General features: G+C 51.3%; 49 protein-coding genes, 8 tRNA genes and 1 riboswitch (1 of these 58 running past the window's edge). Of the genes, 47 read left to right on the top strand and 10 right to left on the bottom strand.

The window, feature by feature from the left end:
- The first annotated feature begins 181 nt into the window (after window positions 1-181).
- From MRBLPE1_RS28975 to MRBLPE1_RS29020, 10 genes are all read left to right on the top strand, one after another.
- Window positions 182-258: transfer RNA gene (locus MRBLPE1_RS28975), tRNA-Ile, on the top strand.
- Between the two features lie 5 nt (window positions 259-263).
- Window positions 264-339 (top strand) — tRNA-Asn (locus MRBLPE1_RS28980).
- Window positions 340-344: 5 nt separating this feature from the next.
- Window positions 345-432: transfer RNA gene (locus MRBLPE1_RS28985), tRNA-Ser, on the top strand.
- 15 nt (window positions 433-447) lie between these two features.
- Window positions 448-522: transfer RNA gene (locus tag MRBLPE1_RS28990), tRNA-Glu, on the top strand.
- A gap of 15 nt (window positions 523-537) precedes the next feature.
- Window positions 538-614, top strand: a tRNA-Met gene (locus MRBLPE1_RS28995).
- 31 nt (window positions 615-645) lie between these two features.
- Window positions 646-721, top strand: a tRNA-Thr gene (locus MRBLPE1_RS29000).
- A 74-nt stretch (window positions 722-795) separates the two neighbouring features.
- Window positions 796-871 (top strand) — tRNA-Thr (locus tag MRBLPE1_RS29005).
- Between the two features lie 8 nt (window positions 872-879).
- A tRNA-Pro gene (locus tag MRBLPE1_RS29010) sits at window positions 880-956 on the top strand.
- 136 nt (window positions 957-1,092) lie between these two features.
- Window positions 1,093-1,890, top strand: a complete 798-nt coding sequence (gene pdaA / locus MRBLPE1_RS29015) for a delta-lactam-biosynthetic de-N-acetylase (RefSeq protein ID WP_364153601.1) — start codon at window positions 1,093-1,095, stop codon at window positions 1,888-1,890.
- A 410-nt stretch (window positions 1,891-2,300) separates the two neighbouring features.
- Entirely contained in the window at window positions 2,301-3,536 is a 1,236-nt protein-coding gene (locus MRBLPE1_RS29020; RefSeq protein WP_364152759.1) for an MFS transporter, read from the top strand.
- An 82-nt stretch (window positions 3,537-3,618) separates the two neighbouring features.
- Here MRBLPE1_RS29020 and yhbH read toward each other — a convergent pair whose 3' ends face one another.
- Window positions 3,619-4,773 carry a sporulation protein YhbH gene (gene yhbH / locus MRBLPE1_RS29025; protein WP_364152762.1) on the bottom strand — a complete coding sequence of 385 codons (1,155 nt, stop codon included), beginning with the start codon at window positions 4,771-4,773 and terminating at the stop codon, window positions 3,619-3,621.
- 309 nt (window positions 4,774-5,082) lie between these two features.
- Between yhbH and MRBLPE1_RS29030 the strand changes: the two genes are divergently transcribed.
- The 11 genes from MRBLPE1_RS29030 (at window position 5,083) to MRBLPE1_RS29080 (ending at window position 16,700) form a co-directional block, all read left to right on the top strand.
- Window positions 5,083-5,895 carry an ABC transporter ATP-binding protein gene (locus tag MRBLPE1_RS29030; protein ID WP_364152765.1) on the top strand — a complete coding sequence of 271 codons (813 nt, stop codon included), beginning with the start codon at window positions 5,083-5,085 and terminating at the stop codon, window positions 5,893-5,895.
- Window positions 5,879-6,691 (top strand): ABC transporter permease, encoded by an 813-nt coding sequence (locus tag MRBLPE1_RS29035; RefSeq protein WP_364152768.1) that lies wholly within the window; start codon window positions 5,879-5,881, stop codon window positions 6,689-6,691. Before MRBLPE1_RS29030 ends, MRBLPE1_RS29035 begins: the two co-directional genes overlap by 17 nt.
- A gap of 5 nt (window positions 6,692-6,696) precedes the next feature.
- Complete coding sequence (locus MRBLPE1_RS29040; RefSeq protein WP_364153604.1) at window positions 6,697-7,533, top strand: ABC transporter permease; 837 nt, start codon at window positions 6,697-6,699, stop codon at window positions 7,531-7,533.
- A gap of 91 nt (window positions 7,534-7,624) precedes the next feature.
- Complete coding sequence (locus MRBLPE1_RS29045; protein WP_364152771.1) at window positions 7,625-8,716, top strand: ABC transporter substrate-binding protein; 1,092 nt, start codon at window positions 7,625-7,627, stop codon at window positions 8,714-8,716.
- 92 nt (window positions 8,717-8,808) lie between these two features.
- On the top strand, window positions 8,809-10,170 hold the full coding sequence (locus tag MRBLPE1_RS29050; protein ID WP_364152774.1) for an aspartate aminotransferase family protein: 1,362 nt from the start codon (window positions 8,809-8,811) through the stop codon (window positions 10,168-10,170).
- A 27-nt stretch (window positions 10,171-10,197) separates the two neighbouring features.
- Complete coding sequence (locus MRBLPE1_RS29055; protein ID WP_364152777.1) at window positions 10,198-11,448, top strand: M20 family metallo-hydrolase; 1,251 nt, start codon at window positions 10,198-10,200, stop codon at window positions 11,446-11,448.
- A 16-nt stretch (window positions 11,449-11,464) separates the two neighbouring features.
- Entirely contained in the window at window positions 11,465-12,346 is an 882-nt protein-coding gene (locus MRBLPE1_RS29060; RefSeq protein WP_364152780.1) for a nitrilase-related carbon-nitrogen hydrolase, read from the top strand.
- Between the two features lie 12 nt (window positions 12,347-12,358).
- Window positions 12,359-13,732 carry an NAD(P)-dependent oxidoreductase gene (locus tag MRBLPE1_RS29065; protein WP_364152782.1) on the top strand — a complete coding sequence of 458 codons (1,374 nt, stop codon included), beginning with the start codon at window positions 12,359-12,361 and terminating at the stop codon, window positions 13,730-13,732.
- Window positions 13,725-15,029, top strand: a complete 1,305-nt coding sequence (preA, locus tag MRBLPE1_RS29070) for an NAD-dependent dihydropyrimidine dehydrogenase subunit PreA (protein WP_364152785.1) — start codon at window positions 13,725-13,727, stop codon at window positions 15,027-15,029. The genes MRBLPE1_RS29065 and preA overlap by 8 nt, the downstream gene beginning before the upstream one ends.
- Window positions 15,030-16,469, top strand: coding sequence for a dihydropyrimidinase (gene hydA / locus MRBLPE1_RS29075; protein ID WP_364152787.1), 1,440 nt, complete (start codon window positions 15,030-15,032; stop codon window positions 16,467-16,469).
- A gap of 18 nt (window positions 16,470-16,487) precedes the next feature.
- Window positions 16,488-16,700: a hypothetical protein gene (locus tag MRBLPE1_RS29080; protein WP_364152790.1), complete on the top strand. Its 213-nt coding sequence runs from the start codon at window positions 16,488-16,490 to the stop codon at window positions 16,698-16,700.
- Here the strand turns inward: MRBLPE1_RS29080 and MRBLPE1_RS29085 are convergent.
- Window positions 16,697-18,316 (bottom strand): PucR family transcriptional regulator, encoded by a 1,620-nt coding sequence (locus MRBLPE1_RS29085; protein ID WP_364152793.1) that lies wholly within the window; start codon window positions 18,314-18,316, stop codon window positions 16,697-16,699. The genes MRBLPE1_RS29080 and MRBLPE1_RS29085 overlap by 4 nt on opposite strands.
- Window positions 18,317-18,417: 101 nt before the next feature.
- Here MRBLPE1_RS29085 and MRBLPE1_RS29090 point away from each other — a divergent pair, with 101 nt between their 5' ends.
- The 4 genes from MRBLPE1_RS29090 to MRBLPE1_RS29105 all read left to right on the top strand — a co-directional run bounded on the left by MRBLPE1_RS29090 (window position 18,418) and on the right by MRBLPE1_RS29105 (window position 25,592).
- Window positions 18,418-19,890: a CoA-acylating methylmalonate-semialdehyde dehydrogenase gene (locus MRBLPE1_RS29090; protein WP_364153607.1), complete on the top strand. Its 1,473-nt coding sequence runs from the start codon at window positions 18,418-18,420 to the stop codon at window positions 19,888-19,890.
- A 22-nt stretch (window positions 19,891-19,912) separates the two neighbouring features.
- Window positions 19,913-21,040: an alanine dehydrogenase gene (ald, locus tag MRBLPE1_RS29095; protein ID WP_364153610.1), complete on the top strand. Its 1,128-nt coding sequence runs from the start codon at window positions 19,913-19,915 to the stop codon at window positions 21,038-21,040.
- A 287-nt stretch (window positions 21,041-21,327) separates the two neighbouring features.
- Window positions 21,328-22,503, top strand: coding sequence for an exonuclease SbcCD subunit D (locus MRBLPE1_RS29100; protein WP_364152796.1), 1,176 nt, complete (start codon window positions 21,328-21,330; stop codon window positions 22,501-22,503).
- A complete protein-coding gene (locus MRBLPE1_RS29105) occupies window positions 22,500-25,592 on the top strand; it encodes an SMC family ATPase (protein WP_364152799.1) in 3,093 nt (1,030 codons plus the stop codon). The genes MRBLPE1_RS29100 and MRBLPE1_RS29105 overlap by 4 nt, the downstream gene beginning before the upstream one ends.
- 75 nt (window positions 25,593-25,667) lie before the next feature.
- Here the strand turns inward: MRBLPE1_RS29105 and MRBLPE1_RS29110 are convergent, their stop codons facing one another.
- On the bottom strand, window positions 25,668-26,165 hold the full coding sequence (locus tag MRBLPE1_RS29110) for a hypothetical protein (RefSeq protein WP_364152802.1): 498 nt from the start codon (window positions 26,163-26,165) through the stop codon (window positions 25,668-25,670).
- Window positions 26,166-26,229: 64 nt separating this feature from the next.
- On the opposite strand from MRBLPE1_RS29110, the gene MRBLPE1_RS29115 reads away from it, so the two are divergent.
- Window positions 26,230-26,610 carry a DUF423 domain-containing protein gene (locus MRBLPE1_RS29115; RefSeq protein WP_364152805.1) on the top strand — a complete coding sequence of 127 codons (381 nt, stop codon included), beginning with the start codon at window positions 26,230-26,232 and terminating at the stop codon, window positions 26,608-26,610.
- 149 nt (window positions 26,611-26,759) lie between these two features.
- A complete protein-coding gene (locus MRBLPE1_RS29120; RefSeq protein ID WP_364152808.1) occupies window positions 26,760-28,658 on the top strand; it encodes a putative bifunctional diguanylate cyclase/phosphodiesterase in 1,899 nt (632 codons plus the stop codon).
- A gap of 58 nt (window positions 28,659-28,716) precedes the next feature.
- Here MRBLPE1_RS29120 and MRBLPE1_RS29125 read toward each other — a convergent pair whose 3' ends face one another.
- On the bottom strand, window positions 28,717-29,259 hold the full coding sequence (locus tag MRBLPE1_RS29125; RefSeq protein WP_364152811.1) for a hypothetical protein: 543 nt from the start codon (window positions 29,257-29,259) through the stop codon (window positions 28,717-28,719).
- Between the two features lie 164 nt (window positions 29,260-29,423).
- Between MRBLPE1_RS29125 and MRBLPE1_RS29130 the strand changes: the two genes are divergently transcribed.
- A complete protein-coding gene (locus MRBLPE1_RS29130) occupies window positions 29,424-29,729 on the top strand; it encodes a YunC family protein (protein ID WP_364152813.1) in 306 nt (101 codons plus the stop codon).
- A gap of 82 nt (window positions 29,730-29,811) precedes the next feature.
- Here the strand turns inward: MRBLPE1_RS29130 and mtnA are convergent, their stop codons facing one another.
- Window positions 29,812-30,864 (bottom strand): S-methyl-5-thioribose-1-phosphate isomerase, encoded by a 1,053-nt coding sequence (mtnA, locus tag MRBLPE1_RS29135; RefSeq protein ID WP_364152816.1) that lies wholly within the window; start codon window positions 30,862-30,864, stop codon window positions 29,812-29,814.
- Window positions 30,865-30,888: 24 nt separating this feature from the next.
- A complete protein-coding gene (gene mtnK, locus MRBLPE1_RS29140; protein WP_364152819.1) occupies window positions 30,889-32,100 on the bottom strand; it encodes an S-methyl-5-thioribose kinase in 1,212 nt (403 codons plus the stop codon).
- Between the two features lie 155 nt (window positions 32,101-32,255).
- Here mtnK and MRBLPE1_RS29145 point away from each other — a divergent pair, with 155 nt between their 5' ends.
- The 6 genes from MRBLPE1_RS29145 to sufB all read left to right on the top strand — a co-directional run bounded on the left by MRBLPE1_RS29145 (window position 32,256) and on the right by sufB (window position 38,295).
- On the top strand, window positions 32,256-32,837 hold the full coding sequence (locus MRBLPE1_RS29145) for a DUF1802 family protein (RefSeq protein WP_364152822.1): 582 nt from the start codon (window positions 32,256-32,258) through the stop codon (window positions 32,835-32,837).
- Window positions 32,838-33,118: 281 nt separating this feature from the next.
- Window positions 33,119-33,898 (top strand): Fe-S cluster assembly ATPase SufC, encoded by a 780-nt coding sequence (sufC, locus tag MRBLPE1_RS29150; protein ID WP_308996882.1) that lies wholly within the window; start codon window positions 33,119-33,121, stop codon window positions 33,896-33,898.
- 21 nt (window positions 33,899-33,919) lie between these two features.
- Window positions 33,920-35,227 carry a Fe-S cluster assembly protein SufD gene (gene sufD, locus MRBLPE1_RS29155; protein WP_364152825.1) on the top strand — a complete coding sequence of 436 codons (1,308 nt, stop codon included), beginning with the start codon at window positions 33,920-33,922 and terminating at the stop codon, window positions 35,225-35,227.
- Window positions 35,224-36,450, top strand: a complete 1,227-nt coding sequence (locus tag MRBLPE1_RS29160; protein WP_364152828.1) for a cysteine desulfurase — start codon at window positions 35,224-35,226, stop codon at window positions 36,448-36,450. Before sufD ends, MRBLPE1_RS29160 begins: the two co-directional genes overlap by 4 nt.
- Window positions 36,437-36,868 carry a Fe-S cluster assembly sulfur transfer protein SufU gene (gene sufU, locus MRBLPE1_RS29165; protein WP_308996885.1) on the top strand — a complete coding sequence of 144 codons (432 nt, stop codon included), beginning with the start codon at window positions 36,437-36,439 and terminating at the stop codon, window positions 36,866-36,868. The genes MRBLPE1_RS29160 and sufU overlap by 14 nt, the downstream gene beginning before the upstream one ends.
- A 29-nt stretch (window positions 36,869-36,897) precedes the next feature.
- Window positions 36,898-38,295: a Fe-S cluster assembly protein SufB gene (sufB, locus tag MRBLPE1_RS29170; RefSeq protein ID WP_364152831.1), complete on the top strand. Its 1,398-nt coding sequence runs from the start codon at window positions 36,898-36,900 to the stop codon at window positions 38,293-38,295.
- A gap of 54 nt (window positions 38,296-38,349) precedes the next feature.
- Here the strand turns inward: sufB and MRBLPE1_RS29175 are convergent, their stop codons facing one another.
- The 4 genes from MRBLPE1_RS29175 to MRBLPE1_RS29190 form a co-directional block, all read right to left on the bottom strand.
- Window positions 38,350-39,468: a hypothetical protein gene (locus MRBLPE1_RS29175; protein ID WP_364152834.1), complete on the bottom strand. Its 1,119-nt coding sequence runs from the start codon at window positions 39,466-39,468 to the stop codon at window positions 38,350-38,352.
- A 143-nt stretch (window positions 39,469-39,611) separates the two neighbouring features.
- The gene (locus MRBLPE1_RS29180) at window positions 39,612-40,667 is read right to left on the bottom strand and encodes an HD-GYP domain-containing protein (protein WP_364152837.1); all 1,056 of its coding nucleotides are present in this window, start codon (window positions 40,665-40,667) and stop codon (window positions 39,612-39,614) included.
- 92 nt (window positions 40,668-40,759) lie between these two features.
- Window positions 40,760-41,839 carry a ThiF family adenylyltransferase gene (locus MRBLPE1_RS29185; protein WP_364152839.1) on the bottom strand — a complete coding sequence of 360 codons (1,080 nt, stop codon included), beginning with the start codon at window positions 41,837-41,839 and terminating at the stop codon, window positions 40,760-40,762.
- Between the two features lie 47 nt (window positions 41,840-41,886).
- Window positions 41,887-42,621: a molybdenum cofactor biosynthesis protein gene (locus tag MRBLPE1_RS29190; RefSeq protein ID WP_364152841.1), complete on the bottom strand. Its 735-nt coding sequence runs from the start codon at window positions 42,619-42,621 to the stop codon at window positions 41,887-41,889.
- 102 nt (window positions 42,622-42,723) lie between these two features.
- Here MRBLPE1_RS29190 and moaA point away from each other — a divergent pair, with 102 nt between their 5' ends.
- The 13 genes from moaA to MRBLPE1_RS29255 form a co-directional block, all read left to right on the top strand.
- A complete protein-coding gene (gene moaA, locus MRBLPE1_RS29195; protein ID WP_364152844.1) occupies window positions 42,724-43,725 on the top strand; it encodes a GTP 3',8-cyclase MoaA in 1,002 nt (333 codons plus the stop codon).
- Between the two features lie 9 nt (window positions 43,726-43,734).
- Window positions 43,735-44,202, top strand: coding sequence for a hypothetical protein (locus tag MRBLPE1_RS29200; RefSeq protein ID WP_364152846.1), 468 nt, complete (start codon window positions 43,735-43,737; stop codon window positions 44,200-44,202).
- Window positions 44,203-44,243: 41 nt separating this feature from the next.
- A complete protein-coding gene (locus tag MRBLPE1_RS29205; RefSeq protein ID WP_364152849.1) occupies window positions 44,244-45,692 on the top strand; it encodes a bifunctional metallophosphatase/5'-nucleotidase in 1,449 nt (482 codons plus the stop codon).
- A 150-nt stretch (window positions 45,693-45,842) separates the two neighbouring features.
- On the top strand, window positions 45,843-46,961 hold the full coding sequence (locus MRBLPE1_RS29210; protein ID WP_364152852.1) for an HD-GYP domain-containing protein: 1,119 nt from the start codon (window positions 45,843-45,845) through the stop codon (window positions 46,959-46,961).
- 136 nt (window positions 46,962-47,097) lie between these two features.
- Window positions 47,098-48,237 (top strand): radical SAM/CxCxxxxC motif protein YfkAB, encoded by a 1,140-nt coding sequence (gene yfkAB, locus MRBLPE1_RS29215; protein ID WP_364152854.1) that lies wholly within the window; start codon window positions 47,098-47,100, stop codon window positions 48,235-48,237.
- Between the two features lie 80 nt (window positions 48,238-48,317).
- Complete coding sequence (gene ytvI / locus MRBLPE1_RS29220) at window positions 48,318-49,349, top strand: sporulation integral membrane protein YtvI (protein WP_364152857.1); 1,032 nt, start codon at window positions 48,318-48,320, stop codon at window positions 49,347-49,349.
- A gap of 87 nt (window positions 49,350-49,436) precedes the next feature.
- Entirely contained in the window at window positions 49,437-50,594 is a 1,158-nt protein-coding gene (locus MRBLPE1_RS29225) for a glycosyltransferase family 4 protein (protein ID WP_364152860.1), read from the top strand.
- A gap of 73 nt (window positions 50,595-50,667) precedes the next feature.
- Window positions 50,668-50,772, top strand: a riboswitch (TPP riboswitch).
- 330 nt (window positions 50,773-51,102) lie between these two features.
- Window positions 51,103-52,866: a phosphomethylpyrimidine synthase ThiC gene (gene thiC, locus MRBLPE1_RS29230; RefSeq protein WP_364152862.1), complete on the top strand. Its 1,764-nt coding sequence runs from the start codon at window positions 51,103-51,105 to the stop codon at window positions 52,864-52,866.
- On the top strand, window positions 52,859-53,932 hold the full coding sequence (locus MRBLPE1_RS29235; protein ID WP_364152864.1) for a ThiF family adenylyltransferase: 1,074 nt from the start codon (window positions 52,859-52,861) through the stop codon (window positions 53,930-53,932). The genes thiC and MRBLPE1_RS29235 overlap by 8 nt, the downstream gene beginning before the upstream one ends.
- Before the next feature lie 35 nt (window positions 53,933-53,967).
- Entirely contained in the window at window positions 53,968-54,822 is an 855-nt protein-coding gene (gene thiE, locus MRBLPE1_RS29240; RefSeq protein WP_364152867.1) for a thiamine phosphate synthase, read from the top strand.
- Window positions 54,823-54,839: 17 nt separating this feature from the next.
- A complete protein-coding gene (locus MRBLPE1_RS29245) occupies window positions 54,840-55,646 on the top strand; it encodes a thiazole synthase (RefSeq protein ID WP_364153612.1) in 807 nt (268 codons plus the stop codon).
- Window positions 55,646-56,800: a glycine oxidase ThiO gene (gene thiO, locus MRBLPE1_RS29250; protein ID WP_364152869.1), complete on the top strand. Its 1,155-nt coding sequence runs from the start codon at window positions 55,646-55,648 to the stop codon at window positions 56,798-56,800. Before MRBLPE1_RS29245 ends, thiO begins: the two co-directional genes overlap by 1 nt.
- A 191-nt stretch (window positions 56,801-56,991) precedes the next feature.
- Window positions 56,992-57,671 carry the 5' portion of a FecCD family ABC transporter permease gene (locus MRBLPE1_RS29255; protein ID WP_364152871.1) on the top strand. It continues 361 nt past the right edge of the window, so only the first 680 of its 1,041 coding nucleotides appear in the window; the start codon lies at window positions 56,992-56,994; the stop codon falls past the right edge of the window.

Genomic DNA, 57,671 nt, shown 5'->3' on the forward strand with positions numbered 1-57,671 from the left:
AAAGTTTGAGAAGCAAACTTACATCGTAAGCATACGCTTAAGTTTGCCCCGGACCCATACATCCGGCAGACAGCAGCTAAAAAGGTTTCAGCAAACCTACCTTTCGTATCCAGTTTTCAGGGCGCAATTGCCTGCCTGTGCTTAAACTAAAGATCTTAAATAAGATTTATGTTTATGCTTTGGGCCCTTAGCTCAGCTGGTTAGAGCGCACCCCTGATAAGGGTGAGGTCGGTGGTTCGAGTCCACTAGGGCCCACCATATTTTCCCTGATAGCTCAGTTGGTAGAGCACTCGACTGTTAATCGAGTTGTCACAGGTTCGAGTCCTGTTCGGGGAGCCAAGTTTGGAGAGATACCCAAGTGGCTCAAGGGGACCCTCTGCTAAGGGGTTAGACTGCGTAAGTGGTGCGAGGGTTCGAATCCCTCTCTCTCCGTTCTCTTTTTTTCAAGGCCCGTTGGTCAAGTGGTTAAGACACCTCCCTTTCACGGAGGTAACAGGGGTTCGAGTCCCCTACGGGTCACCAATACTTTTTTAACGACGCGGGGTGGAGCAGCCCGGTAGCTCGTCGGGCTCATAACCCGAAGGCCGCAGGTTCAAATCCTGCCCCCGCAACCAATCACCTTTTAAGGGTGAACATCATCCATATGCCGTTGTAGCTCAACTGGTAGAGCAACTGACTTGTAATCAGTAGGTTGGGGGTTCAAGTCCTCTCGACGGCACCACTTTTTCTTTAGATGCTTGATGTTTTCAAAATCAGCATCGCAAACCGCCGCATCATGGCGGACATAATCGATGTGCCGTTGTAGCTCAACTGGTAGAGCAACTGACTTGTAATCAGTAGGTTGGGGGTTCAAGTCCTCTCGACGGCACCATCTTTTCTCGGGACGTAGCTCAGCTTGGTAGAGCACCTGGTTTGGGACCAGGGGGTCGCATGTTCAAATCGTGTCGTCCCGACCATTATTTAAACGAATGAAATACATATAAAGCCGTTATCTTCAAAGTCTAATCGGACTGATGAAGATAACGGTTTTTTTATGCCGCAATGGGGAAATATAATCGCAATATGCCGTCATGCGCCATATATTTCAGTGGAATAAGGAGGGCTTTGCTGTTGAAGCTTAGTATGAGAATGATTGCGACATTTGCCGTGATCCTATGGTGCTTAATTAGTCCGGATGCTGCATTCGGACAGCCAGGCGTGTATCATTTTGGATTTAAGAAAAGCGTGGAAGGCCGATTGCCTTCGATAGATGAAGAAGGCTTCAAAAATATCGTGACGAAGCACGGAGCGCTTTTTTTGGGGGACACAAGCAAGAAGGAGCTATATCTCACGTTCGATAATGGTTACGAGAATGGGTATACGCCTCGAATACTTGATGTTTTAAAGGAGAAGAAAGTGCCGGCGGCTTTTTTTGTCACGGGGCATTATGTGAAGGACCAGCCAGAGCTTATTCAACGAATGGCGGCTGAAGGCCATATCGTAGGCAATCACTCTTGGAGCCATCCGGATATGTCGCAGCTCTCGGAAGGCAATATCAAGACGGAGCTGGATAAGGTGAAAGAGCAGGTAGGGGTCCTGACGGGACAGAAGGAGATGAAATATCTTCGTCCGCCTAGAGGCATTTTTAGCGAACGGGTGCTTGCGGCGAGCAAGCAATTCGGTTATACGAATGTCTTTTGGTCCGTTGCTTATAAAGATTGGGATGTGAATGCGCAAAGAGGCTCCCAATACGCGTACAGTGAGGTCGTGAAGCAGCTGCATCCCGGTGCTATCATTTTGCTGCATTCCGTATCCAAGGACAATACAGAGGCGCTGGGCAGCATCGTTGACGAAGCACGCCGCCAAGGCTATGAATTTAAAAGCTTGGACCAGCTAATCCGAAGCGAGTAACATGAAAAAACAGCAGTATCGACCTTAACCCAAAACCTGGGCTAAGGTTTTTTTTGTTGTTATTCGTCTATCCGCTTGCGGAGCGTTAACGTTTGGTTTAGATGAATTGTTTCGAAGGTATTTAAAATGATGCCCTGAAGCTGCTGAAGCAAAAACTAAAGCTTTCGACCGCGGCGCCAAACACAATAACCATTCGAATATGGTGAGAGGTACATTGAGACAGCTGTATTGGCGCTCATACCACGGCAAACCTTCGGAACGGTTTTTCTTATTCGAGCAAGAAAAATACATCTTGTCTTCTAAAGCTGACCTAGAAGGGCAAGACTAAGTGTGACCGCATAGATTCAAATTCGTGCAAAGGTGATAAATAGAAGTAAACTAAACGGAGAAATAAACAAGGAGTCTTTCCTATGAGAAATATGTCTTTACTGCGTGAGCCGAAGCAAAGGAAGCTGCTGTTCAGCGCCGGGCTGAGCTGGCTGTTCGATGCGATGGAGGTCGGAATGATCTCATTCATTGTGACTGCGCTCGCTGCGGAATGGCAGCTTGGCGCGCAGCAGATTGGTTTGCTGATGGCGATTAATTCAATAGGCATGGCTGCCGGCGCGGCAATAGCAGGCCTAATGGCAGACCGGTACGGACGACGGGCGATCCTGCTGTGGACACTGCTTATTTTCTCCATTGCCAGCGGTCTATCCGCATTGGCAACAGGGTTTATCGCGCTCTGCGTGCTGCGGTTCGCTGCGGGATTCGGGCTGGGTGGCGAGCTGCCGGTCGCTTCAACGCTAGTTTCGGAGTCTGTCCCGATTAAGGAGAGAGGCCGGGCCGTCGTGCTGCTTGAAAGCTTCTGGGCATGCGGCTGGATTGCCGCGGCTTTGATCGCTTACTTCATTATTCCGCATTATGGCTGGAGAATGGCTTTTTTAATTGGAGCAGCGCCCGCTTTGTATGCATTGTACTTAAGGCGGGCCATTCAAGACGCGCCCAGCTACACGGCGCAGCAGAGCAAGAAGCTCCCGTTTACCGAGCGAATATCATCGATTTGGTCGTCAAAGCATCGCCGGGCGACCGTCATGTTATGGATATTATGGTTTACGGTCGTATTTTCTTATTACGGGATGTTTTTGTGGCTGCCATCCGTCATGGTGATAAAAGGCTTCGGATTGGTAAAAAGCTTCCAATACGTACTGATTATGTCGCTCGCCCAGCTGCCTGGCTATTTCACTGCGGCGTATTTTATCGAAAAATTCGGACGGAAGTTCGTGCTCGTCACTTTTCTTTTGCTGACGGCCGGAAGCGCGTTATGGTTTGGCAGCGCCGAAACAGAGGGGATGCTGATTGCGTCCGGCATATGTCTATCCTTTTTTAACCTCGGCGCATGGGGTGGCATGTACGCCTATACGCCGGAGCTTTATCCGGTTGCCGTCCGCGGGACCGGTGTCGGGTTCGCGGCTTCCTTTGGGCGGGTCGGCGGCATTATCGGTCCTTATCTGGTAGGGATGCTGGTAGCAGGCAAGACGGAAATTCATAATATTTTTATGATTTTCTTTGTTACGATCATCATAGGGGCGCTGACCGTTCTGTTTTTTGGCAAAGAAACAAAAGGGACGGACCCGGATAAAGAAGCTGGCGAGCAGGCCGTCTAACAACAGAACACTTCCAACCTAACGATACTTTGAAGCAAAAAAATCCCGTCATGCATAGGCTTTGCATGACGGGATTTGTCTATTAAGCACCGGTCACTTGTTTGGAGAAGAAGGTTTTGAGCGCCTTATAGACCTCACCCTTTTCCTTAATGACCGAGTACATGAATTTTTTATGGTTGATATGCTTATAAGCTGACATCAGCGTGCTGCTGCGGTTGTACTGGTTAACCTCGCCGTAGCCGAACATATTGCTTCGCTCCATGAGCTGACCGATCAGCTTGACGCAACGCTCGTTATCGGAGGTGAGGTTGTCGCCATCCGAGAAATGAAACGGGTAGATGTTCCAATTGGAAGTCGGATAACGGCTGTCGATTACATCAATCGCTTTCTGGTAAGCCGAGGAACAGATCGTGCCGCCGCTTTCGCCGCGGTTGAAGAACTCCTCCTCCGTGACCTCCTTGGCCTCGGTATGATGCGCGATAAACACAATCTCCACATGCTCGTATTTGCGGCGCAGGAAACGGGTCATCCAGAAGAAAAAGCTGCGCGCGCAATATTTCTCGAACGAGCCCATGCTTCCCGAGGTATCCATGAGCGCCAAGATGACGGCGTTGGATTGCGGCTTTACGATTTCATTCCACGTTTTGTAGCGAAGGTCATCAGGCGAAATACCGCCAATCCCCGACTTGCCTGCATTGGCATTACGGCGAAGGTTTTCAATTAATGTCCGTTTCTTATCGATGTTGGACATGATGCCTTTTTTTCGGATATCGTGAAAAACAATTTCCGTCGTTTGAAGCTGATCCTTTTGCTTCTGCTCCAAGTTCGGAAGCTCCAGCTCCTCGAATAGCATATCCTCGAGCTGATCGATGCTTATTTCGGTATCGACGACATCCTCGCCGGGCTGATCGCCTGCATCCTGGCCTTTACCCGGTCCCTTGGCGGCTTGAGGGTCGACGCCAAGCACATCGCCAACCTGAGAATCGCCGTCGCCTTGTCCGACGTGCTGCTTCTTGTTGTAGTTGTATATAAAGTGGGATTCGTCGAGACTCTTAATGGGAACCTTGATCGTACGCCTTCCATCGGACAAAACGATGCTTTCGTCGGAAACCAGATCGGGAAGGTTTTGCTTAATTGCTTCATGTACCTTCTCCTGATGTCGCGCTTGATCCTCATAGCCTTTGCGGTGGAGCGACCAATCCTCTCTTGACACAACAAACAGCGGCTCTGACTCCATTTCCCTCACCTCATTCCAAGAAGTTAACGTTGCGGCATGCAAGCAGCCTAAGCTGCCTTTCACTTTTTTGTTGTCTGTTACTCAATATATTCAAGAGCCGAGCGGTTATGTGAATGAAAATTAGTCCATTTCTAGTAATCTATCAAATAGCTTGAACAGCTCTATTTGACATTGTGTCTATTCCTTTACCCTTTTTTTAACCACTTTGTATAATGCATTTGAAATTTGATGTTATATAATATTACATATATAAACATGAATCTATCTCAAACCTAACATTAAATGACCGAAACAATGAGGAGGGATGACATGGAGCAATCCGAAGCTGCAAAACAAGCTGAAATCATTGTGGATCAAGTGTCGATGCGTTTCGGGAAAAAAGGCCACGAGATAACGGCGCTTCAGCAGGTCAGCTTCGAAATCTACCGAAATGAATTCGTATCGCTCCTTGGTCCATCGGGCTGCGGAAAATCTACGCTGCTTCGGTTAATGGCCGATTTGCTTGAGCCGACGGAAGGCCGCATTACGATTCAAAACGAGCATCCCCGAGAAGTACGTCTCCGCCGAAAGTTCGGCATTGTGTTTCAAAACCCCACCTTGTTCGAATGGAGGACGGTTCAACAAAATATTGAGCTCCCGCTTGAGGTGCTTGGTCAAAAGAAGTCGCAATACCTTGCGCTGACCGAGCAGCTTATCGAATTAGTGGGACTGACCGCCTTCAAACATTCCTATCCCTGGCAGCTTAGCGGCGGAATGCAGCAGCGCGTTGCGATCGCACGGGCGCTTGCCCTGGACCCGCCTATATTATTGATGGATGAACCCTTTTCCGCGCTCGATGAATTTACGAAGGAGAAGCTGCAGCTGGAGCTTCTCGACATCAAGCAAAAAACGAATAAAACCGTCGTATTCGTCACGCACAGCATTCCCGAAGCTGTTTTCCTATCCAATCGTGTCATCGTGCTTTCGGCGCATCCCGGCAAAATTCATTCGATCGTGGAGATACCGCGGGGGGAGAGCGATTCTGCCGGATTTCGCGATACCGAGAAATTCAGCGAAATAACAAGGAAGGTAAGAAAATGCTTCTACGAGGAGAGTGGCTTCCTTGATGAGCAGATGGTTTAGGAGAAACGGCGACGGCACTGCGATTGTACTTTGGAGTGCTGGGATACTTCTGCTCTGGGAGGCTTCAGCTTGGTATATTGCAAACGTTGCGGAGCTGATTAATCCCGCGTCAAAGCTGCCTTATCCGCATCTGGTCATTGGCAGCATGCTGCAGCATTTTCCGACTTTACTGGAGCAAGGCATGGTTACCTTCGGCAATTCGATCACGGGTTTCTTGTTAGGCTCTGCCATTGGTTGTTTGCTTGCCATTCTCATGAGCTTGTCACGAACGGCAGAAAATACGCTTTCGCCCTATATGGTTGCCTCGCAAATGATTCCGATCATTGGGCTTGCGCCTATTATTTACGGCATTATTCATGATGCTGCGTTATCCCGCATCCTCATGGCCGGCTACGTTACTTTTTTTCCAGTCACGATAAATATGCTGCGCGGCCTGCAAAGCATCAAGCCCGAGCAGTTCGAGCTGATGCGCTCCTACGGGGCTGCCCCTTGGACCTCATATACGAAGCTGAAGCTGAAAGCGGCGCTGCCGGGGCTTTTTGCCGGGCTTAAGCTGTCGGCTCCGCTGGCGATCACGGCTTCTATTATCGTAGAGCTGATGGGCGCGCCGGACGGGATAGGCGTTCTCATGATCAGTTCTTTGTATTACGGCACTTCGCAGGTCTACATGTTCTGGTCAACCGTTCTGGTCAGCATGGCCATCGGATTAAGCCTGTTTTTACTGATTTGCTTGCTGGAAAGACGGATTACCCCTTGGCAGCCGGAGTTTCGCTTGAAGGGGAGGGACGACGGTTGAAAGAAATGCTTGCATCCAGATCGATTGACGGCATCCGCTCCAAGCCATCTTTGATGAATACCAAAAGCAGTCTCAAAAGCAAAAGACCGGTGTTTCTGCTCCCGCTTGGATTCGGTTTGCTTTTCCTTGCCGTATGGCAGCTGGAAGGCTTCCACTGGCTGTTTCATTTGGAGCTCTATCAGCTGCCGATCCCCTCTGCGATAGCGAACGCCATCCGCGAAAATTCCGATGTGCTACAGCTTTATTCGCTGTATACGGGAAGCGAGATACTTGGCGGCTGCTTCATCGGATCGTTTCTTGGCTTGTTGGCCGCGGCAGCTGCTTCATCGTTTCCCCGCATGGGCAAAGGCGGAATTACGATTATCGCTTCCTTGAATGCGGTGCCTATCGTTGCGCTTGCACCGGTCATGAATAACTGGTTCGGCGCTGGCATCGCATCCAAAATCGCCATCGTGTCCGTCATGACAATGGCTGCGATGGCAGTCATCGCCTTTAAGGGGCTGCGGTCGATCGAGCCCGCATCGATTGAGCTCATGCATGCGTATGCTGCCGGGAAATTCCAGGTTTTCATGAAGCTCCGTCTGCAGGCCGCGCTTCCGCATCTGTTTACCGCATTGAAAATCAATATGTCGACAAGCATTGTCGGAGCGATCGTCGGGGAATTTTTTATCTCCTCGCGCGGCCTCGGGTTCCTGCTTTCCGATCAAATTAAGCTGGGCAACATGCCCCTTGCTTGGGCCTGCATCGCCATAGCCGCCGTACTAGGCATCCTGCTGTATTACTTGGTCCAATTAGCGGAGCGGTTGATTATCCCATGGCATGCGGCGCAGCGGAAGCATTGAACGATGGGGTGGATATCCCGTAAACCATGCATCACCAGGGGCTGACAGCAGCATTTAAATAGAGATTTGAAATTGGAGAGGAATGGTCTGCATGAAAAAGAGAAGCCTTAAACGGCAAACCGTTTTAACCGTGATACTGGCGCTGGCGTTGTTTGTCGTAGCTGCCTGCGGCAATACCAATGAGCCTGCTGCAGCAACAAGTGAGCCGGCAGACGCCGCTAATGGTTCGGCAGCGACGGATAAGCCGGCGGCAGAGCCGCTCCAGAAAGTGAAAATTCAGCTAAAATGGGTGCCGCAGGCTCAGTTTGCCGGTATTTTCGTGGCGAAGGAAAAAGGCTTTTACGAAGAGGAGGGCCTGGATGTCGAGATTATCCCCGGAGGGCCGGATGTCGTGATTGAGCAGCAGGTCGTAAACGGAGCGGCGGATATCGGGGTGACCAGCTTCGACAGCTTGCTTGTGAACCGCGATAATGGGCTGCCGCTTGTGTCAATAGCACAGGTGCTGCAGAAGAGCTCCTACCGCTTCGTTGCGAGCAAGGAATCCGGCATCGACGAGCCGGCGAAGATGAAGGGCAAGAAGGTCGGAATGTGGACGGGCAGCCAGCAATTCCAGGTGCTTGCATTCATGGAAAAAAACGGACTTGATCCGAAAAAAGATGTTGAGCTGGTGAAGCAAGGCTTTACGATGGATCAATTTTTCAACAAGCAGCTGGATGTTGCCGTCTCCACGATTTATAACGAATATCATGTCGTGCTTGAGAGCGGCGTGAAGGAAGAGGATTTGTATGTCTATGATTTCGAGGAAGCCGGCGTCGGGATGCTGGAGGATACGCTCATCGTGAAGGACGAATGGCTGAAGAGCAACCGCGAGCTTGCCGTGAAAGCGATCAGGGCGACCATGAAGGGCTGGAATTATGCGATTGCGAATCAAGCGGAATCGGTTGATATCGTGATGAGCGCCGTTACGGAGGGAAGCACGACGAAGGAGCATCAGACGACGATGCTGATGGAAATGGCGAAGCTTGTGAAGCCGGAAGGCTTCACGGAGGCGCAGGTAGGTGCGTTTGTTGACGAGGCTGTGCAGCGGACCGTTGAAATCGCGCTTAAATACGAGCTGATTAAGAAGGAACCGGATCTGGCTGCGACGGTCGACAAAACAATTTTGGAAGATGCGGCGAAGTAGCCGCATATGCTAGTCTATAACGATCGCGGATGGTGACATTCGCGGTCTGTTCTACTATAGAAGCGGCAGCCGCGAAGGAGGAGAAGCAGTCTATGGGCGTGGAGGAGACAGCAATGGGTGCCGAAGAGAAGGAAGCGCTGCTCGAGAAGGATCGCCAATATGTATGGCATCATATTTCTCCCCACAATGAGAATCCGATGGTTATTGTATCGGGAGAAGGCAGCTGGATTACGGATATCGACGGAAACCGTTATTTGGACGGGATGTCCGGATTATGGTGCGTGAACGTGGGGCATGGGCGCGCGGAGATCGCCGATGCGGCTGCCGAACAGATGAAGAAACTCGCATACTCCACGCTCGTTCAATCCCATGTTCCCGCTATTATGCTTGCAGCCAAGCTGAATGAGTGGCTGGAGGGAGAGTACCGGATTTTTTTCTCCAACTCGGGCTCGGACGCCAACGAGGTAGCCTTCAAAATTGGCCGTCAGTATCATCACCAGCGGGGAAAACCCTCCAAGCATAAATTTATCGCAAGACATCGCGCTTATCACGGAAATTCAATGGGCGCGCTGGGGGCAACAGGTCAAGCGCAGCGCAAGCTGAAGTACGAGCCGCTCGGAGTCGGCTTTACCCATGTGCCGCCTCCCTATTGCTATCGCTGCCCTTTTGGCCAAACCAAGGGTTCCTGCGAGACGCAGTGCGCGCAAGCCTTCGAGGATGCGATTGTGTGGGAAGGACCGGATTCTGTCGCCGGCATTATCGTCGAGCCGGTCATTACAGGAGGCGGGATGATCGTGCCGCCCGATGATTATTTAACAAAGCTGCGTAAGATTTGCGACAAGCATGATGTGCTGCTTATCGTGGATGAGGTTATTTGCGGCTTTGGCCGTTCGGGAGAGAAATTCGGACATCAGAACTACGGAGTTCGGCCGGATATCGTAACGATGGCCAAAGGACTGACCAGCGCGTATTCCCCTTTATCGGCTACAGCTGTATCGGCTGAAATGTATGAGAGCTTCAAGGATAGCGGCCCGGAGAGCCATTTTCGGCATATAAACACATTTGGCGGCAACCCGGTCTCCTGCGCGGTGGCGCTGAAGAACATTGAAATATTGGAGCGGGAAAATTTAGTCAGCCGCTCTGCACTTATAGGCAAGGAACTGTTGAGCCAGATAAAAACGCTGAAGGCGCATCCGCATGTCGGGGAAATCCGTGTTTTTGGTTCGGCGATCGGCATTGAGCTGGTAGAGGATAAGCTTACGAAAGAGCCTGCTTCTGCTGCGAGAGTGGCGGGAATCCTGGCGGGCTGCAAGCAAAAGGGGCTTTTAATCGGCAAAAATGGCGACACGGTGCCGGGCTATATGAATATTTTGACGCTTAGCCCGCCCTTATCGGCGACGGATGATGAAATTGTATTTATCGCCGATACGCTGCTTCAGGTTTTTGCAGGCTGAGAGCGGAGAGGAGGAGGAGGAGGCGCAATGGAGGCAAAAGGGGAAAGGGGCATTAATTCACAAAGGCTGCACGGGCGTATTTTGGAATTGGCGCAAATCGGAAAAATTGCCGATACTGGCGTATGCCGCTTGGCTTTGTCGCAGGAAGACCGGGCAGGCGTAGAGCTGGTTCGGGGCTGGATGACCGAAGCCGGCCTGAAGGCGCGGATCGACCCGTTCGGCAATTTGATCGGCGTGCTGGAAGGAGCGGATAAGGCAGCTCCCGTGCTGATGCTTGGATCGCATATTGATTCGCAGCCCTATGGCGGCCGATATGACGGCGTTATAGGCGTACTTGGCGCCATCGAGGCGGTTCAGTCCATGGTCGAATCAGGCTTTCGGCCATCGAGGAATATCGAGGTAGTCGCGTTTTGCGATGAAGAGGGCTGCCGGTTCAATAAAGGGCTGTTCGGCGTCAGGGGCATGACGGGGAAGCTGGAGGAGGGCGAGCTGGAGCGGGCGGATAAGAATGGCGTGACGCGCAGGGAAGCATTGCTTGCGTTCGGATGCGATCCCGGCTTGTTCGCCGGCTATGAATTTCAAGAAGGGAGAATCGGTGCTTTCCTGGAGCTGCATATCGAGCAGGGTCCCGTGCTGGAGTCGATCGGTGAGCCGATCGGTATCGTGAGCGGCATTTCCGGCCCGGTCTGGTGGACGGTCGAAATGACCGGATTCGCGGGGCATGCAGGGTCAGTGCCGATGGCGATGCGCCAGGACGCGCTGGTGGGGTGCGCTAAGGTCATTGTGGGACTGAATGCGTTGGCATGCCGTGAGCCCGGAGCCCCGACGGTTGGAACCGTCGGCTCATTGACCGTATTTCCGGATTCGAGGAACATCATTCCCGAGAAGGTGAGCTTTACGGTTGATTTTCGCGACATGGATCTGGCGCGCAGAAACGCGCTGGAGAAAGAGCTGCTCGCCCTCATCGAGGAGACATGCTTGGAGCATGGCTTGACCTATACGATCCGTGAGGATACCAAAAGTGATCCGCGCTATTGCGCGCCGGAACTAAGAGCGCTTATGCGGGAAGGGGCCGCGGAGATGGGTTTCGCTCCGCCGGAGCTGATGAGCGGTCCCTTCCATGATTCCTTAACGATGTCGTATGTGTGCGATTACGGCATGATTTTCGTTCGCTGCAAAGAAGGCATCAGCCACAATCCAAAAGAATATTCAGCGCCGGAGGATATCGAGCTGGGCGTGGAGCTTCTCTACCGGACGGCACTTAAATTAACGGAATAGAAAAGGAGGCTGGGGGATGACCGTCGTAAAGATTGGACTCATTCAAGCGTCGAATGATCTGCATGGGGATGAGCCGGTTGACACCCATAAGCGCTCGGCGATCGAGAAGCATGTCGGGCTCGTTCGCGAGGCAGCGGCCAAAGGAGCACAGATCATCTCCCTGCAGGAAATATTTTATGGGCCATACTTTTGCTCAGAGCAGCAGACGAAATGGTATGCAGCCGCGGAGGAAATACCGAACGGGCCAACAACTAGGCTCTTTCAGGAGCTCGCGGGAGAGCTTGGCGTCGTCATCGTGCTTCCCATTTATGAGAGGGAAGGAATCGCAACCTACTATAACACGGCAGCCGTTATCGATGCAGACGGTACATACCTCGGCAAATACCGCAAGCATCATATTCCGCAAGTAGCGGCTGGCGGCGGCTCCTGCGGCTTTTGGGAGAAATATTACTTCAAGCCGGGCAATCTGGGTTACCCCGTCTTCGATACGGCTTTCGCCAAAGTCGGCGTATACATTTGCTACGACCGCCACTTTCCGGAGGGAGCGAGAGCGCTCGGGTTAAACGGTGCCGAAATCGTCTTTAACCCTTCGGCTACGGTTGCGGGCACATCGGAGTACTTATGGAAGCTCGAGCAGCCGGCGCATGCGGTGGCGAACGGCTATTATGTCGCAGCCATCAACCGGGTGGGAGTGGAAGCCCCATGGAATATGGGCGAATTTTATGGCCAATCTTATCTGGTTGATCCTCGGGGCTCCATTGTGGCTATCGGCAGCAGGGACAAGGACGAGGTCATTATCGGTGAAATGAATAAGGAGCTTATACGCGAGGTTAGGGACGTATGGCAATTTTACCGGGATCGCAGACCGGAAACCTATGACAAAATCGTGAGTCTATAAGGAGGAAAGGGCATGGGCATGACGGTCAATGCGGCGTTTATTCCCGTCGATTCGCTCAGGCGGAACTTTGCCGAGGTGAAGGCGGGAATGCGGCCGAAGGAAGCGATTGAGGAATCTAACCGCTGTTTGTATTGCTATGATGCACCTTGTATCAAGGCGTGCCCGACAGGCATAAATATCCCGTCCTTCATTAAAAAAATCGCTTCCGGCAACATGAAAGGATCGGCGCGCGCCATTATGGACGCGAATCCGGTTGGCGCTACCTGCGCGCGGGTTTGCCCGACGGAGGAGCTTTGCGAGGGCGCATGCGTGCTTAACCACTCCTCTAAGCCGATCATGATCGGACAGCTTCAGCGCTATGCGACGGATTGGGCCATTAAAAATGAACAGAATTTGTTCACGGCCGGTCCAAGCAACGGCCAGTCGGCGGCGATCATCGGAGGCGGCCCTGCCGGGCTGTCGGCGGCGCGGGAGCTTGCCCGGTTCGGCTTTGCGGTCACCTTATATGAAGCGAAGGAGCAGGCAGGCGGCCTGGACACGTATGGCATCGTTTCGTTTCGCTTGCCGCAGCGCATTTCGCTCTGGGAGGTCGAGCAGGTGCAGAAGCTTGGCGTTGAAATTCGGACGGGCACGAAGGTCGGCATTGATGTCGGCGTAGATGATTTATTGGAGCAGCATGACGTTATCGTTCTCGCCATCGGCATGTCCAAGGTACCTAGTCTCGGCATAGAGGGCGAGCAATTAAAAGGCGTGTATGACGCGATTGATTTTGTGGAATCAACCAAAACCGAGATTACGGTAGATTTTATCGGCAAAAGGGTCGCGGTAATCGGAGCAGGAAATACGGCGGTGGATGCTGCGACCTGTTCAGTCAGATTAGGAGCGTCCAACGTGAAGATGGTTTACCGGCGGACGAAAGAAGAGATGACCGCTTACGATTTCGAATTCGAGTTCGCCAAGCAGGACGGCGTGGAGTTTGAGTGGCTGAGCGCTCCGAGCCGGATTATCGGGGATGCGGATGGAAACGTCAAAGCGCTCGAATGCCAAGCGATGAGGCTTGAAGCCGATGAAGCAGGCGGCAGGGCAAGGCCTATCCCGATAGAAGGCTCCGCCTTTCTGCTGGAGGTGGACGCCGTCATCAAGGCCATTGGGCAGACGCGGCATTTGCCGCTGATCGAACAGCTTGGCTTGGAGCATAAGCGGGGGATCGTGACGGTCAATACGGAGACGTATCAAACCTCCAACCCCCGTATATATGCGGCAGGAGACGTGGTTTTTGGCGAGGGGCAAGGGGAAGCCATGGTGGTATCCGCGGCGCAGCAAGGGAAGCTGGCGGCATTCTCCATTTACAATACAATCGGAGCGAGGAGGGAATTGCATGGCTGATCTTAGAATCCAACTGGCAGGCATTTCTTCGCCGAATCCCTTTTGGCTCGCTTCGGCGCCGCCGACGAATACGGGTTACCAGGTACAGCGCGCATTCGAAGCGGGCTGGGGCGGCGCGGTGTGGAAAACGCTGGGCGATCCGATTATTAATACCTCCTCCCGTTTTGCGGCTGTTCATTTTAACGGCCAGCGCGTGGCAGGCTTCAATAATATCGAGCTGATTACGGATCGGCCGCTGGAGGTTAACCTGAAGGAAATTAACGAAACGAAAAAAAGGTTCCCGGGTCATGCGGTTGTCGTATCGTTGATGGTAGAACCGAAGCGAGAGAAATGGCATGAAATTGTAAAAAGGGTCGAGGCGATCGGCGTAGACGGGCTGGAGCTGAACTTCGGCTGCCCGCATGGCATGGCCGAGCGGGGAATGGGCGCCGCTTCCGGGCAGCAGCCGGATTTGGTTGAAATGCAGACGATGTGGGTCAAAGAGGTGGCAAGAACGCCGGTTATCGTTAAGCTTACGCCCAACATTACAGACATTACGGCGACTGCCAAAGCGGCTGTGCGGGGCGGAGCGGATGCGATTTCGCTGATCAATACGATAAACTCGCTGGCAGGGGTAGACATCGATACTTGGAATACGATTCCGCATGTGGGCGGCAAGGGGGCGCATGGCGGCTATTGTGGCCCGGCCGTAAAGCCGATTGCACTCAATATGGTTGCGGAATGCGCTCGAAATCCGCTAGTCGGCGTTCCGATTTCCGGAATCGGAGGCATTTCGAACTGGCGGGACGCGGTCGAGTTTATGCTCATGGGCTCGACAGGCGTACAGGTGTGTACGGCAGCGATGCACCACGGCTTCAGCATTGTGGAGGATATGATCGACGGCTTGAACAATTATCTGGACGATAAGGGTCTCCAATCCGTAAATGAGCTGATTGGCAAATCGGTAGCGCGATATTCGGATTGGGGCGATCTTGATCTGAATTACGCAGTCGTCGCTAGAATCGAGCAGGATACGTGCATCGTATGCAATAAATGCCATATTGCCTGCGAGGATACCTCGCATCAGTGCATTGAACGGCATACGGACGAAAACGGCGCTGCATACCTCAAAGTGCGCGAGGAGGATTGCGTAGGCTGCAACCTTTGTTCGATCGTCTGTCCGGTGGAAGGGGCGATTTCAATGATTGAAATCCCGGCGACCGAGATGCCCCTGAGCTGGAATCAGCGGCAAGCGGCTATTGCTGCAGTAGGGAAAGGGAAGGATTCAGACGGCAGCGATAAAAAGGAGGCGGTGTAGGTGTCTACGAAGCTCATTAAGAATGGGACGATTGTTACGGCATCGGATACGTATACGGCCGATCTGCTGATCAAGAACGGCATGATCGCTCAGATCGGCAAGGAGATTGAAGCGGAAGTTGATGAAATAATTGATGCGTCTGGCAAATTTGTGTTTCCGGGCGGCGTTGACCCGCATACCCATCTCGAAATGCCCTTTGGCGGAACGGTGACGGCCGATGATTTTGCAACCGGAACAACCGCCGCAGCCTTCGGAGGCACGACAACCATCGTCGATTTCTGCTTAACGACCAAAGGAAAGCCGCTCAGCGATTCGATTGCCGCTTGGCATAAGAAAGCCGATGGAAAAGCAGTGATCGATTATGGCTTTCATCTGATGATCGGGGAAATCAATGACGAGGTGTTGGCTGAGCTTCCTTCCATTGTCAAGGAAGAAGGCATTACCTCATTAAAGGTATTCATGGCCTACAAAAACGTATTTCAAGCCGATGACGGCACATTATTCCGGACGATGCTGGCTGCAAAGGAGCTCGGCGCGATGGTGATGGTACATGCCGAGAATGGCGATGTCATTGATTTTCTCATCCAGAAGGCGCTCGAGGAAGGCCATACGGATCCGATTTATCATGCGCTTACGAGACCGTCAGTCCTTGAAGGGGAAGCTACGGGACGGGCGGCAAAGCTGGCGGCGCTTGCCGGTGCAAGACTGTACGTCGTTCACGTGACATGCGCGGAAGCCGTGCAGCAAATCGCGGAAGCACGTCTGCAGGGCGTAGATGTGTGGGGAGAAACCTGTCCGCAATATTTGGTGCTTGACCAGTCCTGCCTGGAGAAGCCGGATTTTGAAGGGGCGAAATACGTATGGTCGCCGCCGCTTCGCGAAAGCTTCCATCAGGAGGTGCTGTGGAACGCGCTGAAGAGCGGCCAGCTGCAAACGCTGGGATCGGATCACTGCTCCTTTAATTTTGACGGACAGAAGGATTTGGGCCTCGGCGATTTCAGTAAAATCCCGAATGGCGGTCCTATTATCGAAGACCGGTTCTCGCTGCTCTATTCGGAGGGCGTAATAAAAGGGCGTATTACGCTTAATCAATTTGTCGACATCGCGGCAACGCGCAGCGCAAAGCTGTTCGGTCTTTTCCCGCAGAAGGGGACGATCGCGATCGGCAGCGATGCGGATATCGTTATTTTTGATCCTTTGGCGCAGCGTGTGCTGTCGGCTGCATCGCATCATATGAACGTGGACTATAATCCGTTTGAAGGGTTGACGGTTACTGGCTTACCGGAGAGCGTACTCTCGCGCGGCGAGTTCGTCGTTCGGGAACGTCAATTCGTTGGCGCCCTTGGAGCAGGCCGTTACTTGAAACGGGCGCCTTACACATCGCTGAATTCAGCGGGACCCGCAGAAATAGCCGACCCGTTGGAAAAGGTAAAGCAGTAACGCAGGGGAGGGACAGCCATGTCCGCTTATGAGCAATATGCCGAAGAAAAAAGCAAGATTGATTCCTATATGAAGCAGCAGTATGTCATTACCGGAGTGCGCGAGGGCTTAAGCGGCGATTGGCTGGAGCTAAAGCATCCGGGTGGCGATGAAGCAACGCTTCTGGTAGAGACGGCGGATGCCCGGAAACATTTTGCCAATCTGCTGCTCAAGCAGTCTCTCGCGCCTTAACGGATCGGGCCATGCATATATTGGTAAGCGCGAAGCGCGAGCTCGATGGTTAACCTTTTTTCCGGCTCCATAAAATCCTTCCCAAGCAGCGCAGCGAGCTTATCCAGCCTGTGATAGAGCGTCTGCCTGGCGATAAAGAGCGCTTTGGCCGTCTCCTGCTTGGAGCCTAAAAGCTGCAAATAGACGTTTAAAGTAAGCAGCAGATGTCCGCCCTTTTCCAGGTCGCTGTTGACCACCGGGCCGATATATTCCTCCATTAAAGCCGGAAGGGCATCTGCCTTTTTGAGCGTATAAATAATTTTGTGAAGATGCAAATCATGGTAGAAGGGGGAAGGAAGCGGGCCGATGTCCTTTTGAATCGCGATCGTTTCCTTGGCTGTCTCGTAGCTTTCCTGCACATTCGTTAATTGGGTGATATAGCTGCCGATGCCGATATGCGAAGAGAAAAAAGCCGGCTCCTGATGGAGCTCTGTCTTCTGCAGACGGCTGATGGACCGCAGCAAGCGCTCCTGATATTGAACGGCGCCGAGCTGGTCGAGGGCGATGAATACAATGTGGCCATGGAGCAAAAGCGGCAGAAGCAGGAATCCTTCCCCTTCGAAAATAGCGCGGGCAACCATATTTTTCTGAATGATAAGGCTGCCGTCATCCTTGTCGGTTAATGCTTTGTAAGCTTCGCCGATGTCGAAGAGGCAAACGGCCGCGCCGGTTAGCTTGGCCGCAGGCTTTAAGGAGCGGATATAGTCCCGGATCTCATTCGCCGAATGCTTGCCGCTGAGCCAATCCACCGACCAAAGATCCTCTTTGTGCCGTCGCCGTTCCTCCATATATTTGGTCCGCATCATTTCCTGGGCAATGGCTGTTGCGGCGCGGTCTAAGGCTAATATTTGAAATTCGCTAAGCTCCTGCTTGCCTTGCAGCAGCAAATCGGCAAACAGATGGTCGAGAGCTAAAATCGGCCGATGGGCGATCAATCGCTTCTGCTGGGGGTCCGCAAACATTTTGCCGTAAATCCACTGCTCGTAGAAGCGGTCAGCCTTGGCTTTTGGCATAGGCGGTATGAAATGGGCTTCGGCGCCTAAAGGGAAGAAGGCGACTTGAGCGCCGGTCATTTGATGAAGCAGCCGCAGGAGAGACATCAAGCCTTTACCGGAGAGTAGAAGCTGGTTAAGCTCAGTCGACAGCGACTCCAGCTCGGAAACCATGCGATGGTGCTGGTGGATGAAGTGGGCATGAAGATCCTGCGTGATATCAATATAGCGGACTTCTTCGTGGAAAAAAATAAGAGGAAAATTTTCGCGCAGCGCAAGCTCTTTCATTTTGTCAAACGGCTGCTTGGCGTAAAGACCCAGCTCAATGCATAGGCCCGAGGCTCCGCTGTCGATCAGCTGCCGGAGGAAAGACAGGCTCAGTGCTTCGTCATCATGCCAGCCTATGCCCGTGCTCAAAATGAGCTCATGGCCGTTTAATAGATGTCCGACTTGGGTTACTTCCATGATATGAACCCATTTTACGGTTCGGTTCAGCGCTTCCTCGCTGGCAATGGCCTCCGCTTTCTGAAATAAGGGACGCTCCAAAATCTCTCTAACCGTTAGCTGCAGCACCGTTTTTACCATAGGCAGTCACCGTCCATACTGGTTTTGAAACGCTTTTTACTGATTATACAAGATGTCCAAATGTCATGTGCGGAAAATTTGAGGAAGCGGGAGCTGAGGGGATGGCCATCGAACCAAACGCAAGGCAGGAAACGCTTAAATTACGCAATTTCATCAACGGCGTATGGGTGGATTCAACGAGCGGGCTAGTAGAAAAAGTGTTAAATCCAGCGACAGGCGAAGTGCTGGCCCATGTTCCGCTGTCGGCTGCGTCGGATGCTGCAGCGGCCGTGCTTGCTGCCGAGCAGGCTTTCCCGGCATGGAGCAAAACCCCCGTTCCGCGCAGGGCAAGGGTGCTGTTCCGCTACTGGCAGCTGCTGCAGGAGCATGCGGAGGAGCTTGCTGAGATCATCACTGCCGAGAATGGAAAAAGCTTCAAGGAAGCCTCCGGCGAGGTGCAGCGGGGCATCGAGAACGTGGAATTTGCTGCCGGAGCTCCCACGCATATGATGGGCGCAGCGTTAGCTAATATCGCGACCGATCTGGATTCAGAGCTCTTTCGTGTACCGCTTGGCGTAGTTTGCGGCATCACGCCGTTTAATTTTCCGATGATGGTGCCCTGCTGGATGTTCCCGCTTGCTATCGCACTGGGAAATACCTTCGTGCTAAAGCCGTCGGAGAGAACGCCGCTTACGGCGAATAGGCTTGCGCAGCTTCTACAGGAGGCCGGCCTGCCGGACGGCGTTCTCAATGTCGTTCATGGCGCTCACGACGTCGTGAATACGTTAACGGGCAGTCCTGGAGTGAAAGCCGTATCTTTTGTCGGCTCGCAGCCGGTCGCCAAATATGTATATGAGCGTGCTTCTTCTTACGGAAAAAGAGTCCAAGCGCTCGCCGGCGCCAAGAACGTCCATATCGTTATGCCCGATGCCCAGGTGGAGAAAACGGTGGAGAACATTATAGCCTCTTCTTTCGGAAGCGCAGGCGAGCGCTGCATGGCCTGCTCGGCCGTCGTTGCGGTCGGCGATTCCAGCGGCTTTATGAAGGCGCTCCAGGCTGCGGCGGAAGCGATGGTTATCGGCTCGGGCATGCGTAACGAGGTTACGCTGACACCGGTAATCCGCGAAGAGCACCGGGCTCGGATAGAGACGTATATTGAGCGCGGATCCGCTGAAGGAGCGGATCTGCTCCTTGACGGCAGGCTGGCAGCCGAGCGCGGCGGGAACGGTTATTTTCTGGGCCCAACGATCTTTGACCTTGTGAAACCGGACATGGCGATTGCGAGGGAAGAAATTTTCGGGCCCGTATTGTCCGTATTGCGCGCCGCCGATCTGGATGAAGCGCTGGCGATCGTCAACAGCTCCAGATTCGGGAACTCGGCGGTTATTTATACCGAGAACGCGAAGGCGGTGCGCCAGTTCCGAGAGGAGGCGGAGGCCGGCATGCTTGGCGTTAACGTTGGCGTACCCGCGCCCATGGCATTTTTTCCTTTTTCGGGATGGAAGGATTCCTTCTACGGAGATTTGCATGCGAACGGCAAGGACGGCGTGGAGTTTTATACGAAGAAAAAAATGATTACGTCCAGATACTTCTAACGGACAAAGGAGGAGAGCGGTGATGGAGATCGGAATTCCGAAGGAGTTGAAAAGCCAAGAGAACCGCATCGCCATTACGCCGGGCGGCGTTCATGAATTATCGCGGCACGGACATCAAGTGTTTATTGAGAGCGGCGCCGGAGTCGGGTCAGGCATTGCAGACGAGCAGTTTGCGGCGGCGGGAGCGGTCGTCGTGCCCTATCCGGAGGATGTTTGGAGCAAGCAGCTGGTGCTGAAGGTGAAGGAGCCGCTGCCGGAGGAGTACCGCTATTTTCACGAGAACATGCTGTTGTTTACCTATCTGCATCTGGCAGCCGAGCCCGAGCTGACAGAGGCGTTAATCCGCCATAAGGTGACGGCCATCGCTTATGAAACGGTGCAGCTTGCCGGAGGGCAGCTGCCGCTCTTGACGCCGATGAGCGATATAGCGGGACGTATGGCCGCGCAGATCGGAGCGCAATTTTTGGAGAAAACCTACGGCGGCCGGGGCATCTTGCTCGGGGGAGTACCGGGCGTCCGCAAAGGACGGGTAACGATCATAGGGGGCGGCGTAGTCGGAACGGGGGCCGCGCAAATTGCGGTGGGCTTAGGCGCCGATGTGACGATTATGGACACCGATGCCCAACGCCTCCGTTATTTAGACGAACGGTTCGGGGGAAGAGTCCATACGCTGGCATCAACCTCTAATCAAGTGGCAGATACGGTGCGGCAATCCGATCTGGTCATTGGCGCGGTGCTCATTCCCGGCGCGCGGGCGCCAAAGCTGGTTAACGAGTCGACTGTCAGCGCAATGGGCAGCGGTTCGGTCATTATTGATGTTGCCATTGATCAAGGAGGCATATTCGAAACGATTGATCGCCTAACAACGCATGCTTCGCCGACTTACGAGAAGTTTGGTGTGCTTCATTACGCCGTAGCCAATATGCCGGGAGCGGTGCCGCAAACCGCAACGGCAGCTTTGACGAATGCTACCTTGCCGTATGTGGTCGCGTTAGCGAATGCCGGATTGAAGACAGCGCTGCATAGCAGCGCTGCGTTAAGCAAAGGAGTCAATACGATATCGGGATTTGTAACCCACGGGGCTGTAGCCGCGGCGCATGGGCTGGACTGCGCGGAGCTGAGCGAATGCCTGCGGGCAATATCGGCGTAATTCCAAAAAAACAGTGACCTTTCGCGCAGCGATCGCAGCAGCGAGGATGGCCACTGTTTTTTTTGCTGTCGGCATCCAGCGTCCGTCCATCCTTGTTGATTCTTTTAACGGGCAAAGGATAGGCGATCACCGTAACTTATAACAGCGTTCAAACCTATCCTGAGTGCCGAACAAGCGGAGGCGAACTCGCTGTACTATGCGATGTGAGGAGTCGAATGGTAATATAAAAGATAGAATCATAGCATGCTTCGATTTTTCGATGTGCGAGGAAAGGATGTTTGGAACGAATGAAGCTATTCCATACGGCGGACTGGCATTTGGGCAAGCTCGTGCAAGGCGTATATATGACGGAAGACCAGCGTTACGCATTGGAGCAGCTGCTGCAGGCCATTGAATCGGAACGTCCGGATGCCGTTATTATTGCAGGCGATCTTTATGACCGGGCCGTACCCCCTACGGAGGCCGTCGAGCTGCTGGACGAGCTGTTGAGCCGTATTGTAATTGATTTGAAAACACCGGTGCTCGCGATATCTGGTAACCATGATAGTCCGGACCGGATCAACTTCGGCACCAAGATGATGGAGAATCAAGGTCTGTACTTGGCCGGACAGCTGCGCGGGAATATGGATCCGGTCATCCTGCGCGACGAGTTTGGGGAGGTCCACTTTCATCTCGTGCCCTATGCCGACCCTGCTCTGGTGCGCTATGAGCTAAACGACGATTCGATTAAATCTCATGATGATGCCATGCGGGCGATTACGAATAAAATTGCAACGACGATGGACCCGGCAGCTAGGCATGTGCTTATCGGCCATGCTTTTGTGACGGCAACCGGCGAGCCGGAGCTTAATACGAGCGATTCCGAACGGCCATTGTCCATTGGCGGCGCCGAGCATGTGAGCGCCGCCTATTTTGAACGATTTCATTATACGGCGCTCGGTCATTTGCACCAGGCGCATTTCGTGCGGGACAATACGATTCGGTATGCGGGCTCTCCGCTTAAATATTCAATCTCAGAGGAAAACCACATTAAGGGTTATTTGGTAATCGAGCTTAACGGGGCCGGCGACGCAGTTGTCGAGAAACGGGAGCTGCAGCCGCTTCGGAATATGCGCCGTATCGCTGCCTCGATAGAGGAAATCGAAAAGCATAAGGTTAACGAGGATTATGTATTCGTTACGCTGCTCAACGATAATCCGGTTTTGTTTCCGATGGAAAAGGTAAGAGCGGTTTATCCGAATGCTCTTCATGTCGAGCGCCGTACGGCGCTTGCGGCCTCCGCTCTCGCAGGCGGCACTTCGGCGGAAGCAGGCAGTGCTGCAAAAAGGCGGGAAGCCGATCCGGTCGAGCTGTTTGCCGCTTTTTATCAAGAGGTCAAAGGACAGCCGCTTTCCGAAACGAAAAAACAGCTGTTCGCGCAAACGTACGCGGAGCTGCTGCGTGAGGAAGGGGGAGCAATATGAGGCCGATAAAGCTAACAATGACGGCATTCGGATCCTACCGCGATACGGAAACGATTGATTTCAGCTTGCTGGAACATCGCCGCTTATTTGTCATCTCAGGTAACACGGGAGCCGGTAAAACTTCGATTTTCGATGCGATATGTTTTGCTTTTTACGGGACTGCCAGCGGTGAGGACCGTGCAGATTCGCGAATGCTGCGCAGCCATTTCGCCGCGGAAGACACGCATACCTCGGTCCAATTCGAATTTGCGGTTGGTCGCAGAAGCTATATGGTAATCAGGCAAATGCCTCACCGCAAAGGCGGGAACAAAAGCGAGACAGGGGGCAAAGCGGAGCTGTATGAAATGACCGGCGGGGAAGCGGTGCCCGCTGTAGACCGTTTTATCGTGTCGGACGTAAATGCGCGGCTCGAGCAAATTATCGGCTTGTCCAAGGAGCAGTTCAGCCAAATCGTGATGCTGCCGCAGGGTGAATTCCGTAAGCTGCTTACTTCGGATACCGATAATAAAGAAGAAATTTTGCGCCGTATTTTTCGAACGGAGCTTTATGAACGGCTGGAGAGCCGCTTTCAACAGAAGCATCGCGGACTGCAGGACCAGCTAAAGGAAGCGAAAGCGACCGAAAATGCCTATCTGAAGCAAGTGCAGGAGGCGCTGCCGGAGCGGGCAAACAGCGCGCTTTCGCTCACCCTCAAGCAGGAGGTTTTCAGCGCCGCGCAGGTGACGGAGGCCTTGGGGCAGGAAGTTGCATTTTACGATGAGCTTGCATCCGAAGCGGGCGAGCAGAAAGCCGCGATCGTTGCACGGTTGGATGCGCAGGAGCTGAAGCTTCGGTTAGCCGCGGCGCTTAACGGCAAGCATGAGGAACATGACCGCAAGCAGGCACAGCTGTTGCAGTTGAATGAGCAGAAGCCGGAGTATGCGGGCAAGGAGCAGCGGCTCGCGCTTGCGGAGAAGGCAGCTGCATTAACGCCGTACAAGGAGCATGCGGAGCGAACAAGGATGGATGCTTCCGCAAAGAAAAACCAGGCTGCCGTCAGACATGCCGAACTTGAAGCAGCCGGGCGCGAGCATGTTCTGGCTGCGGAACGTTATGCTGCGGAGGAGAAGCGCGGAGACGAACGCCGCGAGGCGGAGCGGGAGCTGAGCCGGTTGCTGGAACTGGAGCCTGCGGTAAAGATGCTCGCAAGCCAGCAGCAAGCAATCGTCAAGCTTGAGCAGGAGGAACGGGCATGCGCCGTTAAGCAGGAAGCACTGGAGACTGAGCTGATTCAGCTCCGAGAAAAGCGGCAGGCGGCGAATGCGCAAATTAAAGAAACGGAGCTAGAAACGGCTGAATTGGCCGATAAGCAGGACAAGCTCCGCCTTGTGGAGCAGCAAGGCAAGCAGCTGAAGCGTTTAGTCGACGTAGAGAAGGAAATGGCGCGGATCGCTCAGCTCGAGAAGGCATTCGCGCAATCGTTCGCCAAAGCAAAGGATGAGCATGACCGGCTTGAAGCCGCATGGATTGAAGGGCAGGCAGCGCTGCTTGCCGCCCATTTGCATGATGGCAGGCCATGTCCGGTATGCGGCAGCGAGGAGCATCCGGTTAAGGCGAATAGCCTTGCTGACGTCCCTTCCAGGGAACGGCTTCAAGAGGCGAAGGCTCAGCTTGCAGCGATGGAACGCGAATGGCTTGAAGCGCGAGCGCAGGCCGCGGCCGCACGGGCGACACGGGAAGAAGGGGCAAGGGAGCTGGCTGAATTCGGCTTGCAGCCCGTGAAGCCGGAAGAGCAGCGGACACAGCTTCTGCAGCAGTGGAAAATACTAAAAGAAGAGACCGATAAACTTCTGCTGAAAGCCAAGCAGCTGCCGGACCTGAAGCAGCTCATGGAACGCCAGGAGCAGCTTCTGGATAAACATATGCATGCGAAGGATCAGCTTCAGCAAGAGAGGCAGCGTCTCGTCGTCGAAAGAACCTCCCAGCAGTCGGCGCTGCAGCAGGAGCTGTCGCGCATTCCGGATACGCTTCGAACGCCGGAGAGCCTGAAAGCAAAACTGAATGAGCGGCAAGCAGCCTCGGAACGAATGGCAGCGGCTTGGATCACCGTGCAGGAACAGCTTCAACAAAAGACTACGAAGCTGGCGGAGCAGAGAGCCTACGCAGATCAAACGGAGCGTCAGCTTGCGGAAGCGGAAAGCAATAAGCAGCTTGCCGGGCAGCGGCTGCTGGAGGAGCTTTTGAAAGCGGGCTTTACTACGGTTCAGCATTATGAAGAGGCCGTAATGGGCGAGAACGAGAGAGAGCATCTAAGGAAAGATATCACCTCTTATCAGACGATGCTCTCAGCATTGATGCAGCAATTGGCGGAGCTCCAAAGCGAGCTTGCCGGCAAACCGCGAGTTGCGCTTGTTTCGCTTCAAGACGAGCTATCAGCGCTCAAGCAGCAGCTCGAGCATGTATTGGCTGCGGCACAGACGGCTATGCGTACCGTTCAAGTCGCCCGGCGCCTGACGGAGTCCATCGGACGGGCTAATGCAGAGGTGAAAATGCTGGAGTCTAAGCTTGAGGAAGTTATGGACGTATTCCATATGCTTAAGGGCGATAATGCACTCAAGATTTCGTTCGAGCGGTATATCTTGATCGAGTTTTTAGAACAAATCCTATTTGCCGCAAACGTGCGCCTGCATGACTTATCAAACGGGCAGTTTTCTTTGCAAAGAAGCGATCGTCTTGAAAACCGGGGCAAACAAAGCGGTTTGGGCTTAGACGTCTACGATGCCTATACGGGGCAAAACCGTGATGTCAAAACATTATCCGGCGGCGAGAAATTCAATGCGTCTCTTTGCTTGGCGCTTGGCATGACCGACGTTATTCAGTCCCACATGGGCGGAGTAACGATCGAAATGATGTTTATTGATGAGGGGTTTGGCTCCCTGGATGAGGAATCGCTTCAAAAGGCGATAACGACGCTGGTGGATCTGCAGAAGGCGGGAAGAATGATCGGTGTCATATCGCATGTGCAGGAGCTGAAGGACGCATTCCCGGCTTGCCTTGAGGTCAGCAAGACGAAAGAAGGCTTTAGCCGCACGAAAATGATAGTGAAGTAGGCAGGCAAAACATAAAAAGCCTGCTTCAGGCGCCGAAAAGCGGCTGAAGCAGGCTTCATGAAAAAGGTTTTACAATTAAGCCACGTTGGCTGCTAGGGCGCCGATACCCGCAAAAAACAAGCTGATTGCGCCGACGATTACCAAAACATTAAGCACGATGCCAATCACGCCGAACATTTTGCGGCGTTTGCTGGAGCAAGCAGCAACGATGGATAGGATTAGGGCGATAAACGCGAGGAAGCCTGCCCCAAAGATACAAGCGATGGCTATTACAAAAGAAGCGAGCACGGTTTCCCCAAGCGCTTCGATCGATGCTTGAAAGGCCGCCGTATCCTCCGGATTCGCTAAAGTGAGGTTGGAATCCGCGATTTGGTCAGTGAAGCTGCTGCCTGAAACGAAAGCAATTATTAGCAATACGACCGATACCAACCCAATGATGAAGGCTGCAATGCCCAGCCCGGATTGTTTCTTCGGACCGTTATTGACGATGGGCTCGTTTGAGAAGATCGGCTTCGATCCGAATGGATCGTTCTGAGTCGGCTGGTTGGCGAAGTTATTAGATTCATTTTCCATATTTATCGTCTCCTTTACTAATTACGGTAAAATTATACACAAATTTGAAAGGATTGAAAACCACATGTTTCCAAAATATTTTACAATCGGCGCAATAAACGCTGCAATCGCGATCGCGCTTGGCGCTTTCGGAGCGCACGGATTAGAACAGAAATTGACTGAGCATTATCTTGATATCTTCGAAACGGGCGTTCGCTATCATATGTATAACGCTCTTGGACTTATGCTTATTGCTTTGTTTGCCAAGCAGATCGAAGCAGGAAAGCTGGCATTGAACGGCGGCAGGCTTATCTTGGCGGGCATGGTCATTTTCAGCGGAAGCCTGTATGTCCTTGCGATAAGCGGCTTTAGCAAGCTCGGTATGATTACGCCTATAGGCGGCTTAGCCATTCTTGCGGGCTGGACTTGCGTAATTATTTCGGCATTAAACCAAAATAAAAAATGATAAAATGTCATTTAAAGGAAAGATGGCATTATTCTCGGTCATGCATTGAAATAATAAACTTTAGTAAATATTTCTATACCGGAAGGCATACATCGTTTATAATAAAGCGAACACTCACTTGACTCGAAATAGAGGAAGGACGTTTGTGCGTGACGAAACGGATGGATGGTTTTCCTGAAAAAACAAAACAGTTCAAACAAACATTTAACGGATCGGTGATCATTAGCTGCCTTCTGACTGCTCTTGCTTTGGTTTGGAGCGCCGTCTCCTTTTTGCTTATTTCCGAATCAATGTACAAATGGACCGCTGCGGCCATAGCGGCATCGCTGTTCGTAACCGCGATTATTGTTTATATTAAGCGAAGCGTTACGTTCAACTTCCAAAATTATCATACGGCCATCGTCGAAACCTTGCTTCGATCGGATGCAGTACCCCTGGCGGTTCTCGATAAAGGCGGTATGGTTATAGAGATGAACGAAGCTTCAAGCCGTACGCTTGGCTATCACCGGACAGAGCTTCTTGGCGATCCGATATTACGGATCGTCGATCCCAGTAGCCGGTCATTGCTGAATGAAACGTTCGAGCAGGCTCTCTTAGGCGAAACGAAGCAGATCAATATTAATATTACCCATGGTTCCGGATTTCCGCTGGAGCTTCAAGTCGTTTGTTCCCCGATGATGCAGGAAGATGAGGTTATCGGCACCGTAATCATCAGTCAGGATTTAAGCGACCGTAAACGGAACGTTGAACGGATTCGCTACATGGCTTATTACGATGATATGACCGGTTTGCCGAATCGCACCTTGTTCCAAATGAAGCTGACCGAGACGCTTGCAAGAGCTAAGGAAGAGGAACGGGTGGTCGGCATATGCTACTTGGATTTGGATCGTTTTAAGCTGGTCAACGCGTCCTTCGGCCGCGAATTCGGCGATATCCTATTAATGCAGGTCGCTGAAAGGCTGAACCGGGACTTCTCGGAAAATGATTTTGCAGCCCGAATGGAAGGCGATGAATTCGCCTTGTTGTATTGCAATTTGCAATCGGAGAAGCATCTGCTTGAATTATCCAGACAGCTTCTGAAATCAATCGAGGAACCTTATGAATTAAGCGGGTTTCCGCTGCATATTACGGCTAGTATCGGATTGGTAACCAACCGGGATGAGAACGACGATAGTTATGCGTTGATCAAGAAAGCCGATATGGCGCTGGTGAAGGTAAAGGAAAGCGGTAAAAACGATTGCCTGCTTTATTCGGACAGCTGGAGCAACTCGTCGCTTGAGCGGCTTACGCTTCAACATGAGATGTACCGCGCTATACAGCGGGAAGAGTTTATCCTTCATTATCAGCCGCAATACGATCTCGTATCAGGAACAATGGTTGGCGTCGAAGCACTTGTGCGCTGGAATCATCCGCAAAAGGGGATGATCCCGCCAGGAAACTTTATTCCGTTAGCAGAAGAAAGCGGTATGATCGTACAAATTGGCGATTGGGTGCTGGAAGAAGCATGCCGCCAAAACAAAGCATGGCAAGATGCGGGTTTGCCCTTAATGCCGGTATCCGTAAACTTATCCATTAGGCAATTCGTGCAAAATGATTTGGCAAGCAAGGTATCCGCCGTGCTGGAGAAAACGGGCCTTGATGCTAAATATTTGGATCTTGAAATTACGGAGTCAATGACTATGGATGTGAGCCATGTATCCAGATGTTTATTGGATTTAACGGATTTAGGCGTCAATATCAGCGTCGATGATTTTGGCACGGGTTATAGTTCCTTTCATTATTTAAAAAATTTCCCGATTGACCGCCTGAAAATCGACCGTTCCTTCGTACGCGATATCCAGCAGGACCCGAGTGATGCAGAGATCGTTGCGGCCATTATTGCGATGGCCCACAACCTCAATATACAGGTAATAGCGGAGGGCGTTGAGACTGAAGAGCAAATGGCGTTCTTACGCAAGCACAAATGCGATGAAATGCAAGGCTACTTCTGGAGTCCTCCCGTATCGAGTGAAAATATTGAACAAATGCTAACACCGGGCTATGTATAAAAAAAACCGTTCATTGACGATGAAAACGTCAGTTGAACGGTTTTTTTGTGCTGATGTATTAATATGAAAAGTCTTCGATTTCATTTAACCGGAACGTATACACTTGTTTCTCATCGACATGGTATACGGTAATAATGTGTTCGGATTCATCCAAATTGATGATTCTGCACGGGATGCTGAGCTTTATGCCTAACCCCTTGTTCACGATCAGTCTAATGAGCGTATTATTTTTCATGATCATTTTTATTTTATCGAAATAACTCAGTTCTTCTAACGGCTCTGTTGCAGGCTTGTCTGCCGGTTTATCGTTAAGCTTAACGTTACTTTGAACGGTGTTCTTGCCTGCCTGGTTTGATATGGTAACGTTTTCAGTTCGCGCCGATGGTATGGGGATGTTTTGAACGGACTGTGCATTCGTTTTACGCTGATCGATTTGATCGCCTAACCGGATGCCGGATAAAATGCGAAAATCAATGAGGCCTGAACGATTAAGCGAATGAAGCAATTGTTCCAAAGCTTCAGCATTGTTGTTCCCTTCAACTAGCACCTCGATGTTAAAAACAAAGGAAGATCGGTCTGGGGCTGAGCGATGTTTTTCCATAGTACCTCCGTACTGAATGATGTAGTACTAATATACCACTAATTTAGGCTTTCATGTAGGCTGTAAAAAAGCATTTATTCAACACTGCCCAAATATTTGCTGCATATAATGATGTTGCAGTGCAATTCCTCTTAATTATGTGAAACGAAGGGGGTGGATCCCGTATGATGCGGATGGTACCTTTCATACTTGAGAATGGTGAAACCGTTCTGGGCGTTGAAGTGAAGCTGCCCAAAACAACTTTGCTCGCGATTATGACAGATAAAGGATACATTATGTGCGGAGCGTTAGATGTTGCCCTGCTAAATGAACGTCTCAAGGACAGGGAAATATTGGCCGGCCGCGCCGTCGGCGTACGAACGTTGGAGGAGCTGATGGCAGCCCCTTTGGAGTCGGTTACAACCTCTGCCGAGTCAATCGGAATCGTTGCAGGCATGAAGGGTTCAGAGGCACTCCGGCTGATGCTCTAAAAGACAGGTAAATAGCCCTAATCCTCTGTGCTGGAGAATAAGACTACGCACATCAGATTAGGGCTATTTTTTTATTCGTTATTTATTCGAAAATCTTGCGCAGGTTGACATCGTAAGGGGCTTGAATGATGCCCTTTTCCGTAATAATGGCAGTAACGTATTCATTTGGCGTAACGTCAAAGGCTGGATTGTACACTTTAATGCCTTGAGGCGCCGTACGTTTACCGAAGCCTTCCGTGATTTCTTCGGCATTTCTTTCTTCAATCGGAATTTCTGCACCGGTTGGCGTGTTTAAATCGATGGTCGAAAGCGGACTCGCTACATAAAAAGGAATGCCATGCGCTTTGGCTAATACAGCAACGCTGTAAGTACCGATTTTGTTGGCGACATCGCCATTTGCCGCAACGCGGTCCGTACCGACAATAACGGCGTCCACCCAGCCTTTGGCCATGATCATGCCAGCCATGTTATCGCAGATGAGCGTGACGTCTACGCCGGCCTGTTGTAATTCGAATGCCGTTAATCGGGCACCTTGCAGCACCGGACGCGTCTCATCGGCATATACGCGAAGCGTAATGCCTTGCTCCAAAGCCAAGTAAAACGGGGCAAGCGCCGTACCGTATTTAGCAGTCGCCAAGCCGCCGGCATTGCAATGGGTAAGGACACCCATGTCGTCCTTGAACAACGACAATGCATGCACCCCAATCAATCGATTCGTCTCCTCGTCCTCGCTTTGGATCGCGATCGCTTCCGTCAGCAATGCGGCCTTGCTTTCTTCCAGGGACAAGCCCTGCTCAACATAGGAAGCAGCTGCGGCCTTCATGCGGTCGAGCGCCCAAAACAAATTAACAGCGGTTGGTCTGGATGTAGCAAGATATTCTGCTTGTTTGATAACCTGAGAGAGCCAAGCCTCGGAAGTATTCTCGTCCCGGCTGCCAAGCACAACGCCGTAAGCTGCGGATATTCCGATTGCCGGCGCTCCTCTAACCTTCAGATGGCGAATGGCCTCCCAAACATCCTCTGCGGTCAATAGGGGCAAATATACGATCTCCTCGGGCAAAAGCCGCTGATCAAGCAGATCAACCCTGTCCTTCGTCCAAATCACGGATTGCAAACCAGCGTAATTCGTTGTCATGATGTCAAATCCTCTCTGTTTCAATCAATTATTTGTTTGGGATAAGGCCGCGTCGATAACTTCCTCGATGGATTGCGCCTTGCGGTTGTTCCGGATAAGGGATGTTCCGATTGCTAGAGCCAAACGCTGTGCTTTCTCTTTCGCAGCAGCATCGGGGATGCGGTCAATGTCCGCGACATGCGATAAGCCGACGATTCGGCGTACCATTTTGCAGCCTGCAAACCCAATTGCATCCTGCAGCAAACGGTTCATGTAGTATTCTTGGTATGCCGGCGTGGAAGACGCGATCCGATCCAATCCTTGCTCATTCCAAAGGGCACGGAATTTTTGGTCAAACATATTCCAAACATCGCGAACGGTATCGGTTAGGTACTGACGGAAATCGCTGCGTTTGCCTGCATCTGCAATCCAATGTTCCTGTCCGGCATAGTTTAAAAGCAAATTCGCGATAACGGCTCCAATGTCAAAGCCGATCGGACCGTAATAGGCAAACTCTGGATCAATGACCTTCGTGGATTCTGGCGTTACAAATACACTACCCGTGTGTAGGTCCCCGTGAAGCAGCGCCTGTGCGTTAGTCAAGAACTTATCGCGCAGGATCGCGACCTCCAAATGAAGCTGTTGATCCTGCCACAGCGCTTCGGCAGCATCCCGAATGGCCGGATCAAAGCTGTTATTCGGCGAATCGGTATACGGGTCATCGAAAATAAGATCCTCTGTTATTTTGCACAGCTCGGGATTAACAAAATCTTTTACGCGAAGCTTCTTCTCCTGCTGGTTCATTCCCAGATCGGAAGTGAGAAATAACGTGCGGGCCATAAAGGTTGAGATATCATCCGCGAACTTGGGATAACGCGTGCCGCCGATTAATCCTTGGCGCATAATGATGTGATCGCTTAAATCCTCCATGATGGTCAGATAAAGTTCGGGATCGTATTTAAATACGATCGGAACAAGACCCGGAGCAAGCTCGCCTTCCAAAATCAGCTTCTCGCTCTCGATCCGCGCGCGGTCAAGCGTCAACGGCCAAGACTCGCCAACAACTTTAGCATAAGGCAGCGCTTGTTTCATAATAAGGCTTTTGCCGCTGGCGGGGTCAGTGATGTGAAACACCAGGTTTAAGTTGCCGTCGCCGATCTCACGGCTCGTTAGTGCAGCGCCTTGCGGGAAGAACCCGTCAAGTGACAAGGCTATTTGAATGGCTTCTTGTTCTGTTAATGGATGATATGCAGACATGGCTGTCCACCTCCGGATTTAGTAGTCGGGCAGCAATGCCCAGTATTCATCTCAACATAGTATAATGTATATTATTTCGCCTTGGAATACCTTCGTTTGATATAATGTTATCAAATATAGACAAGTTTATAGACGAGTTGGATGGAGGAATCACAATGACTGCAGAAAACGAGCCGCAAAACATTGCGTTGAAGGAATGGGCCGTCAGCGTTAAAGCCCTAGTCGAGGGAAAGCAAATCATCGTCATGCGCAAAGGCGGGATTATCGAGGAAACGCGCGATTTTCAGCTTTTAAGCCCTAGCTTTTATTTAATGCCTGCGTATGAGCATCAGAAAAAGCATCTTTTAAAGGAGCCGTTCGCGGCTGATTTGGACGAAACGCTTGCAGGCTGGTCTTTGGACGCGGATTCGGTGGCGATTGAGGCTTATGCCGAGGTTGCCACGGATATCGAAATAACCGACCAGGAAACGCTGGACCGTCTGCGTGGTTTGCATATATGGACAGATACGTTTGCGGAAGAAAGATTGCGCTGGAAAAAAACGAAACCGCTGCATGTTTTGGTGCTTCGTGTGTACCGGTTGGAGAACCCATTAGAAATAACGATGCTGCCGGCTTATAACGGATGCAAATCTTGGGTAAGATTGGATGAGGAAATCGGCACGCCGGCAAGGGTACCCGTATTGGACGATGCCGCCTTCCAAGCTGAAGTGGAAAAGATACAGCAAGCGCTTGCCTAAGGAAGCGCTATGGGGATGCATGCTTTCGGCGAAAACCGGGAATGGACGGCAAATTCTCCGTCATTACGGGGAAATTATAGAAGATGAGAGACGAAGAATGTCAGTTTTTTTGCGTGAAAAAAAGACAAAATCAGCGAAACAAGGACATCTCGGATTGATTTATAACAAAAACTATATTAAAATGATTATTGAGAATCATTGAGAATCACTCTATAGTAGCTAGCTATTCTATATAGAAGTGACTGAGCGAATTAAACCAACCTTGGAGGGATCAGCATATCATGGCAACGCATTTTGTCATCGAAGGCCTGAAAGCGGCTATCGACGGAAAAGAAATTTTAAAAGGAATCAACCTCGACATTAAAGGTGGAGAAATTCACGCGATCATGGGCCCTAACGGTACCGGTAAATCCACGCTGGCATCGGCTTTGATGGGACATCCTAAATATGAAGTAACCGAAGGCAAGGCCGTATTGAACGGCGAAGACATTCTTGAAATGGGCGTTGACGAGCGCGCGCTTGCAGGCTTGTTCCTTGCTATGCAATATCCAAGCGAAATTCCTGGCGTAACGAATTCCGATTTTCTTCGCAGCGCATTGAATGCGCGTCTTGGCGAAGGTAACGAAATTTCGTTGATCAAATTCATTCGCAAAATGGAAAGCAAGATGAAGGAACTGGAAATGAACGCTGAGTTTGCTCACCGTTACCTGAACGAAGGTTTCTCGGGCGGCGAGAAAAAACGTAACGAAATTTTGCAAATGATGCTGCTTGATCCTAAAATCGTCGTGCTTGATGAAATTGACTCCGGTCTTGACATCGATGCGCTTCGTATCGTATCGCAAGGCGTAAACGCTATGCGATCGGAAGACCGCGGATTCTTGATTATTACTCACTATCAACGGTTGCTTAACTATATTACTCCGGATTTCGTCCATGTCATGATGCAAGGCCGCATCGTTAAATCCGGCGGTCCAGAGCTTGCAGAGCGTTTGGAAAACGAAGGTTATGATTGGGTTAAAGAAGAACTTGGCATCGTAGATGAAACAGTCGGCCAGGCTTAAGCGGAGAAGGGGGCATAACGGATGAGTACACAACTAACTACTCCGACGAACCGTCAAGCTGCCGAAGCGCTGGCACGCAGCAAAGGCGAGCCGAACTGGCTTGTTGAACTGCGCGGAGAAGCGGCTGAGCTTGCCGGAACACTCGGATGGCCAAAGCCAGAGAAGGTTCGTATTGAACGGTGGAATTTAACGGCAGTAGGCAGCTACGAGCAGCCGTCAACGGTTGGAGCAATCAGCGAACTTCCTGAGGTTGTTCGTGAATTGGTAGCAGAAGGATCGGAAAACTTGCTGGTACAACGCAATTCCGGGATCGTATGGAATCAGTTTTCAAGCGAATATGCGAGCAAAGGCGTTATTTTTACAGACCTGGAGACCGCGTGCAAAGAGCATGGCGAGCTCGTTCAAAAATATTTGTTCCAAGCCGTGGCGAAGAACGAAGATAAACTTACAGCGCTGCATGCAGCCATATGGAACGGCGGAGTCTTCGTCTATGTTCCTAAAAACGTAGAAGTCGAGCTTCCGCTGCAGGCTATTTTCTACAACGACAATGCCGAAGCAACATTTGCTCCGCATATCCTGATCGTTGCGGATAATAATAGCCGAGTGACCTACGTGGATTGCGTAGTTTCGGAACCAGGCGCCAGCAGCGCGCCGTTCGTACATCCTTCTGTCGTTGAAGTGTTCGTTAAGCCGGGCGCTCACGTTCGCTTCAGCTCAATCCATCATATGGGCGAGACTGGCGTCGATATGTCGATCCGTCGTTCGGTGATTGAAAACGACGGTCAAATGGAATGGATTATCGGTGATTTGAACGACGGTAATACGTTGTCCGATACTAAATCCATGCTGAGAGGCACAGGCTCCACTTCCGATGCGAAGGTTATCAGCGTTGGCAAAAACGCGCAGCAAAACAGCTTGACGACGCAAGCCGTGCATTTCGGCAAAAGCTCGGACAGCAACATGGTAACCCGTGCGGTTATGAAAGACTCCGCTTCGGCGATTATTAACGGAATTACGAAGATCGAGAAAGGTGCGACGAAAGCGAACGGTGTACAAACCGAGAAGGTGCTAATGCTTAGCCCGAAAGCGCGCGGCGACGCCAATCCGATTTTGCTTATTGATGAAGATGATGTTACTGCCGGTCATGCGGCAAGCGTTGGGCAAGTTAACCCGGAGCAGGTCTATTACCTGATGTCACGCGGTATATCTAAGCAAGACGCTGAACGTTTAATCATTTACGGCTTTTTGGCACCGGTCGTTTCGGAAATTCCTGTCGAGGCGGTTCGCGGTCAGCTTCAGCGTTTGCTCGAAAGGAAGCTAGAGGGATGAATATAAATGCGATTCGGGAGCAATTCCCGATATTGCATCAAGAAATAAACGGGCATCCGCTCGTTTATCTAGACAGCGCGGCATCTTCGCAGAAGCCGCGCTCCGTCATTGATGCGGTTAATCGGTACTATGAGCTGGATAACGCGAACGTTCATCGCGGCGTGCATTCACTTGGTTCCAGGGCGACTGATGCCTATGAGGGAGCGCGCGAGAAGGTAGCGAAATTTCTGAATGCGGGAGCACCGGAGCAAATCATATTTACCCGGGGCACAACGACGGCGCTGAATTTGGTTGCATCGAGCTACGCACGCTCGATGTGCGGCGAAGGCGACGAAATCGTCATCACGCCGATGGAGCATCACAGCAACTTGATTCCATGGCAGCAAGCAGCGAAAGCGACAGGCGCAACCTTGAAATATATACCGATGCAGCCGGATGGCACGATTTCTTTGGAGGATGTCGAGAAAACGATCACTCCGCAAACGAAGGTCGTATCGGTTACTTATGTTTCGAATGTGCTCGGTCTTATTAATCCGATTAAGGAAATTACGCAGATTGCCCATCGGAATGGCGCTGTTATGGTTGTTGACGGCGCGCAAAGCACACCGCACATGAAAATCGATCTTCAAGATTTGGACGTTGATTTTTATGCATTTTCCGGCCATAAAATGTGTGGTCCTACGGGCATCGGCGCATTGTATGGCAAGAAGGCGCTGCTTAACAAGATGGAGCCGATTGAATTCGGCGGCGAGATGATCGATTTTGTTGATCTATACGAGTCTACCTGGAAAGAGATCCCGTATCGCTTCGAAGGCGGTACGCCGATTATTGCAGGGGCTGTCGGCCTCGGCGCAGCAATCGACTTTTTACAGGAAATCGGGCTCGAAGAAATCGATCAGCACGAGAGACGCCTAGCTGCGTACGCATATGAGAAATTGTCGTCGCTTGATGGCATCACGCTTTACGGACCAAAGCAAAACCGTGTAGGGCTCGTGACCTTCAATTTGGAGGATGTGCATCCGCATGATGTGGCGACCGTGCTTGATTCCAAAGGCATCGCAATCCGTGCAGGCCATCATTGCTGCCAGCCTCTTATGCGTTGGTTGAACGTATCTGCAACGGCGAGAGCGAGCTTTTATTTATATAATACTGAAGATGAAATTGACCGCTTAGCCGATGCCTTATTACAAACAAAGGAGTTCTTCGGTCATGCAATTGGATGATTTATATCGCAGAGTTATAATGGACCATTACAAAAATCCTCGGAATCGCGGTACAATGAATGAAGAATCGGTTACCATTAATCTGAATAACCCGACTTGCGGCGATCGGATATCGCTTCAGCTCCAGGTTGTTGAAGGTAAAGTAACGGATGCGAAGTTTAGCGGCGAAGGCTGTTCGATCAGCATGAGCTCGGCATCGATGATGACAGAGGCGGTTAAAGGCAAAACATTTGACGAGGCGCTTGCCATGGCTGAGAAGTTCTCGGCACTTATGAAGGGCGAACCGGTTGAATTTGATGAATATGAGGAGCTGGATGCACTTTCGGGTGTAAACAAATTCCCAGCACGGATCAAATGCGCGACTCTTGCGTGGAACGCCTTGCGCAAAGGGATCGAGCAGCAGCAAGAATCACATTAAAATGAGATTAATAAGGAGCGTGAATGACCATGGCTAAATCAATGCCGGAAATGGAAGATTATAAGTATGGTTTCCGTGACGAGCACAAAGCCGTATTCGAATCAGGCAAAGGGTTAACGGAAGAGATCGTACGCACGATTTCGGAAATTAAAGGCGAGCCTGAGTGGATGCTGGATTTCCGTTTGAAATCGCTAGCGCAGTTTTTCAAAATGCCGATGCCTAAATGGGGCGGCAATATGGATGAGCTCGATTTCGACGACATTCAATATTATGTTCGTGCATCGGATAAGCAAGGCAAGACTTGGGAAGAGGTTCCTTCCGAAATTAAAGAAACGTTTGACAAGCTTGGTATCCCAGAGGCTGAGCAAAAGTTTCTTGCCGGCGTATCGGCTCAATACGAGTCAGAGGTCGTTTACCACAGCATGCAAGAGGATCTTGAGAAGCAAGGCGTAATTTTCACGGATACGGACACTGCGCTTCGTGAGTACCCTGATCTGATGAAAGAATATTTCGGAACGATTATTCCTCCGAATGACAATAAATTTGCAGCTTTGAACAGCGCGGTATGGTCAGGCGGAAGCTTCATCTACGTTCCTAAGGGCGTTAAGTGCGAGGTTCCATTGCAAGCCTATTTCCGTATCAACTCCGAGAACATGGGGCAATTCGAGCGTACGCTAATAATCGCTGATGAAGACAGCTCCGTTCACTATGTTGAAGGCTGTACGGCTCCGGTATACAGCACAAACTCACTGCACAGCGCAGTTGTTGAGATTTTGGTTAAGAAAAATGCACGCGTTCGTTATACGACGATTCAAAACTGGGCTCCGAATATTTATAACCTGGTTACGAAACGTGCAGTAGCGGACGAGAATGCAACGATGGAGTGGGTAGACGGAAACATCGGCTCCAAGCTGACAATGAAGTACCCAGCTGTCGTATTGCGCGGCCGCGGCGCGAAAGGCATGGTATTGTCCATTGCCGTTGCCGGTAAAGGCCAGCATCAGGATGCAGGAGCGAAAATGACTCACCTAGCGCCAGATACGAGCTCTACGATCATTTCGAAATCCATCAGTAAACATGGCGGTAAAGTAACGTACCGCGGTCTTGCTTCCTTCGGACGCAACTCCGACGGCGCGAAAGCGAATATCAAATGCGATACGCTCATTCTTGATAATGAATCGACTTCGGATACGATTCCTTATAACGAAATTCTGAATGACAACATCACGCTTGAGCATGAAGCAACCGTATCAAAGGTTTCTGAGGATCAGTTGTTCTACTTGATGAGCCGTGGTCTTAGCGAAGCAGAAGCTACGCAAATGATCGTTATGGGCTTCATTGAGCCATTTACCAAGGAACTTCCGATGGAGTACGCGGTAGAGATGAACCGTTTGATCAAATTCGAAATGGAAGGCAGTATCGGTTAATAACCGCCTGCCAACTAGAAAAAGCCCCTGCAAAGGGGCTTTTTTCTGTTTTGTTTATTTTAACAACAGCTGCTCAGCAGCTTTAGCGAAGGATGGACCCAATATCGTTTGCTTATCCATGTCGCTGAGGGCCCAGTAGAATAACATGACATTGTTGATTTTATAGATACGCGGGTAAACCAAATCCATTAAAGCGGTTTGCTTGTGGAAATCCTCGAGACCTGCTTCAAGCTGCTTCTCAGATTTGAAAATGTAAACGGAGAGCTGCTCAAGGCTCGCAGGCTTGTTTTCGTTTTTCATAGGGCCAACCGTATACCTGCTTGGTGTAACACCTGTCAGAACCCATTCATTCTCATGACGAATAGGCTTGAGGAGCAATTGCTGCCTGATCAGTTCTTCCTCTACGAGCTTTAAGTAAAAGCTGGATTTATCCAGGCGCGGCTCAAGCAGACGCGCCGTGATCGAGAATCGGATCGGCGGCTTAGACTCCAACTGCTCAGCTGCTGCAATAATAGAAACACGCTGCCCAATGCAGGTTTGGACATAAAACTCTTGGTCTACGGTGTACCATGCAAGTTCATTCGCTTTATAGGAATCCTTGAAAATATCATCCATTGTAATATTAATAGGAGTACGGCCAGTCCAATTGATTGCAACTAAAACGCGAAACGAATTACCTTGAATTTCTTTATCCATAATGAGTCCCTGTACGGGCTTTTGAGGTTCTGACCAAGTTACGATTTCTTTGAGCTTAAAAGTGGCGGATGCGGATAGCCTATACATCGTATGACTGTCTCCCGCGTAAGCAATCATGGCTGTTTTTCCTTCACCAATCCATAAGTCATATTCGTCTTTGTTAATAACGACCTTATAGGAGGGGGGCAATCCTTTCACAATGCCATTTAAAGGCTGGGCGTCCCGAAAGGCTAGTTTAAATACATTGATTAAATCAGTATCGGTGAGCTTCAACTCATTCGAAATGGTTTCACCAGTCTGCTCGCTGTTGTCTTCCAAGCGATAGACGATGACTTTTTCGCCGTCAAGATCGGCAGGCGGCGAAACGACATGCATACTTGGTACATGGCTTGGATTAGCTATTTGGGCAGTGGATGATTCCGTACGACATCCAGAAAGCAATGCAGCGGCGGATAAAATCAAAATAATGCTCTTCACATACGTTCACCTCAAGACGGTTTTGGGTACCGCTGGCAGCCCTTACAGTCTTGACGATATTCCATTGCTATATGTTGCTGAGAGAGTTAAAGACAAAAAACTCAACCGCGTTATTATCGCGATTGAGTTTTTTTGGCTTATTTTTATAAAAACACTTGCTTGATTTCGTATTCGCGTTCAACGGCCATATCGATGAATTTATCTCCGATTTGGATAAGCGGACGGAAAAACTCTGTCGGATGCGTCATCACGATGATTCCGCTTTCTCCGCTCACTAGCTCAACCTGTTTGCCGATGAAATTTGGCATCATGTGTTTAATAAACGTATGGGCCGTATAGGGATCAAGTTCCTTGAAGCTTAGTCTATATAACTCCTTTAGAACGAAAAGCAAATCACGTTTTTGCTGATAGACGCGCTGCGAAATCATCGCGCTGTAAATATCAACGACGGCAATGATTTTGGATACGGGGTGTATTGCGTCTCCGGTGAGACCATGAGGGTAACCCGTACCGTCATTCCGTTCATGATGCTGAAGTGCTCCAAAAGCGACAAAAGGCTCATCGAATGATTTGGAAATAATTTCGTGACCGTATATCGTGTGCTTCTTCACTTCTTCGTATTCTTCAGAAGTAAGCTTGCCTGGCTTATTTAAGATCTGTTCATCAATTCGGCATTTTCCGATATCGTGTAGAAAACCGGCTTTACCAACTTGTATCGCATCTTCGTTCGCATAACCGACCCAAGTTGCAAGGTAGTAGGAGAGCATGCCTACTTGCACGGAATGCTGATAGGTATAATCATCCTGTGTATTGAGTAAAAGAAGCATCGATACGACATCGCGCTCTAGCTGAAGATTGTTAAGCAGAGGCTGGAACATTTGCGATACCTCGTTAACGTCGATATTGCCTTGTGTGGATGCTTGCGTGAACAGTCCTTCAAAGTTTTTGACAGCGTTTTCGTAAAGGGGCTGTACAGTAGGAAGCCATCTTGGATTTATAGTCGATTCAAGCGTCCGTCCCTCGGAAATCTCCGAAACTCTTTGATCGATATCGACATAATCAACCCGATGTTGAAATAATCTTGATATTTCTTGGCTATTGAGAACTGTTCCTTTGGAGAGTACGTGAAGCCCGTATTCGTTAAACGTATCGTTGCTTAGCCGGTCTCCATCTATTAAGTCTGTAACATGAACCCTCATCAAGACACCCCAATTGATTGTAGTAGCGATATATACCTACAATAGTAGCAATGAATGATCGGATTGGCAATAAGAGGATATTATAAAAACGACTAATTACCTAAAATTTCAGCATAAATTGACCTTGCTTTTGTCAATTCATCGGTACCTTGTACGATAGCGCGGCCATCACTGAATAGGACAAAGGTCAATTCAGCGCTTAACTCGATCCGCAGCAAGAAACGATTTGACGTTATGGGACCAACGGAACGCAGTCTTTGGGCAAGCTCATTCAAATTGAGAACAGCAGGTTGGCCGGGCGTAATCTGCACGGAGTTTCTGCCGCAAAGGGTGGCTGCCGAGGCATCTGTTACGCGTTCATCCAAAAATTCGAAAAGCTGCCTGCCGCAGCACGGACAATCGCTTCTTTTTGCATTCGCAACGGCAACCGGCAGCCAAGCATGGTTCCAGAGATCGATTTGAAACAACGTGCCGTGAAGAGCCGCCGCGTTGCCGGAAAGCAGCTTAATCGCCTCCGCAGACTGGATTGAGCCAACGATATCGATAATTGGCGATATCACGCCTGCCGTCTCGCATGTATCGGTCGTGCCCGGCGGTGGAGGCTCATTAAATAAGCATCGGTAGCAGGGGGTTTGGTCTGGAATGATCGTCAAAGTCATGCCGGAAGCTCCTACGGCTCCGCCATAAATCCAAGGAATATTGTGCATCACACTATAATCATTAATTAGGTAACGAACAGAGAAATTATCGCTGCCGTCAATAATGACGTCTACGCCTGCAAGTAAATCTTCCGCATTTGAAGCCGATAAGTCGGCAATAATCGGATCGATCGTTACCGTACTGTTCATTTCACGCAAATGAACCGCGGCAGCCTGAGCCTTTGGCAGCAGAGAGAGGACATCCTGCTCGGTATACAGCATTTGCCTTTGCAGATTGCTCCATTCAATAATATCGCGGTCAATGATCCGGACGTATCCGACGCCCGACCGCACAAGATGCTGGGCGATGACGGAGCCGAGCGCCCCCATGCCGACGACTGCGGCGCGGCTGCTTGCAAGACGCTGCTGGCCGCTCTCCCCAATTGGAGCAAATCTGGATTGTCTCGCATAACGTGCCGAACGATGAAGATCTTGTACTGGAGAATCGATTGCATGTTTATCGTTTTGGTTCATCTTTTAAGTTCTCCTTCGAAGCATGGTAAATGGGATCAGCCGGATCTTTAAAAATCAGTCAGCTGCCCGGTTGGATTCCAAGGTCCAAGCTGATGTCCTTTCCATTCCGAGCCGTCTTCCCATATTTCTTTCTTCCATATAGGTACGATTTGTTTGAGGCGTTCGATCGCGTATCTGCTGGCCTCATAGCAGCTGTCACGGTGAGGGGCGGATACGGCGATAACGACGCTGATCTCAGCCAGGCCGACAACGCCGATCCGGTGGCTGATCGCGCACAACGCATTGGGCCAGCGCTCGGAGATTTCATCGCCGATTTGACGCATCGTAACAACTGCCATTGGTGCGTAGGCCTCGTATTCCAATCTAACCGTACGCTGTCCATGCGTCCATTCGCGCGTCGTGCCGACAAACGAAATGGCGGCTCCGTGCTCGGGTACGATTACTTTTGCAAGCACTTCATCCGAGCTAATAACATCGGAGGTGATCACAAAGCGCTCCGCAAGCTCTTGAACAGGCGGAGAAGGTTCCTCGCCGCCGGAAACAGGAGGAAGCAGCGCAAGCTCGTCTGATGCATGAACAATCGCATCCTCGGCTGCGTAAGCATGGTTTCGCGCGATAAACGCGATTTGAATCAATGCCTTGTGGTCCGGGTACCGGGAAGAGATAACGGTTTTCAATTCAGCGACGCTCATTTGATCGGTATCGGCTTGCAAATTTATGGAAGGGGCTCCCAGCCGCTCGGGAAGACCGGCAAATAATTTAATAGACCAATTACATGTCATGGTATAAAACCTCTCATCATTTAGGCTTAAAGCTGTTTATAGAATATCATAATTCAAAAAAAAATGTTATGCTAATACATAGACAGAAAGGGAGTGAGATTCATGCCTACATTGACGGATCGTTTTGGACGGGTACACGATTATTTACGAATTTCAGTGACGGATCGGTGTAATTTGCGATGTTTGTATTGCATGCCTGAGGAAGGAATGGACTTCACGGAATCCGACAATTTGATGTCGTACGATCAAATTGTCGAAGTCGTTGAAGCCGGTGCGGCTCTCGGAATCACGAAGCTGCGCATCACGGGCGGCGAACCCCTTATTCGGCCGGGACTCGACGGATTAATTAGTAGATTATCCGCTATTGAAGGGATTCGAGATATAGCATTGACGACAAACGGCATTTTTCTGGCCAAGCAAGCCGAGGCGCTAAAAGCAGCGGGCTTGAACCGCGTAAACATAAGCTTGGATACGCTGGATTCCTCCAGATTTAGGTTTATCGCACGGCGCGGCGAATTAAAGCGCGTAATGGAAGGAATCGAAGCGGCGGCAGCCGTAGGGTTCGATCCGATTAAGCTGAACTGCGTACTGCTCAAAGAAGTGAACGAGGACGAAATTGCCGATTTTTTAAAGCTGGCCTACGATCAGCCGATGCATGTCAGATTTATCGAATATATGCCGATCGGGCATGCGGACGAAAACTGGAAAAAGCATTATTTGCCGTTAACCCGGGTGCTTGAAGTTGCAGAGCGGGAAGGTTACGAGATTAGCCGGAGAACGAACGTGCATGGCAACGGGCCGTCCGATGACTGGCAGATGAAAGGTGCCCGCGGATCGTTTGGGCTTATTCATCCGATAAGCGATCACTTTTGCAGCAATTGCAACCGGCTGCGCTTAACGGCGGACGGATCGATCAAGCCGTGTCTGTACTGGGTGGATGAGTTAAATGTGAAGGATGCTTTTGGGCAGCCGGAAGAAATGCAGCGTCTACTGCTTCGGGCGATGGACATTAAGCCGGAAAATCATGAGATGGCGGCTAAGCTGGCAGACGGCGCGCAAACCCACGTCCCTACGGAGCGCCGCATGTCCCAAATAGGAGGCTGACGACAAAAGATGAATGAAATTAAGATCGAACATTTCAAACTGGGCTCTTTCGCAACGAGCCCGGAAGAGATGGCTATGCTGGCAGGTAAAAGCTTCCCCATCGCCCAGAGAGTTCCTGGCGCGTTCGGGGATGCTTTTGATTGGCAGCGTTGGTATTCGGCCTGGCTGGAGAAGGTCGGCGGCGTGGAAGCCGTTCCTGCGCCCTCCCAGCTGATAGTAGAAGCGGCAGATACCTTCGAGGCTTCCATTCCCTGGGAGCAGCTCGGCGAAGCGGCCGTGCTTTACAAGCTAGACGGAGAACCGCTGCAAAAGACAGGGCCTATTCGGCTTTACGTGCCGAACGGGAGCAGCAAATGCTTGAATGTGAAGAGCATCGTCAAGCTTAAGATTGGGCACAATGCATCGAGCGGGACCGAGGAAGCGACTTACGGATTTAAACATACATTTTCTGCCGAAGAATTGCGTAAAAACAAATAGAGTGGCTTGCTGCGCTGGCAATACGGAATAAGGAGGCGTGCATGAATTTGACGGACAGCTTTCGAACACGGGTGGTTCTACTTCATAGCAACGATATACATAGTCGTCTTGAGCATGCCGCCCAAATCGCAACGCTTATCGCAGAGGAGCGGCGCACTTGCGGAAGCGACCTGGTGCTTGCCGTAGACTGCGGCGACCACATGGACCGGATGCGCGTTGAAACGGAAGGCAGCGACGGCGTTGTAAATGTAGAATTGTTGAATAACGCGGGATACGAGGTCATTACGCTAGGGAATAATGAGGGACTTACCTATTCGTCCCAAACCATAGCCAATGCTTATGTGAACCGTGCTAAATTTGCGATCGTATGCGCGAATATGTTGGATTCGGCAACGGGTGAGCCCCCTGAATGGCTGCTGCAGAGCACCATCGTTGACAAAAACGGCTTGCGCATCGGCTTAATCGGCGTAACGGCGCCGTTTACTGACTTTTATTCCCTGCTAGGCTGGCAGGTTATCGATCCCTTCGAAGCCGTGCGCGGGCAATTAGGCGAACTGCGGAGGCAGGTTGACGTATTGGTGGTGATGTCGCATCTGGGACTAACCTCTGATCGCTTGATGGCCGAGAGACTTGAAGGCATCGATCTCATTTTAGGCGCGCATTCGCATCATTTATTAGAGGAGCCGATCATTATCGGCGGCACTACGATTTGCGCAGCCGGAAAATTCGGCGAGTATCTTGGGCGGGTGGAAATCGGGATCGATGACACGACCGCCCGCCCTGTGTTCCGCGCAAGCTGCGTGCCTACGGCCGCATTGGCGGAGCATCCTGAAGCTGCCGCCATTATCGGCAGCTATCTGGAGGCGGGACAGCGGCGCCTGAGCCGGGTCGTTGCCCGGCTCGCTTCGCCGCTGCCCGCCAGGGCCGAGCGGGAATCACCGCTCGGCAATCTGCTGGCCGCTGGCTTGCGCCGCTGGACCAATGCCGAGATCGGCTTGGTCAATACGGGGCAGCTGCTCGGCGGCCTCGCGCAGGGGGACGTGACAGCGGGCGAGCTGCATGCCCTCTGTCCGTCACCGATCAATCCGTGCCTGATGACAATTGCCGGCTCGGATATCCGGACGGCGCTGGAGCAGGCGCTGCTGCCCGAATTCATCCAAAAGCCGATTAAGGGCTACGGCTTCCGAGGCATCGTGCTCGGGACGCTTGCGGTAGACGGCTTATCCGTCACCTATGATTCCGCCAATCCCCCGATGTGCAAGCTCACCCGGGTTCACGTCAATGGAGAGCCGCTGGAGGACGAACGGATGTATAAGCTTGGCACGATTGATATGTTCAGCTTCAAAGCCGGCTACGAGTCATTGGCCAAAGCGGTTCAATACCAATATTACTTGCCTGAATTCATACGGGACGTTATCGAAGATCAGCTTCAGGATCCGTCAGCAATCAGCGAAAGTCGACAGATGCGCTGGAGAAACGAATCGATATAACAAAGAAAATATGTATATTCTCGACAAATCATGTCGAAAAAATAGTATAAAATGGTTGCGATTTTCGTGAATTTCCCGTACATTAACATTACGAACGGCTTTTTCCGATGTAATAGTTAACATATCTTTTTATGGGGAAGGATCGAGAAAATGCGTTTGTTTCCAATTGCGAAATGCAGGCCTGGCATGAAGCTGGCCAAAAAAATATTTTCGCAAGAGGGCCTAGTCCTTCTTGGCGAAAACATAGAGCTGACCGATAGATTAATTTCCCGCTTGGAGCAGTGCGGAATACAATATGTTTATATAGCCGATCCGAAAACGGAAGATATTGTACCGCCCTCCATCATAAGCGAAGAGACGATGCAACTCGCACTTAAAGAAATCCGCACGAATTTCCGTGAGATGATGGATCGCCCTAAGCGTAAGAAGGGGACCACATATCCCTATATAGCGCAGCCGTTAAAACAAATGATGAACATGATTATCGATGATCTATCCAGCCATAAGGATGCGATGATTATGCTGATGGGCATGAGCTCCGTCGACCATTATTTGTTCCAGCATTCCTTGAATGTCTGCGTGTATACGACGCTTCTGGGCATGTCGAACGGTTATACGAAGGATGAGCTGACGACGCTCGGCATGGGGGCGCTGCTGCATGATATCGGCAAAACTCAAATTTCAATCGATGTGCTGAAAAAGCCGGGCTCCCTCTCGAAAGAAGAATTCGAAGCCATGAAGCAGCATGCCAGAATTGGCTATGAGCTGCTGAAGGATGAACCTAACCTCCCGCTTCTCGTAGCCCACTGCGCGTTCCAGCATCATGAGCGCATAGACGGAAGCGGTTATCCGCGCGGGATCAAAGGAAATGAGATTCACGATTATGCCAAATGGATCGGGCTGGTCGATTCGTACGATGCCATGACGACTAATCGCATCTATAGCGCGCCGATGCTTCCGCATCATGCGATTGAACGGCTGTATGCCGGGACGGGAACGCTTTATGAGCAGCAGATGCTTCAGCTGTTTCGCGACAAGGTTGCCATTTATCCAATTGGGATAACCGTTAAGCTGCAAACGGGAGAATCGGGAGTCGTAGCCGACTTGAATCACTCTTATCCGCATCGTCCGATTATTCGCGTCCTATATAATGAAGCGGGCGAAGAATTGAAATTGCCGTATGAGATTGACTTGTCAAGGCAGCTTACGATGATGATCGTCAGCGTAAATGACGATACCAACGAAGTACAGCATGCCGCGAGTATTTAAAGTGTTTTGCGTTTAGGAGCCGCTGAGGCTCCTTTTTGCTTCTTTTTTTCGCCGTTTTATTTGCTTCCTTAGCGGTCGCGCATTACAATAAATAAAGAATGTTTCATTCCAGATCATAAGTCAGGTGCTGAAAAAAATGAACACGATAGATTTGCAGCAAGCTAGAAGAACATTATCCGTACTTTCGCCAACGAATGATCCGTGGGATCCCATTCGTTCGCTGCAGCAATATGGAAGACATCGATTGACAAGCGTTGAAATGACCGTATCCAACCTATGCAATATGAGATGTGAGCATTGTGCCGTTGGGGATACGCTCGTATTATCCGAACCCGCGAAGCTGCCGCTTAAACAGATGCTGGACCGGCTGGACGAAGTGGAGCATCTTGAAACGATCAGCATAACAGGCGGGGAGCCTTCCTTCTCTGACCGAACCGTCCGTGACTATATGGTGCCATTGCTTCAATATGCACGCAGCAGGGGGATCCGCTCCCAAATTAATTCCAATGTGACGCTGCCCTACAGTCGGTATGAGCAGCTCGCTCCCTACCTGGACGTCATGCATATTTCGTTTAACTACACCTCGGCAGAGGATTTCCACCAAATCGGCTTTGCGAGAGCAGGCCATCAAGTTTCGCTTGAAACCGCAGCTAAGCTGTATGAACGAATGATAGAGAATGCGCGTCGGCTTAGCGAGACGGGTGTGCTTGTCTCCGCAGAATCGATGATTAATTACAGAACATATGACAAAATGGATGAGATTCATAGATTGATCGTTGAAATGGGCTGTCAGCGTCATGAGGTGCATCCGATGTACCCAAGCTCCTTTGCCAAGGATTTGCCGATACTCGCCAGAGAGCAGATGCTTGAGGCGATTGAAAGGCTGCTAAAGGCAAGAGACCAATCAGTCTGGATGTTATTCGGTACGCTGCCTTTTTATCAATGCAGCAATAATGAATCCGAGCGCAAGCTGCTAAGAAAATTAGCGAATGAGCCGAATGTGACGGTTCGCAACGACCCTGACGGACGCAACCGTCTAAATGTCAACTTGTTTACGGGCGATGTTTTCGTAACGGACTTTTCGGATGTTCCTGCTTTCGGCAGTATTTATACCTCCAAGCTCGAAGATTTGTTTGACAAATGGTTAGACCACTCCCTCGCCCAAAGCGTGAATTGCCATTGCCCTGCCGCTGCATGCTGCGGACCGAATCTGCTTGTAAAAGATATGTATTACAGGGATGTCAATTTCCATGAGCGCAGCGCAGTGGTTGACTAGCTTACGGGAAGCCTGTTCTTTTCTGCAGGTTTAAGCGCGCAATAAGAAGCATATAAAAATAGAGAGAGGAGGAGAAGCTGTTGTCGATCAAGACAATCGTATTTATAGCTGTAGGGTTGCTGCTGCTCTATTTATGTTTTACGGTAGGTGCTCCGTTTTTGCTGGCGCTTGTCGTAGCTATTTTTCTCGAGCCGCTCAATCAGCTGTTTATGAAAAAATTCCGAACGAATCGGCTCGTGGCCGCCACGATCTCGAGCAGCCTGTTTACGATCATTCTCATTGGTCTCATTGCGCTGCTTGGCGTGAAAGTCGTTGCTGAGCTGATCGCCTTCTTTAAGAAGGTGCCTAATTATTTTGAAAATGCCAACAGCATGGTTGACGATTTGATGATTCAAGCGCAATCGCTTTACCAGAACTTCCCGCCAGATACGATTGAAACACTGGAAAATTGGTTGATGGGGCTTACAAGCACCTTAACGAAAATGGTCGGTACCTTATCGAATACGGTGATTGCGTTCGCTTCCAGCATTCCGGGAATGTTCATCTTTTTCATCGTCTTTTTGGTTGCGGTGTATATGATGAGCTTCAGCCTGAATACGATGAAAACGACCGTGCTTTCTTTGTTCGATGAGAAATCGCAGCCGAAGGTTAACGAGTTATTGAATAATCTCAAGAAGTCCATTTTTGGCTTCTTGCGTTCCCAGTTTATTTTGAGCGCACTTACATACATTATTTCGTTAATCGGCCTTCTGATTTTGGATATTAAATATCCGCTGGCGATTGCGCTGCTTATCATTGTCGTTGATATTATGCCGATCCTTGGAACGGGGTCGGTGCTCGTGCCATGGGGAAGCTATTTGATCCTTACGGGCAATGTCTATATGGGCGTAGGGCTTATCGTGCTGTTTCTCGTCATTACGGTATTCCGCCGCATCGTTGAGCCGAAGATTCTTGGCGATTCCGTCGGCATTGGTTCATTGTCGGCGCTGATAAGCTTATATGTAGGCTTTAAGCTGGTCGGCGTTATCGGCGTATTTATCGGCCCGCTGGTCGTAATCATTTATATGGCGGCGCGAAAGGCTGGATTATTTCAAATGAAATTCAAGGTCTAGACGGGCGGCGGGGAGCCGTGTCAAAGCCATGTTCGGATGCGTATGATACTGCAAAAAAAGCAGATCATTTAGGAGGCATCTCAATAAATGGCACCTACTAAAGTGGCGATTGTCACCCCGGGCTCTTTTCCGATCCCGTCGTCTGGAAGCAGCTCCGTAGAACGGGTGGTAGAGAAATTCGCTCCGCTGCTGAAGCCTTATGCCGAACCGCGGATATTTGGAAGATTAAGTAAGCGGTTGCCCCGGAAGGGACAATTTAACGGCGTTGTTTGTGAGCGTTTTGGAGCTGGCAACAAGCAGCGGTATATTCGAGAAGTAGGACGCGCTGTGCGGCGGTATTCGCCTCAAATCATTGATGTCGAGAACCGGCCGCAGTTTGTCCTAACGATGAAGCGAATGAATCCAGGCAAACGCGTCTGGCTTTATTTGCATTCTTCCACGTTCATTTCATCCCCCTATATTTCATCCTCGCAATTGCATAAATGCTTGCAGGCTGCGGACAAAATCATTGTCAACAGCGAGTTCCTTCGGCGGATCGTCGCGTCCAAAGCACCCGAGGTCGCATCAAAGCTCCGTGTCATCTATCCAGGAGTGGATACGTACCGGTTTCCTTCGCAATACTCGTCCGAGGGCGCTGCAAAAAGAGAAAACCTGAGGCAGAAACGCGGACTGAGCGGGAAAAAGGTCGTGCTATTTATGGGCAGGCTTATTCCGCTTAAAGGCGTCCACCATTTGCTCAACATCGTACCGCAGCTGGCAAAAAGCCATCCTGAGCTTGTCGTTGTCGTAGTGGGTAGCCCGTTTTACGGCTCGCACCGTAAAACGGCGTATGCGCGCAAGCTGGAGCGCTTGGGGCGTAAATGCCCTGGCCATGTCCGATTTGTGCCCTATGTGCCTTATACCCAAGTTCCGAGCTGGATGCTCGTTGCCGATGTCGTAGTCGTCCCCTCCGGAGCCCGTGAGGCATTCGGACTTGTCAATGTCGAGGCGATGTCATGCGGCGTTCCCGTCGTAGCGACGCGTGCCGGCGGAATGAAGGAAATTATTCGAAACGGGGAAACGGGTTATCTGGTGAATCAGTCCAATATAGAGCGTGAGCTGCGAGAAAGGCTCAATGAGCTCCTTCGGGATAAACAGCTTCGACAGAAGCTGGGCCGCCAAAGCCGCGAGCGGGTAGAGCAAACATTCACATGGCGGCATACGGCGGACCGGTGGGTGAAGCTGCTTAAGGAAAGCGGCCTGTAACAAGGTGCTTTTATAAGCTTTTAGGAAATAGAGGGTTGACACATTTCTCCGCAAAACGTTATAGTCAAACAAGGAAATCCACTAGGGGCGCCGTCATGGCTGAGATAAAGCGAAACGCTTTGGTCCCTTTGAACCTGATCTGGGTTATGCCAGCGTAGGAAAGTGGGATTGTGCGTTTATGCTACAGCGCGTGAAAGCTCCGCGGATATCAGCTGCTTGTCAGATAGATATCTAGAATTAGCGGAGTGGATCTGCCCGGGGACTCCTTGGCATGGTCACACTCGCATGACGACACACTTCGACCGCTCCTTCGCTGGAGCGGTTTTTTTTGTTGGGCAGACTGCGGGGCTTCTCCTAAAGGAGACTCCGAAGGAGCCTGGCGCGCTCCAGCGATTGCAGTTCATGCAGCCTTACGATGCGTGCAGAAGCAGCGGTGCTTTAAACTTTCTTATATGCTTGCATATGCCTCCAGGAGAAATTCTAATTTATCCACTTGGGAGGTTTTTTTATGTCAATTATTACTACTCCGCTTCCGGGAAGCCGTAAGGTTTATGTGACTGGCTCGAAGGAAAGCATCCGTGTACCAATGAGGGAAATCGCGCTTGAGGCAAGCTCGGGAAGAAACGGCGAAGAGACGCCGAATGAGCCTATAAGAGTTTATGATGCGAGCGGCCCTTATACCGACGAAGGCCATGAGGCGGATGTCCGCCGCGGGCTGCCGCCTTTCCGCAACGAATGGATTCACGAACGCGGCGATGTCGAGGCCTATGAGGGCCGGGAAATAAAGCCGGAGGACAACGGGTTTATATCGGAGGATAAAGCGAGGGAGCGGGGCGCAGAGCTGTTCCCAGGCTTGTCACGAAAGCCGCTGCGGGCAAAAGCCGGACAAAACGTGACGCAGCTTCATTATGCGCGCAAGGGTATTATTACTTCGGAAATGGAGTATATCGCCATCCGTGAAGGAATGAGCGCGGAATTCGTCCGCAGCGAAATCGCAGCCGGTCGGGCCATCATTCCGACGAACATCAACCATCCTGAGAGTGAACCGATGATTATCGGACGTCATTTTCACGTTAAAATCAATGCGAATATCGGCAATTCCGCCGTTGCATCCTCGATTGAAGAGGAAGTAGAGAAAATGACTTGGGCAACCCGCTGGGGCGCCGATACCATAATGGATTTGTCCACGGGAAAAAATATTCATACGACCAGAGAATGGATCGTCCGCAACTCGCCGGTTCCGGTAGGAACAGTGCCTATCTATCAGGCACTAGAGAAGGTTAACGGCAAAGCGGAGGATCTTTGCTGGGAAGTATTCCGCGATACCCTTATCGAGCAAGCCGAGCAGGGCGTTGATTATTTTACGATTCACGCAGGCGTTCTTCTGCGTTACATACCGCTTACGGCGAAGCGCGTTACGGGCATTGTATCGCGCGGGGGATCGATCATGGCGGCATGGTGCTTGGCTCACCATAAAGAAAACTTCCTGTATACGCATTTTGAAGAGATCTGTGAAATTATGAAGGCATACGACGTGTCGTTCTCGCTTGGCGACGGACTAAGGCCGGGATCGATTGCCGATGCCAACGATGCCGCGCAGTTCGCTGAGCTCGATACGCTGGGAGAGCTGACAAAAATCGCATGGAAGCATGATGTACAGGTCATGATCGAAGGCCCGGGGCATGTGCCTATGCATCTTATTAAAGAAAATATGGACCGTCAGCTGGAGGTTTGCGACGAAGCGCCTTTCTATACGCTAGGACCGCTTACGACGGACATCGCCCCAGGCTATGACCATATTACATCGGCGATCGGCGCCGCGATGATCGGATGGTTTGGAACGGCAATGCTTTGCTACGTAACGCCGAAGGAGCATCTCGGTCTACCGAACAAGGAAGATGTGAAGGAAGGCGTAATTACGTATAAAATCGCCGCCCATGCGGCGGACCTGGCAAAAGGCCATCCAAGGGCGAAGCTGCGCGATGATGCGTTGTCCAAAGCGCGTTTCGAATTCCGGTGGCGCGATCAGTTCCATCTCTCGCTTGATCCAGAGCGTGCGATGGCCTACCACGATGAGACGCTTCCTGCCGATGCCGCGAAATCAGCCCATTTCTGCTCCATGTGTGGCCCGAAATTTTGCAGCATGCGGATAACGCAGGACATTCGGGAGTATGCGGCGCAGAACGGAATGGAAACGACCGAGGCGATTGAAGCGGGCATGAAGGAAAAGTCGGAAGCATTTAAGTCTTCAGGAAGTATGATTTATGGCTGATATCGCCGAGTTCCCCATGACGGACCGCTATTCCAGGCAAACGAGATTTGCTCCGATCGGTGAAGCAGGCCAGCGCAAGCTGGCTGCTGCCACGGTTCTCATTGTCGGTGTCGGCGCGCTCGGCGCATCGCTAGCACAGCATATGGTGCGTGCAGGCGTTGGCGAGGTCAGATTGGTTGACCGGGACTTTGTTGAGCCGAGCAACCTGCAGCGTCAAATGCTGTTTGATGAAGAAGATGCGATCGCTGTTTTGCCGAAGGCAGCCGCAGCGGCCAATAAGCTGAGAAAAATCAACAGCAGCGTAACCGTTTCGGCTGCCGTTGCGGATGTGAATGCGTCGAATATCGAATCGCTGGCGCGGGGCGTAAATCTCGTGCTTGACGGAACGGATAATGCGGCGACAAGGCTGCTGCTCAGCGATATTTGCTTTAAACAAGACATCCCATTTATTTATGGCGGTGTAGCCGGCGCACAGGGCATGCAGGCGGTGCTTATACCCGGCAAGACCTCGTGCCTGCGCTGCTTGATCGGTTCCGAGGATTCTGACAGCGAGGGAGACACCTGCGATACGGTGGGCGTGCTTGCGCCAGCCGTTGAATTCATTGCCTCTTTGCAGGCAGGAGAAGCCGTTAAATGGCTGTCCGGCAATCAAGCAGCGATTCGCGGAACATGGCTAAGCGTTGATTTATGGTCGTTTAGGCTTAGAGAATCGGTTCTGCCGCAAGGAAATTCTCATTGTGCGCATTGCGGCCTGGGACATGTGCGGACCGCGGAGCTTATAGATGAAGAAGCTGATCCAACCGGGGAGGACGCAATCGGCTCAACCGTGTTATGCGGGAGAGATACGGTGCAGGTGACGCTAGGGAGGCCGCTGCTTCTTGGCGATTTGGAGAAGTCGCTAGGCAGAAGGGGATGCCGGCTTACCGTTAATCGCTATTTAGTAAAAGCAGAGCTTCCAAGCGGCGAGCAGCTCATTCTCTTTCCGGATGGGCGTGTGCTCGTGCAAGGTACAGGCGATGCCGAGAATGCAATAAAGCTGTGCAAAACATATTTAATGCAAGGCTGAGACAAGGCTTTGATGTTAGAGAGGTGCGTGGGAGAATGAATAGACCGGCTTGGCGAGATTTTCGGCTGTACGCGATTACAGCGGAACCCAATCATCCTGGAAAATCGGTCGTCGAAGTGATGGAGCAAGCATTGATCGGCGGAGCCCAGATTGTGCAGCTTCGCAATAAGACGGGCAAAAGGGAAGAAGTGCTGGAACAGGCCAAGGCGCTGCGCGAGCTGACGCGGCAATATCAAGTGCCTTTCATTATCAATGACTATCCGGATATCGTACTTGAGGTTGATGCGGACGGCGTTCATTTAGGGCAAGAGGATATGCCGATCAGCGAGGCAAGAGCACTGCTCGGGCCTGACCGCATTATTGGCATTTCCACGCATAACCTGCAGCAGGCGCTGGCAGCCGAACAGGATGGGGCAGACTATATCGGCGTCGGACCGGTGTTTCCAACCGATACGAAGCCTGGCCGCGCCGCTGTCACGACAAGCTATGTTCAGGAGGCCGCACGCCATGTGTCGATCCCGTTCGTCGCGATCGGCGGCATTACGCTAGGCAATGTTGATACTGTGCTTTCTGCGGGCGCCGAGCGGATTTGCGCCGTCTCGGCGATTGTCGGTCATGCTGACCCAGCCGGCGTATGCCGCTCTTTCTTAGAGCGGATTGAAGCCGCGCGCCGCGGCTCTGCCCTTGAACAAAAGAGGCTCAAAATCAATGGCCGCGAAGAGCAGTGCAGCGCAAGAACGGTTGAGGAGCTGGTTATCCAGCTTGGGCAGCAGAACAAGAAGCTTGTCGTTGAGCTTGACGGGGTCATCGTACAGCGCGCTTTATGGGCGCAAACGGAGCTGCAAAACGGTGCATCGATTGAGTTGGTTCATTTTGTCGGAGGGGGCTGAGAGGAATGAAAGATTGGATGAGCGAGGATCCGCTCGTTATCGGCGGTCAAACGCTGAAATCGAGATTTTTGTTCGGAACGGGCCGGTTTCCAAGTCCCGCCGTACTGCAAGAAGCGCTGGAAGCATCGGGCTCGGAGGTCATCACGTTCGCGGTGAGAAGAGTCAATCTTGAAAGCGTGGAAGACGACTCTGTGCTGCAGCACTTTGAGGATAGAAGCATTATTTATTTACCGAATACCTCGGGAGCACGAACTGCTGAAGAGGCCGTACGAATCGCGCACCTGGCACGGGAAGCCGGACTTGGCAATTGGATTAAGGTTGAAATCAGCGGCGATCACCGGACGCTGCTGCCTGATCCGATTGAAACGCTGCGCGCAACGGAAAAGCTGGCCAAAGATGGCTTCACCGTGCTTCCTTATACTTCGGACGACCCGATTTTGTGCAGGCGGCTTGAGGAAGCGGGTGCGTCTGCGATCATGCCCGGAGGTTCCCCGATCGGATCAGGTCTCGGACTTCTCAATCCTTATAATTTAGGTCTAATTACAGAGCAGGCAGGCGTACCCGTTATCATTGATGCGGGCATTGGGTCGGCCAAGGATGCTGCCGAGGCGATGGAGCTGGGAGCAGACGGGATTTTAGCGAATACGCCAATCGCCAAAGCGCAGGACCCGGTCATGATGGCCCGCGCGTTCCGGTTAGCCATAGAAGCGGGACGCCTTGCGAGGCTGGCGGGCCGCATTCCGAAGAAGCGTTATGCCTCGGCAAGCAGCGATTGGGCCGGCTCCCTGTTTGAAGCAGCGGCTGGAAGCGGAGGGGAGCAGTAATGCCGCAAACGGTCATTATCCTCGGAGGCGGCATTATCGGCTTGTCCTGCGCCTTTGAAGCGGCACGAAGAGGGATGCTCGTAACGCTCATCGAGCCGCATGGACTGGGCGGCCAAGCATCCGGCGCAGCGGCGGGCATGCTTGCTCCTTATTCTGAAAACACCGAGCAGCCGGACGATTTCTTTCATCTATGCTTAAGCAGCCTTCAAAGCTACCCGGAGTGGATTAAAGCTGTCGAGGATGGGTCGGGCATGTCGGCGGAGTGGGTGCAAAGCGGCAGCGTGAATGTGTTTATGCATGAGGCGGACGTACTTCCGATACAATCCAGACTGGATTGGCAAAATAGATGGGGGGCCGAGGCCCAGCTTATCGATGCGGCGCAGCTTCGGAAGCTGGAGCCCATGATTGCGCCTTCGGCGGTTGCCGGCGTGTTCACGCCTAAAGAGAGCCATGTGTATGCTCCGAAGCTGGTTACCTCGCTTGAATCGGCCTGCCGCAAGCTTGGCGTTCGCATTCTTGAGCATGCCGGCCAAATAGAGGATGTGCTTGTTCATCAGAGCGGCGGGGTATCGGTACGCGCTCAAGCTTTAAAAAGCCTTGTGCACGCGGATCGGCTGGTTGTATGCGCGGGCGCATGGTCGGGCGCTTATGAAAAATGGTTCGGGTTATCGATTCCGATCCACCCGATTCGCGGTCAGATCTGCTCCTTCGGTCATGATGCCGCCGAAGTTCGCCATATGGTTTTTTCTAGTCAAGCCTATTGGGTCGGCAAAAATAATGCACGCCTGGTTTGCGGCGCTTCCGAGGATGTATCGGGCTTCGAGACGAGCGTGACGGAGCGGGGAATCGGCCGATTGATCCGCAGCAGCAGCCGGTTGTTCCCATTTCTCGTGGGTAGGCAAACGGCACACCGCTGGGCTGGACTGCGCCCCGCCACCAAGGACGGACAGCCGCTTCTTGGGCAAATCGCCGGAATGCCTTCCGTTATTATGGCATCAGGGCATTACCGCAACGGTATTTTGCTCAGCCCGATTACGGCGCTTCTTACCGCTGACATTTTGGAGGGGAAAGAGGCCAAGCCATCCATCAGCCGGTTCGCCCCAGATCGGTTTACGGCCGCAGCGAATAGGGGAATGGCCCGCGCCTTAAGATAGAATGAAGCCATTTCGTCACGAAATGGCTTTATTATTTCATTGAAACTTCATATAAAATCTGCTATATTGAAAACGAGAATCGTTATCAATGAAGCAGGTTTTTTTTTATTCCTCTAAACAGGGCATTAGATATGCCTTGAATTCAATCATAATTTTCATCCAAAGTATACATACAGAAGGGTAGTTAGAAGATGTCTTCTCCATTAAACTCGAAAACGATGGCAGGCAGCAAGCTGCGCGCAAGGCCATTAATGGCCACGATTATTTTGTTTGGCGGAGTCGCGGCGCTTTTATTCTCTTTGGCTCTATCGATCTCGGTCGGCGCAGCGGATATTAATCTCTCGACCGTATGGGATGGCGTATTCCGCTTTGACGCCGATAATGTCCAGCATCAAATTATCAAAGAGCTTCGAATGCCCCGTGCGCTTGCGGCTGCTTTGGTAGGCGCTGCGTTCGCCGTAGCCGGTTCGATTATGCAGGGAATGACTCGGAATCCGCTCGCGGATTCCAGCTTGCTCGGCATAAACGCTGGCGCAGGATTTATGTTGGCGCTATGCTTCGCGTTTTTCCCATCTATTTCCTATATGGGGCTCATGTTTGTATGTTTTGCGGGCGCTGCTGTTTCCATGGGACTCGTTTACGGAATCGGATCGATGGCAAAGGGCGGATTAACGCCGGTTCGGCTAACGTTAGCCGGTGCGGCCGTCGGCGCGCTGCTGCTGGCGCTTACGGAAGGCATAGCGCTCTATTACAAAATCGGACAGGATTTGGCCTTCTGGTATGCAGGCGGCGTCGCAGGCACAAAATGGGAGCAAATTCAAATGGTCTCGCCATGGGTCATCGGCGGGTTGATCGGGGCTATTGCATTGTC

Origin of the sequence: Paenibacillus sp. LPE1-1-1.1 (assembly GCF_040676435.1) — a bacterium.
Classification (GTDB): Bacteria; Bacillota; Bacilli; order Paenibacillales; family Paenibacillaceae; genus Pristimantibacillus.

What these genes read in the sequence shown, in the direction of transcription:
- MRBLPE1_RS29020 (WP_364152759.1), top strand. Translation starts at nt 2,301, where the DNA reads ATGAGAAATATGTCTTTACTGCGTGAGCCGAAGCAAAGGAAGCTGCTG.
- yhbH (WP_364152762.1), bottom strand. Translation starts at nt 4,773, where the DNA reads ATGGAGTCAGAGCCGCTGTTTGTTGTGTCAAGAGAGGATTGGTCGCTC.
- MRBLPE1_RS29030 (WP_364152765.1), top strand. Translation starts at nt 5,083, where the DNA reads ATGGAGCAATCCGAAGCTGCAAAACAAGCTGAAATCATTGTGGATCAA.
- MRBLPE1_RS29035 (WP_364152768.1), top strand. Translation starts at nt 5,879, where the DNA reads ATGAGCAGATGGTTTAGGAGAAACGGCGACGGCACTGCGATTGTACTT.
- MRBLPE1_RS29040 (WP_364153604.1), top strand. Translation starts at nt 6,697, where the DNA reads ATGCTTGCATCCAGATCGATTGACGGCATCCGCTCCAAGCCATCTTTG.
- MRBLPE1_RS29045 (WP_364152771.1), top strand. Translation starts at nt 7,625, where the DNA reads ATGAAAAAGAGAAGCCTTAAACGGCAAACCGTTTTAACCGTGATACTG.
- MRBLPE1_RS29050 (WP_364152774.1), top strand. Translation starts at nt 8,809, where the DNA reads ATGGGCGTGGAGGAGACAGCAATGGGTGCCGAAGAGAAGGAAGCGCTG.
- MRBLPE1_RS29055 (WP_364152777.1), top strand. Translation starts at nt 10,198, where the DNA reads ATGGAGGCAAAAGGGGAAAGGGGCATTAATTCACAAAGGCTGCACGGG.
- MRBLPE1_RS29060 (WP_364152780.1), top strand. Translation starts at nt 11,465, where the DNA reads ATGACCGTCGTAAAGATTGGACTCATTCAAGCGTCGAATGATCTGCAT.
- MRBLPE1_RS29065 (WP_364152782.1), top strand. Translation starts at nt 12,359, where the DNA reads ATGGGCATGACGGTCAATGCGGCGTTTATTCCCGTCGATTCGCTCAGG.
- preA (WP_364152785.1), top strand. Translation starts at nt 13,725, where the DNA reads ATGGCTGATCTTAGAATCCAACTGGCAGGCATTTCTTCGCCGAATCCC.
- MRBLPE1_RS29080 (WP_364152790.1), top strand. Translation starts at nt 16,488, where the DNA reads ATGTCCGCTTATGAGCAATATGCCGAAGAAAAAAGCAAGATTGATTCC.
- MRBLPE1_RS29085 (WP_364152793.1), bottom strand. Translation starts at nt 18,316, where the DNA reads ATGGTAAAAACGGTGCTGCAGCTAACGGTTAGAGAGATTTTGGAGCGT.
- MRBLPE1_RS29090 (WP_364153607.1), top strand. Translation starts at nt 18,418, where the DNA reads ATGGCCATCGAACCAAACGCAAGGCAGGAAACGCTTAAATTACGCAAT.
- ald (WP_364153610.1), top strand. Translation starts at nt 19,913, where the DNA reads ATGGAGATCGGAATTCCGAAGGAGTTGAAAAGCCAAGAGAACCGCATC.
- MRBLPE1_RS29100 (WP_364152796.1), top strand. Translation starts at nt 21,328, where the DNA reads ATGAAGCTATTCCATACGGCGGACTGGCATTTGGGCAAGCTCGTGCAA.
- MRBLPE1_RS29105 (WP_364152799.1), top strand. Translation starts at nt 22,500, where the DNA reads ATGAGGCCGATAAAGCTAACAATGACGGCATTCGGATCCTACCGCGAT.
- MRBLPE1_RS29110 (WP_364152802.1), bottom strand. Translation starts at nt 26,165, where the DNA reads ATGGAAAATGAATCTAATAACTTCGCCAACCAGCCGACTCAGAACGAT.
- MRBLPE1_RS29115 (WP_364152805.1), top strand. Translation starts at nt 26,230, where the DNA reads ATGTTTCCAAAATATTTTACAATCGGCGCAATAAACGCTGCAATCGCG.
- MRBLPE1_RS29125 (WP_364152811.1), bottom strand. Translation starts at nt 29,259, where the DNA reads ATGGAAAAACATCGCTCAGCCCCAGACCGATCTTCCTTTGTTTTTAAC.
- MRBLPE1_RS29130 (WP_364152813.1), top strand. Translation starts at nt 29,424, where the DNA reads ATGATGCGGATGGTACCTTTCATACTTGAGAATGGTGAAACCGTTCTG.
- mtnA (WP_364152816.1), bottom strand. Translation starts at nt 30,864, where the DNA reads ATGACAACGAATTACGCTGGTTTGCAATCCGTGATTTGGACGAAGGAC.
- mtnK (WP_364152819.1), bottom strand. Translation starts at nt 32,100, where the DNA reads ATGTCTGCATATCATCCATTAACAGAACAAGAAGCCATTCAAATAGCC.
- MRBLPE1_RS29145 (WP_364152822.1), top strand. Translation starts at nt 32,256, where the DNA reads ATGACTGCAGAAAACGAGCCGCAAAACATTGCGTTGAAGGAATGGGCC.
- sufC (WP_308996882.1), top strand. Translation starts at nt 33,119, where the DNA reads ATGGCAACGCATTTTGTCATCGAAGGCCTGAAAGCGGCTATCGACGGA.
- sufD (WP_364152825.1), top strand. Translation starts at nt 33,920, where the DNA reads ATGAGTACACAACTAACTACTCCGACGAACCGTCAAGCTGCCGAAGCG.
- MRBLPE1_RS29160 (WP_364152828.1), top strand. Translation starts at nt 35,224, where the DNA reads ATGAATATAAATGCGATTCGGGAGCAATTCCCGATATTGCATCAAGAA.
- sufU (WP_308996885.1), top strand. Translation starts at nt 36,437, where the DNA reads ATGCAATTGGATGATTTATATCGCAGAGTTATAATGGACCATTACAAA.
- sufB (WP_364152831.1), top strand. Translation starts at nt 36,898, where the DNA reads ATGGCTAAATCAATGCCGGAAATGGAAGATTATAAGTATGGTTTCCGT.
- MRBLPE1_RS29180 (WP_364152837.1), bottom strand. Translation starts at nt 40,667, where the DNA reads ATGAGGGTTCATGTTACAGACTTAATAGATGGAGACCGGCTAAGCAAC.
- MRBLPE1_RS29185 (WP_364152839.1), bottom strand. Translation starts at nt 41,839, where the DNA reads ATGAACCAAAACGATAAACATGCAATCGATTCTCCAGTACAAGATCTT.
- MRBLPE1_RS29190 (WP_364152841.1), bottom strand. Translation starts at nt 42,621, where the DNA reads ATGACATGTAATTGGTCTATTAAATTATTTGCCGGTCTTCCCGAGCGG.
- moaA (WP_364152844.1), top strand. Translation starts at nt 42,724, where the DNA reads ATGCCTACATTGACGGATCGTTTTGGACGGGTACACGATTATTTACGA.
- MRBLPE1_RS29200 (WP_364152846.1), top strand. Translation starts at nt 43,735, where the DNA reads ATGAATGAAATTAAGATCGAACATTTCAAACTGGGCTCTTTCGCAACG.
- MRBLPE1_RS29205 (WP_364152849.1), top strand. Translation starts at nt 44,244, where the DNA reads ATGAATTTGACGGACAGCTTTCGAACACGGGTGGTTCTACTTCATAGC.
- MRBLPE1_RS29210 (WP_364152852.1), top strand. Translation starts at nt 45,843, where the DNA reads ATGCGTTTGTTTCCAATTGCGAAATGCAGGCCTGGCATGAAGCTGGCC.
- yfkAB (WP_364152854.1), top strand. Translation starts at nt 47,098, where the DNA reads ATGAACACGATAGATTTGCAGCAAGCTAGAAGAACATTATCCGTACTT.
- MRBLPE1_RS29225 (WP_364152860.1), top strand. Translation starts at nt 49,437, where the DNA reads ATGGCACCTACTAAAGTGGCGATTGTCACCCCGGGCTCTTTTCCGATC.
- thiC (WP_364152862.1), top strand. Translation starts at nt 51,103, where the DNA reads ATGTCAATTATTACTACTCCGCTTCCGGGAAGCCGTAAGGTTTATGTG.
- MRBLPE1_RS29235 (WP_364152864.1), top strand. Translation starts at nt 52,859, where the DNA reads ATGGCTGATATCGCCGAGTTCCCCATGACGGACCGCTATTCCAGGCAA.
- thiE (WP_364152867.1), top strand. Translation starts at nt 53,968, where the DNA reads ATGAATAGACCGGCTTGGCGAGATTTTCGGCTGTACGCGATTACAGCG.
- MRBLPE1_RS29245 (WP_364153612.1), top strand. Translation starts at nt 54,840, where the DNA reads ATGAGCGAGGATCCGCTCGTTATCGGCGGTCAAACGCTGAAATCGAGA.
- thiO (WP_364152869.1), top strand. Translation starts at nt 55,646, where the DNA reads ATGCCGCAAACGGTCATTATCCTCGGAGGCGGCATTATCGGCTTGTCC.